This window comes from Nocardia sp. NPDC049220, from assembly GCF_040647855.1.
GTDB lineage: Bacteria > Actinomycetota > Actinomycetes > Mycobacteriales > Mycobacteriaceae > Nocardia.
In genome coordinates, this window is record NZ_JBEZDA010000011.1 from 119,464 (window position 1) to 177,134 (window position 57,671).

A 57,671-nucleotide genomic window follows, 5' to 3' on the forward strand; every position below is an offset into this window, starting at 1 on the left:
CATCGCCCACCCCGCAGTGGCGCGTGCGGCGGTCGTGGTACGCGAGGACCGCCCCGGAGACAAACGGCTGGTCGGCTACATCGTGCCAGCACACGGCGGTGCCGTGACGGCAACCGAGCTTCGTCGGTTTGCCTCATCTCGATTGCCCGAATACCTGGTGCCATCGGCCATCATGGCGCTGACAGCACTGCCGTTGACAGCGAATGGGAAGGTGGATCGCCGGGCACTCCCGGCCCCGGAATACGCCGATGTGGCGTATCGGGCACCGCGCACCGATCAGGAGAAGATGCTGGCGGCATTATTCGGTGAGGTGCTGGGAGTGGAACGAGTCGGGATCGACGACAGTTTCTTCGATCTCGGCGGACATTCGCTCTTGCTCACCCGGCTGGCTATTCGGATCCGGGACGTTCTGGGAGTGAAGTTGACTGTGCGGGCCCTGTTCGACGCACCGCGCATCGCCGAATTAGCGCGGGAGATAGCAGGCGGTGCGGAGACAACTCCGCGCGACGCCACAGGATAAATCGGTCGTCGAGCTTGCGGACGGTCGGCTCGATGCCGGCTCGGGGGTGAGTGGGGTCAGGCACCGAAGACGCGTTCGACGACGGCTTTCGCACGACGGGTGACGCGCATGTAGTGGTCGAGGAACTCGCTGCCGTCGTCGTTGGGCCATCCCGCTACCCGCGCGACGGCGGAAAGCAGTAGGCCCGGGCCGGGTAGCTGGTCGGTGGGCTTACCGCGCACCAGAACCAGGGCGTTGCGCGCGTTGGTCGCGGTGAGCCACGCGGCGCGCAGCAGTGCGACGTCGGCAGCGTCGAGGAGCTCGGTTTCCTCGATCACGTCCAGCGACTGCAATGTGGAGGTGTTGTGCAGACCCAACACGTCATGGGCGTGGCGCAGTTGCAGCAACTGGACCGTCCACTCGATGTCGGCGAGTCCACCACGCCCCAGCTTGGTGTGGGTGGCCGGATCGGCCCCGCGTGGCAGCCGCTCGGCGTCCACCCGCGCCTTGATGCGTCGAATCTCGCGCACGGCCTCGGCCGAGACGCCGCCTTGCGGGTAACGCACCTTGTCGATGATGTGCAGGAACCGTAGACCGAGTTCTTGATCACCCGCGACCTGATGCGCGCGCAGCAGCGCCTGCACCTCCCACGGCTGCGCCCACTGCCCGTAGTACGCGGCGTAGGCGGCCAGAGTGCGCACCAGAGCCCCATTGCGACCCTCCGGCCGCAGCCCGGCGTCGACGTGCAGCGGCGGATCGGTACTCGGCGCCCCCAGCAACTGCTGCACTTTGTCGGCCACCCCGATTGCCCATTTGACTGCTTTGGTCTCGTCCGCACCCGGCTTCGGGTCGCACACGAACAGCACATCCGCGTCGGAGCCGTAACCAAGTTCCATACCGCCGAGCCTGCCCATACCGATCACCGCGAAATCGGCGGGCGCGGGGCAACCCATCTCTGCTTCGCTCGCGCGGATCACCGCGCGCAGCGACGCCTCCAACACCGCGACCCACACCGACGACAGCGCCCGGCACACCTGCGGCACGTCGAGCATGCCGAGCAGGTCGGCCGATGCCACCCGCGCGAGCTCGTGCCTGCGCAGCGAACGTGCCGCGGCCACAGCGCGTTTCGGGTCGTCATACCGGGTGGCGGCGGTCAGGATTCCGCGTGCGACGTCCTCGATCTGCGGACCGAGCAGCAGCGGCCCGCCGGGCCCGTCGGCGTACATCCGGATCGTCTCCGGCGCGTTGATCAGCAGGTCCGGCAGATATCCCGAGGACCCGAGCACGATCATCAGCCGCTGCGCGATCGCCCCCTCGTCGCGTAGCTCGCGCAAAAACCAGATCTGATCGGCGAGCCCCTCCGACACCCGACGGTAGGCCAGCAGGCCGGCATCGGGATTCGGGGTGTTACCGAGCCATTCGAGCAACGTCGGCAGCAACAGGGCTTGGATACGTCCACGACGCGACACCCCGCCGGTCAGCGCTCTCAGGTGTCCGAGCGCGTGGTCCGGACCGGCATAGCCGAGGGCAGCCAGCTGCCGGATCGCAGCCTCCGGGCTCAGCCGAAGCGCGTCGTAGTCCAACCGCGCCACCGATTCCAGCAGCGGGCGGTAGAACAACTTGGCGTGTAATCGCCGCACCCGTACCGCGTTTCGGCGGATCTCGTTGCCGAGGACGCCCAACGCGTCCTGTCTGCCGTCCGGCCGGATATGCGCGGCACGCGCCAGCCAGCGCATACCCTCCTCGTCGTCCGCGGCGGGCAACGTGTGCGTGCGACGCAGCCGTTGCAGTTGCAGCCGGTGTTCGAGCAGACGCAGAAACTCATAGGACGCGGTGAGGTTCGCGGCGTCGTCGCGGCCGACATATCCGCCCGCGGCCAGCGCGGTCAGCGCCTCGACGGTGCCCTGTGCATGCAGGGTGTCGTCCACCCGGCCGTGCACCAATTGCAGCAGCTGCACAGCGAATTCGACATCGCGCAAGCTTCCGTGTCCGAGCTTCAATTCGCGTTCACGCAGATCGGCAGGCACCAGGTCCTCCACCCTGCGACGCATCGCCTGCACCTCGGCGACGAAATCGGGGCGTTCGGACGCCGACCAGACCATCGGCATCAACGCCGCCCGGTACTGCTCGCCGAGCGCGAGATCCCCGGTCATCGGTCTGCTCTTCAGTAGCGCCTGGAACTCCCAGGTACGCGCCCATCGCTTGTAGTAGGCGATGTGCGAATCCAGCGTGCGTACCAGCGCTCCCGCCTTGCCCTCCGGCCGCAGCGCCGCGTCGACCTCGAAGAACGCCTGGCTCGCCACGCTCATCAGCTCGGCGGCCAACCGGGTCGCGGTGGTGTCGGCGGGCTCGGCGACGAACACCACGTCGACATCGCTGACATAATTCAGCTCGCACGCGCCGCTCTTGCCCATGGCGATCACGGCCAGTTGGACCGCGACCGGCTCGTTTTTGCAGACCCGCGCGACCGCCACGGACAAGGCGGCGGTCAGGGCGGCGTCGGCCAACGCGGTGAGATGCCTGCCGACCACCTGGTACGGCAGCACCGGCTCGTTCTCCACGGTGGCCGCCAGGTCCAGGGCGGCGAGCAGCATCAACTGATCGCGATACCGCTTGCGCAGCCACGCCACCACCTCGGGACCGCAACTTCCGGCACGAAACAGCATCGGGCCCGCGTGGGGGCCCTGCTCCGGCACCGCGTCGACCACGTCGAGCAGGTCGGCAATGAGCTCGTCGCGCTCCGGTAGCGCTGTGCGGCGCAAGACCTCCCAGGCCGCCGGGTCCGCCACCAGGTGGTCACCGAACGCGCTGGACGACCCGAGCAGCGCGAACAGCCTCCCACGCAACGACGTGTCCGTGCGTATCGCCGAATCCAGTGCGTCCCAGCCTGTTTCGATACACTCGCGCAGACGCATGAGCGTGCTCAGAGCGAGATCGGCATCCGGTGCGCGCGACAGCGACCACAACACCGGGATACTTTCGACATTGTCCCAGCCCAGTTCGCGCAGCGACGCGGCTGCGGTCGGCTCGAGCAATCCGAGCCGACCGACACCGGGGACAGCGGAGCGGGCAGACGGTGGCCGGACCATAGATCTCAAATTACATGGCGATGTCCACCGGCACGCTGCCGCCGGACATCCCTTGGGTCACAACCCCAGGTACTCCTCGAGTTCGAACGGCGTCACCTGGCTGCGGTAGTCTGCCCACTCCCTGCGCTTGTTACGCAGAAAGAAATCGAACACGTGCTCACCGAGCGTCTCGGCGACCAATTCGGAGCGCTCCATCGCCTTCAACGCCTCGTCCAGCGTGCCGGGCAACTCGCGGAAGCCCATGGCGCGCCGCTCGGCGGTCGTCAGCGACCACACGTCGTCCTCCGCCTCCGGCGGCAGCGTGTACCCCTTCTCGATTCCTCGCAGGCCAGCCGCTAGCAGCACGGCGAAGCTCAGGTAGGGGTTGCAGGCGGAATCGGGGCTGCGGATCTCGACGCGGCGCGAGGACGACTTGTTCGGCGTGTACATCGGCACGCGCACCAGCGCGGAACGGTTGGACCGGCCCCATGAGGCCGCGGTGGGGGCCTCGCCGCCGTGGATGAGGCGCTTGTAGGAGTTCACCCACTGATTGGTGACCGCGCTGATCTCCGGTGCGTGCTCCAGAATGCCCGCGATGAATGCCCGCGCCGTCTCCGACAGGTTGATCGGGTCGTCGGGGTCGGCGAAGGCGTTCGACTCTCCCTCGAACAGGCTCATATGCGTGTGCATCGCCGAACCGGGGTACTTGGCGAACGGCTTGGGCATGAACGTCGCGCGCACGCCCTCGTCGATGGCCACTTCCTTGATCAGATAGCGGAACGTCATCACGTTGTCGGCCATGGACAGGGCGTCGGCATAGCGCAGGTCGATCTCCTGCTGACCCGGCGCGCCCTCGTGGTGGCTGAATTCCACCGAGATGCCCATGGACTCGAGCGCGTCGATCGCATGGCGGCGGAAGTTCGGTGCCGAGTCGTGCACGGCCTGGTCGAAGAAGCCGCCGGAGTCGGCGGGTATCGGCATGCCGTTGTGCGAGCCGTTCTTCAACAGGAAGAACTCGATTTCGGGGTGCACGTAGCAGCTGAAACCGACGTCGCCCGCCTTGTTGAGCTGGCGGCGCAGCACGTGCCGCGGGTCGGCCCAGGACGGCGAACCGTCGGGCATCGTGATATCGCAGAACATGCGCGCGGAGTGCTGATGGCCCTTACTGGTGGACCACGGCAGCACCTGGAAAGTCGACGGATCCGGCCGGGCGACCATGTCGGCTTCCGAGACACGGGCGAAGCCTTCGATGGCCGAGCCGTCGAAGCCGATGCCCTCCTCGAACGCGCCCTCCAGTTCGGCGGGAGCGATCGCGACGGACTTCAGGTAGCCCAAGACGTCGGTGAACCAGAGACGTACGAAGCGGATGTCCCGCTCTTCGAGCGTCCGCAGCACGAATTCCTTCTGGCGATCCATGACCGCGAGCGTAAGCACTTGGCGTTAAATCTGTGTTACATACACGCTCGAGAATTCGGATCAGGTTTCTTCGGAGAAAAATTCACCCCCTGCGGATCATCCGATTTGTGCGATTTGCCGCTGGGGACGCATTGGCGATCACGGATATGTCACCGTTCGGCCAGGTCTCGACCGGTTCAGCAGGTGAGTCCCGCCGCCGGCTCGGTCAGGTCGACCAGATAGGCGATGACGGCGTCGTCCACACAGGGCACGCCACCCGCCAGCGCCACCGTGTGCCGGTTGCCCCGATAGCTGATCAGCGCGGCGCCGAGCTGGTCGGCCAGGTCGACACCGGCCTGGTACGGCGTCGCCGGATCATCGGTCGTGGACACCACCACCGTCTTCGGTAGCCCGTTCACCGAGATCCGGTGCGGTTCACTGGTGTTCGGCACCGGCCAGGCATTGCACAGTTCCAGGGGCGCGGCACCGGTACCGCGGCCGTCATCCAGGAACGGCGCCGCCTTGCGGTACTCGGCATCCTGTCGTCCGGTGACCGCCCGGTCGCTGATGCGGGGGTCGTCCATACAGCGGATGGCGTTGAACGCGTCGGTGGTGTTGCTGTAGGTCCCGTCGTCGCGGCGGCCGTCATACAGGTCGGCCAGCGAGAGCAGGGTGTCGCCGCGGCCGTCACGCAGTTCCGACAAAGCGAGGGTGAGCACCTTCCACAGCTCGTCGGAGTACAGCGCTTGTCGTACGCCGGTGAGCGCGTCGTCGTAGTCGAGCCCGCGCGGGTCGGTGGTCGCGACAGGCTTGTCCCACAACGGGTTCACCAGCGCACGGAACTGCGGCACGGCCTGTGTCGGATCCGTGCCGAGCGGGCAGTCCCGCTGCTGCGCGCAGTCCGCGGCGTAGGCATCGAACACCTTCTGGAAACCCGCCGCCTGCCGCAACGACTCCTGCACCGGGTCCTGCGCGGAATCGATCGCACCGTCGAGCACCAGAGCGCGTACGCGCGTCGGGAATCTCTCCGCGTACGCCGAGCCGATCCTGGTGCCGTAGGAGTAGCCGAGGTAGGTGAGCTGGGCGTCGCCGAGCGCGGCGCGCATGACGTCGAGGTCCTGCACCACCTCCCTGGTGCCGACGTGCGCGAGGAAATCCTTACCGGTCCGCTCGAGGCAGCGGCCGGCGTAGCGACGGTTGTCGGCCTCCGCGTCGGTGATGCCCTCGGGTGAATTGTCCTGCTGCGGCTCGGCGCGCTCGGCATCCTGCTCCTGGGCGGTCTGACAGACGATCGTGGGGGTCGAGGAGCCGATGCCGCGCGGGTCGAAGCCGATCCGGTCGAACCGGTCGGCCAGCGGCGTCTTATTGCCGAGGGACGACAGCGCAAGACCGGACTCCCCCGGCCCACCCGGGTTCACCAGTAGCGAACCGATGCGCCGGCCCGTTGCCTTGATCCGGGACACCGCGATCTGCGCGACCGGCCCGTCCGGGGCCGCGTAGTCCACCGGCACGCTGATCCGCGCGCACTCGGCGTTGGGCGGGAGGCGGTCGTCCGGCGCGCCGAAGCCAGTACAGCCGCCCCACTGCACCGTCTGGCCGTAGAACTTCTCCAGCCCGGTCGGCGGCGCGGGCAGCGCGGTCCCCGACTCGTCTCGGGTGCTGGCGCAGCCCGCCGCGACCAACGCCAGCACCGCCACCACGAGCACACCGCGCCCACTGCGCACCATCGACATGCCCTTGATATTGCCATCGGGAAAACACCGACACCGCCATCGGGAAACCAGTGGCGCTCCGATGGGGCGAACTTGGGCGGCGCTGTGACCAATTGCACCGGTCACAGCCCTTAATCCGCGCTGGTGGCGGGTGGCACACTGGAATTCGTCAGATAAACCCGGGGACCCGGTCGGGCCCCGAGGCGACACAGACGAAAGGGACGATGATGTCCGTATCCGAATCGGAAACCCCTGCCTACGGCGCGGTGCCCGCCGAGCGGCAGAAGACCGTGCGCAAGACCCGGGTGCACCACCTTCAGCAGATGAAGTCCGACGGCGAACGCTGGGCGATGCTGACCGCCTATGACTACTCCTCGGCCCGCTTGTTCGAAGAGGCAGGCATTCCGGTGCTGCTGGTCGGCGACTCCGCGGCCAATGTCGTGTACGGCTACGACACCACTGTGCCGATCACGGTCGACGAACTCGTTCCGCTGGTGCGCGGGGTGGTACGCGGCGCACCGCACGCGCTGGTGGTGGCCGATCTGCCGTTCGGCACCTACGAGTCCTCGCCGCGACAAGCGCTGGCCACCGCGACCCGGTTCATGAAGGAAGGCGGGGCGCACGCGGTGAAGTTGGAGGGCGGCGAACGCGTCGCCGAGCAGATCGCGTCGATCACCTCGGCGGGCATCCCCGTCATGGCGCATATCGGTTTCACCCCGCAGAGCGTGCACACTCTGGGCGGCTTCCGCGTCCAAGGCCGCGGCGACGGCGCCGAGCAATTGATCGCCGACGCCATCGCGGTGCAGGAGGCGGGCGCGTTCTCCGTGGTCATGGAGATGGTGCCCGCGGAGCTGGCCGGGCAGGTCACCCGCAAACTGACGATTCCGACCATCGGTATCGGCGCCGGCGCTGATACCGATGCGCAGGTACTGGTCTGGCAGGACATGGCTGGTTACACCAGCGGCAAGACCGCCAAGTTCGTCAAGCGGTTCGGTCATGTCGGTGACGAATTGCGTTGCGCCGCAGCCGCTTACGCCGACGAGGTGCGCCGGGGCGTCTTCCCCGGGCCGGAGCACAGCTTCTGAAGCACCGCCGGCGCGGACGGTGGCCGGCCGAGCAGCGCACATCCCGGTCGTGCTGTTCGGTCGACCGATGGTGACGTGGCCCGGCAAGGTGCTGCGCACCCACGAGATCGACATCACCCCCGGCGACCAGGAGCAGACCCGTTGCGGCCAGGATGGTCGCCGATCACTTGTATTCGCACCGGCGCGGGGGCCGAAACCCGCCAGGCACGGGCCGGGGCGCGGAAAAAATGGCAGACTCGATGCGGACAAGACCGACACGAGCAGAGGTACCGATGCCGCACAGCCGTTGGATTTCCCGCAGCACACTGCTGATAGCGGGCGTGTTCGCCGCCGCTGCACTCACCGCGTGCGGCAGCGATTCGAGCCCCGCGCCGACCGGAAGCTCGAGTTCGACCACGGCCTCGGCAACCGGGATGCCGGGCACGAGTTCCGCCCGGCCCGCCAATCCGGAAGTCAGCGACGCGTCCGCCACGCAGCTGTGCGACATGCTCCGACCGGAACTGTCGAACTGGCGGATCCAAGGTGGCACGCTGGGCAAGATCGGGCTGAACGCGCTCGTGCACGAGTGGGCGCTGCGCAATGGCGGCATCAACGGCGCGGTACTCGCTGACAAGGCCATGATCGACCGCGCCGCCATCAAGATGTGCCCCGACGTGCGTCAACAGGCCATCGAGGCGCTGGGGATCCCCGATTTGGCCTCCGGCCTGGCGTTCTGATCCAGGCGCACCGAATGCGGACCCTCTATCCCGAGATCGAACCGCACGACTACGGAATGCTCGCGGTCGGCGAAGGCCAGTCGGTGTACTGGGAGGTCAGCGGGAATCCCGAGGGTAAGCCGGTGGTGTTCCTGCACGGTGGTCCCGGTGGCGGCAGCGTGCCATTCCACCGGCGGTTCTTCGATCCGTCGGCGTACCGGATCGTGCTGTTCGACCAGCGTGGGTGCGGCCGTTCCACCCCGCACCTGGCCGACGGCGCGAGCCTCGAGCACAACACCACCGGGCACCTGATCGCCGACATCGAGGCCGTGCGCGAGCATCTCGGCATCGAACGCTGGCAGGTATTCGGCGGTTCCTGGGGGTCGACCCTCGCGCTGGCCTACGCGCAGCGGCATACCGAGCGGGTGACCGAACTGGTGCTGCGTGGCATATTCCTGTTGCGCCGCAAAGAGATCGACTGGTTCTACAACGGCGCCGCAGGCTACGTGTACCCGGACGAGTGGGCGAAATTCCTCGCACCGGTGCCCGAGGCCGAACGCAACCAGGACCTGGTCGAGGCTTACCACCGCCTGCTGCATTCGGCCGACGGGGAGGTCGCGCGCGCGGCCGCCGTCGCGTGGTCCACCTGGGAGAGCGCGACGAGTTCGCTGCTGCCGCGACCGGATCGGATCGCCGAAACGGCCGAACCTCGGTTCGCGCTCGCGTTCGCCAGGATCGAGAACCACTACTTCCGCCACGGCGGGTTTGTCGAGGAAGGCCAGCTGCTGCGCGACATCGGCATCATCGCGCACATCCCCGCCGTGATCGTGCAAGGCCGCCACGACATCGTCTGTCCGGCGGTCAGCGCATGGGAACTGCACCGGGCGTGGCCCGGTTCGGTACTGCACTTCGTCGACGATGCCGGGCACGCGGCGAACGAGCCGGGCATCATCCACCACCTGGTCGAGGCGACCGACCGATTCGCGAGGGCGGCAGTCACCGCGGGGATCGCTCTGGTCGCCGCGCTGCGAGACGACATCGACCGGCTGCTCGCCGCGGAACCCGAGGTTCGTCGCGACGCACCGGATTCCGTACATCAGATGCGGGTCGCCACCCGCAGACTGCGCAGCGTGCTGCGGTCCTATCGCAAACTGTTCGGCAAAGAAACGGTCGCCGCGATGAGCACGGAACTCAAGTGGCTGGCCGGACTACTCGGCGCGGCCCGCGACGCGGAGGTGCGTGCCGACCGGTTCGAGACGCTGCTCGCCGAGCACGCCGGGCAGGCATCGCCCGATGACCTGGAGGCTGTCACCGCCCGTCTGGTGCTGGCCGAACGAGACCGCTACCGCGCGGCACACGAGCAGACCCTGACGGCGTTGGATCAGGAACGCTACCGCGACCTGCGTAGCGAGTTGTCCCGCTGGCGCACCGAACCCCCGTTGCGTCATTCCCGCGCCGCGGTCCCCGCCGCGGACTTCTTCGCGGCGGTGCTGCGGCGCGACCTCGAGCGGCTGCAAGCCCTCGTCCGCGCGGAACCCACGGTGGCGGCCACCGAGCGGGTGGAGCGGCTACACGATATCCGCAAGAGTGCCAAGCGTTTACGGTATTCGTGCGAGGCGGCGGAGCAGACGGTCGGCAGCGACGCCGCCGATCTCGGCAAACGCGCCAAGCACTTGCAAACGATACTCGGCGACCACCGGGACACCGTGGAATCGCACGAGACCATCCTCGCCAGAGCAGCCGAAGCCGCCGCGGTGGGCGAGCGGACCGGGACGTACGAAATACTCGCGACCGCGGAAGACGCCGCAGCCGGCCACGCGCTCCGTCACTATCCGGCCACGGCCGCGGCGGTGTTCGGTCAGCCGGGTTCGAGCTGACCGAAATCCTGTGCGCTACCGCGTATCTGCCCCGGCGAGTAGGCGAACATCACCTTCCGGATCGTCGGGTCGGCCGACGTCAGTGTGACTCGCACCGCTGCCCCCTCCGGCGGTTCGCCTTCGCACGGCGCGAGCACCGGCGGGTCGGCGATGAAGATCTCGGCGGGCCGATTGCCATTGGCCTCACGCACGACTACAGCGTCGAATTCCGCTCCCGTCCGCGGCGCCAGCAATGTCGATTCGGTCAGATCAATGCAGGCGCGCTCCAGTTTGCCCGCGATGCCGTCGCTGCGGCGCATGGTGTCGACAGCGTCTGTCAGTCCGCGCCGCACCCACCGCGGCACCTCGGTTCCGGCGCACCTGGCCAGACAGATCTCGGTCGCGAACCGGTCGGCCAGTCGCCGTAGCGGGGCGGTGACATGGGCGTACGGCGCGCCGATCGCACTGTGTCGCAGCGCCTCCGCCGCGGGCAGTTCCCCAGTTGCGTCATCGGCCACGGTGTAGGACGTGCCGCGCAGCAGGCTTGTCGCCTCGGACATCAGCACCAGCGTCGCGGGGGTGTTCGGGTTCAACCGCGCCAGCATCCGACCGACCGCCTCCTCGGCGGGCCAGGCAACTCCTAGTGCATGCGCGGTGCGCCGCATCGACTCGACAGCCGATTCGGCCGGTGGCGGCATAGTACGCAGCAGTACGATCCGCTGCTCGGTCTGCGTGCCCCCGTCCAGCATGATCCGCGCCGCGCACATACCGGTCAGCAGCGAGACCTGCTCGTTCCAATCGTCGACCGCGGTGCGCGGTTCCACGACCAGCCGCCAGCGACCGTCGGCCGTGTCGTCGCGCACGATGCGCTGCGCGGGGAGTCTCAGCTCGATCGCGCCGCGCGCCAGACCCGCCGCGATACGCCGCGTACCGAATTCCGGCAGGGCCGCGATCGAGGGATGCAGCCGACCGGTGTCGGCGTCGGACTGGACACCGGCATAGTCGAGCCGGGCGCGGGAGCGCACCAGGGCCCGGACCACCGAGAACCGCTGCGGCTCCGCCTGTTCATCGAGTTCGATGGACCACAGCGCCACCGGACGGGTCCGCTCGGGCAGTAGGCTCGCGGACCCTTCCGCCAGCACGTACGGATGCAACGGGACGGTGCCGTCGGGGAGATAGAGAGTCTGCCCCCTGGTTCCGGACTCCTTGGCGAGCGCGCCATCCGGGGCGATCACGGCCCCGACATCAGCGATCGCGTAGTGCACGCGGAAACCGCCTGGGGTCCGTTCGAGATGCAGGGCCTGGTCCAGATCCATGGCCCCGGGCGGGTCGATCGTCACGAACGGGATATCCGTGCGATCGACCCGGTCGCCCGCGAACGCGTCGATCGCGCCGTGGGCCTCCGCGGTGGCCTCGGCGGGGTACGCCGAGGCCAGGCCGAACTCCGCACGGATAGCGCCGAAATCGACCGGCGCCGATACGATCCGCTGGCGGAGTTCCACGCTGGAGTGCCGGTTCTACTGCAACGCCAGCATGGAGCCGTTCAACTGATCGACCGGCCCGTAGACGGTGAAGGTGACCCGGCCCCCGGGAACCGAGGACGACACCTGGGCCGCGGCATCCAGCGCCTGACCGAAGGAGGCGGCGGACGGGTGCGGCAGACCGGCGAGGGTCTGGCCGAAGTGGGTCTGATGCACCCAGACCGTATCGGCAGGGCTGAGGTCCACCTGGACCCCACCCGGCAGCGGGGTCACCGCGACGGCGCCGGCGGAACCGGCGCCGAGCACGGCGAAAACCGAAGCGGCCCCGGCGACCAATGCGCCGGCGACCAATGAGCGAACTACTCGCATATGAGTTGAAACCTGCTTTCCCGCGATCGGAATATGAATGGCCCGCTGCTGCCCGGCAACGGGCCGTGCCAACGGCGACTACTTTATGACGTCGATCACGATGAAGGCCAGTTCCGCACCAATCGGCACGGCGAAAATCTCGCGCGGCGACACATCCGCGCGCGGCTGCTAACGTGGCCCGCGGTGACGGGCGTCGCACTCGCCCGCGCATTCCGAAATGTCCCGTACGTCGACAATTGGGAGCTCACACCGATGTCATCGATTCTGTTCGATTACCTGTTGCCTCTGCTCGGCCCGGAGCAGGCCGCGTACTGGGCGCAGGTCTTCATGATCAACCCGACCTGACCGCACGGCACTTTTTCCGCTACCTGGTCGCCTCCCGTCCACCGGACGGGAGGCGACCTTCGTCCGGGACCGCTAGCATCCCGCTTCGTGAGCAGAACTACCGCCGCGTCAGCGGCCATCGCCAGTCTCTTCGCCCTGCTACTTACCGGTTGTGGGAACGACACGGCAAGCACGACCACCGCTTCGAGTGCCCCCGCGACCACCTCCGCGGCCGCGCAGAGCGCCCCGGTGGTGGACAACGTGAAGTCGGGGGCATTCGTCGTCAGCTTCCGGGGAGCATTCCCGAAGCTCGCCGAAGGCAAGAATGACGCGAAGATCGCGAGCATCCTGTCCGAGTCGTGCACAGACCTCAAAGCGGGCAAGTCCGAAGACGACGTGGTCGAGAGCATCACCGCGCGCGCGGGTGGCAACACCAAGCCCAGCACCGAGGAAGCCCGGGCGATATATCAGATGGCCAAGCTGATGTGCTGAACAGAAACTGCGGTCGGATACGTCAGCATGTCGCCGATCGTGACACACCCGCTGTTTCACCGGCGGCCTTCTCGACGTCGTGAAGCCGCCGGATCATCGGCGCCTATGCGCCTGGCACGTGCGATATCGCACACGGTGGTCACCAGGCCGATGGCCGGTGTACCTCCCCGGGATTCCGTGGCCCGGCAGGGGCGGACGAGTTGGTCTCTAAGCCGGATCCTGTCCCCGGTTCGCACCGGGGGGCGACCATCCATCTGGACACACCGTCGCCGGGTGCCTCGAGCGGTCCACCCGCAGGCTCGGGCGAGCAGCCCTCGAACACCTGCGCAGCCGCACCGCGAGCGATGCGACCTTCGACCTTGCTCCGGGCGGGGTTTACCTAGCCGCCCCGGTCACCCGGGGCGCTGGTGCGCTCTTACCGCACCGTTTCACCCTCACCACACGGCCCCGAAAGGCCATGGGCGGTCTGTTTTCTGTGGCACTGTCCCGCGGGTCACCCCGGGTTGCCGTTAGCAACCGCCCTGCTCTGTGGAGTCCGGACTTTCCTCGGCACCGGGCAGCGGCACAGGTGTGCCCGTTCCCGGCGTCGCGGTCGCCCGACCAACTCGTCCGCTTCGACAGGATACTAGGTACGGTTATCGGCCATGGAACGTGTCGAGGTCGGCTTCCCCTCGGGAAGCGAGCAGTGCGCCGCGTGGCTCTATCATCCGGACGGTGCACCCAAACCCCGCCCGCTCGTGGTGATGGGACACGGCCTGGGGGCCAATCGGGAAATGGGGCTGGACCGCTACGCGCGACGCTTCGTCGCCGCGGGAATCGCGGTCCTGATATTCGACTATCGGCACTTCGGCGCCAGCCAGGGCGCGCCGCGCCAACTGTTGAACATCGCGCGCCAGCGCGCGGACTGGCATGCCGCCATCGCGTTCGCACGTACCGTGCGCGGCATCGACGCGACCCGAATCGCGTTGTGGGGAACCTCTTTCGGTGGCGGGCACGTGCTGTCGGTGGCGCCGGACGACGCCTACATCGCGGCCGTGGTCGCCCAGGCCCCGTTCACCAGCGGCATAGCCTCGGCGCTGGCGAAGGGACCGATCAGCGTGACGAAGGTCGCCGCGATCGCCGCGACCGATCTGCTGCTCGGGACGGTCCGACGCAAGCCCATCGGCATCCGGCTGGCCGGCCGGCGCTGGGCGGCGGCGCTGATGAGCGCGCCGGACGTGCCGGAGGGCTACCGCAGGCTGGTCGAGGAGAGTGCGACCTACGAGCCGAAAGTGGCGGCGCGCGTGGCATTCTCCGCCCTGCTCGACACCCCCGGCCGTCGCGCCAAAGCACTGAAGATGCCGGTGTTGTACGCGCTGTGCGACAACGACTCCGTCGCCCCGGTGAAATCGGCACTGCGGGCCGCCGAACGAACCAAGCATGCGATCGTGAAGCGTTATCCGGCTGGGCATTTCGATATCTACTTCGATGACGTCTTCGAGAAGGCCGTCTACGACCAGACCGAATTCCTCGTGTCGGTGCTACGCCCCTGAGATGCCGCGCAGCGGCCCGGCCGGATGGTCGGGCCGTGCCCGTAAGCGTCGCCACTGGAGCGGTCGAAAGTTGAATCGCCAGGGACACGCCTCGGTCCGGGGCCTGAACGACGGCTGTCGGCAGGTCTGCCGCCGCCCTGTCGGACACTCGGCCGCCCTCACCGTCTGCGGAATGCCCGCCAGACGACGAAGGTGAGGATCGCGGCAGGCACGGTGGCAAGCAGCGGCCGGTTGCGGACCATATCCAGGAGCGTGCGTGCGTGGCGGGTGATGGGTTGGGGAAGTCCGGCGGCGCCGCGCTCGCCCGCGGTGGCGACGTTCGCCTGAGCGAGGTCGGCGCGCTCGGCGGCTCGGCGAATGGACTCGGCGGCCTTGTGCGCAGCCTCCTGGTTCTGCTCCCCTCCTCGTTCGGGGGCCGCGCTCCCCTCGGTCGCCCGACTCGGCGGCGCGACTGAGCGGCGAACGTCGGCGGCCTTGATTTCGGCTGCGTGCCGCACCTGGGCGGCAGCGTCCTCGGCCCGAGGTTCGGTGTCGGGCGCCTCGCCACGCACGGCGTCCGCTATCTGCCGGAATCCGTCGGTTTCCGGATCCGGGGGCTTACGTTCGTTCATCACTGTCTCCTGTCTCGGCGGCGTGCCGGGTGGGTGCCCCCGGACGGGTGAGCAACGCTCGGCGAGCGCGGCATCGACAGACCGAGAGTGCCGGCAGGTACCGCCGCTTGTCGCGCCTGGCGAATACCCGGCGCGGGCACCGGCAAACCGAGCCTCAGAGGCACCTCCGCATCTCGAATTCCGGCCGCGGATCGCCCGATGCCAGCGGTCCGCTGACCCCGATTCGCGCGAAGCCGTCGCGCAGATACAACCGCTCGGCGAACGGGTTCTGCTCGGCGACCTCCAGACGAACCACTCGGTGACCGCCGCCTGCCGCCCAGTCGAGCACCGCGCTGACGAGCGGGTCCGATATCCCGGTCCCCCGCGCCTCCGGCGCCACCCACATCGAAATCGAATGCACACCAACGCGTTCCGTATCGAGCAGGCCCGCCACGGTCAGCTCTTCCGCCGTTGTGCGGCAATTGAGGCGATCAGCCTGCCGACAGCAGGGCGCGCACACTCTCGTCGGCGAGACGTTCGGCCCGCTTGCGCGATACCGCCGGCTCGACGTAGCCGACATTGAAGGACAACTGGTTGTGCGTCGTATTGGCGGTGGCCATGACGAAGCCGCTCACCGACATGCCGGAGACGAACTGGGCTTCTTCCAGCCGCCAGGAACCGAGTTTGTCGGGGAAGGAATAAGCGCCGAGGTAGGTCATGCCGAGATGGCCGGGACCGCGGGTGTCCATGAGTTCGACCGTGGCCGCGCTGGTGGCCACCGACTTCGGCGCGGCCACCTTCAGCAGATTCAGCGCGGAGAGATGATCGCGGCGCTCTGCTCGTGCGCCGTACTCGCGCTCGATCTCGGCGGCGATCTCCCAGAGCGAGGCCCACGGCGCGTACTTCGCCGGGGTGGGGATCATGCCCTGGTAGCTGCCGACCTCGGTGTCGGCCGCGGCCCCGTCGAGGTGGTCACGGAAGTTGACCGAACTGCCGACGGTGTACCAGGTCGCCTTGTCGGTGCCTGCCTCCCTGGCCGCCGCCATCAGCAACGCCGCGGAGAGAGTTGCCTGCAATCCGACGCCGTGGCGCGCACAACCCGCCGTGAGCGCCTCGAGTCGGTCGGCGTCGAGGCTGCGATGGATCACTCGGCTGCGCCGCTGCGCGGGTGGCGCCAGCGCGGTGGGCTCCAGTCTGCGTGGCCTGCGCAATTGCGACTTCTGGTCGCGCAGAAACGAGCCTGCGGTGCGCACGGCGCCGCCGGTTCCGTGGAAACGGGGCGGGAACAGTTCTTCGGGGCCGGGCCGCACCGGGGCAGGCGGGATGTCGCCCGTTTCCCCAGCGGCCGCCTGCAGTACCTGCTTCGCCACGGTCAGCGCGCTCTCGCCGTCGGCGATGGCGTAGTGCAGCGTGATGATCAACTCGTTGGTGCCGTCCGCGTCTTTGATCAGCACAGCCCTGGCCAGCGGCCCGGCCCGCCAGTCGAACGGCACGCGTAGCTCGATGTCGTCGACCTCGGTCAGCCAGGTCGCGCTGTCCTCGGATTCGACCACACGCAGCGGGATGGGCGCCTCGACCGGCACGAAACGCGGGGCGGTGCCGTCGGGTTCGGTGGCCACCGCGACCCGGAGCAACGGATGACACTGCTGGACTTCGTCCAGTCCCGCCCTGATCCGCTCGGCGTCGACGTGCCCGCGGATCCGCACCCGCGACACGATGTGGAGCGGCGCCAGCTGGTCGGCTATCCAATGCCAGCGCTCTACCGGCGACAGCACGCGCGGCAGCCGCGCGGTCGGGCCGCCCAGTGCGGGGAACGACATCGGCTTGGCGAGTTCGCGCAGGAACAATTCGGTGGGCGCGTGCCGCAGGTAGCTGTCGCGCACCCGCACCAGGCGTGGGCTGGTGGTCTGCTCGACCTTGGCGAGCGCGGCGGAGGCGTTGACGAGCATGGCGGTGCGGTCGGCCCGCAGTCGTTCGTAACGACGCAGGCCCACAACGGGATCCAGCGATCTGCGGAGCACGTCGGCAAGCACCACCGCGTCCTCGATGGCGGCGTTGGCTCCCTGGCCGAGGCTGGGCAGCATCGGATGCGCGGCATCGCCGAGCAGGGTCACCCGGCCCCGGCCCCACTGCGTGAGCGGCGGTCGGTCCTGGGCCGGCACCGCCACGATCGCGGACTCCTCAGTCTGTTCGAGGCAGGCACGCACCTCCGGCGCCCAGTGGGCGTACCGGCGCAGCAGTTCTTCCTTGCCGCCTTGCCACGTCGCGGCCCGGCCGGCGGGCAGCGTTCCGGTTCCCCACCAGTACACGCGGCCGTGGCCGATGTCGTGGATACCGAAACGCATCCCGGTTCCCCAGAAGTGGGCCGACAGACCACGTGCGACGATGCGATGCTCGAACGGAATGCAGGCCAGCCAGCATAGGTAGTTGCCCGGCCTCGGCTCGGCGCGGCCGTGCAGCTGGGCGCGTACGGTCGAGTGCAGACCGTCCGCGCCGACGAGCAGGTCGCCCTCGGCGACGCGGCCGTCGGCGAACTCGACACGCACATGGTCGCCGTCATCGACAAACCGGGTAGCCTGCGCGTCAACGAACGTCGGAGTGTCCGCGACCGCGCGCAGAAGTACATCATGCAGATCGGCGCGGTGCAGCGCCACGGCGGGCGCGCCGAGCCGGGCGTCGAGCCGGTGCACGGGAACCACCCGGATCGGGCTGCCGTCCGGGTTGCAGAGGCGAAAGGACCGTACCCGGGCGCCACGTTCGAGCAGTTCCTCCTCGATACCGAGACCGAGCGTGCGCAGAGCGTTGATTCCGTTCGCCTGCACCGAAAGACCGAATCCCGCAGCGCGCAAGTCGGTGCCCGCCTCGTAGAGTTCGACGCCGAAACCCGCGTGCCGCAGCGCGGCCGCGGTGATGAGTCCGCCGATCCCCGCCCCGAGAACGACAACCTTGACCGGACTACTCATCGAACCTGCACTCTCATAAAAATATTCGACGGCATGGGGCGCTTCCCGCCGCAGCGGCGACCTCGAGCGGCGCCGCGCGAACCATCGTCACCTGGACCAGCCCGATCGAGGGCGCAGAGGCAACCCCGACCAGGCATGGCAGACATCTGCGCCTGATTGCCCGGAAGCCTACCGCTGTTCACCGCGCAGGGCAGCGTCGAAGCGGGAATCGCGACCTACCGCAGGTTCCGTCCCAAATATATTGCCGCGTACACCAATTCGCCGTGCGAGAGCGTATTCGCCGGTGGGTCTGCGCGGTAACGACGTCACAGGTAGGACGTGTCGTTGACCAGACGAACCGACGATTCGCCATCTGGATAGAATTCCGCTATCGACAGTGACGCCAGATCCAGATGCAATCGATACAGCATCGACGGGCCGACGCCCAGCGCCAGTTGCAGCATCGTCTTGATCGGGGTCACGTGGCTCACCACCACGACGTTCGCGCCGGGATACAGCCCGACCAGATCGCGCCGGACCGCTTCCACCCGCTCTCGGACCTGGTCGAAACTTTCACCGCCGGGTGCCGAGATCGCGGGATCACCGATCCAGCGGGCATGCAGTTCCGGATCGCGCTGCGCGGCCTCGAGGAAGGTCAGGCCCTCCCAGGCGCCGAAATCGGTCTCGGTCAGGCCGTCGAGCACCTTCACCGGCACGTCCAGCGCGGCGGCCGCGGCGTCGGCGGTCTCCCTGGCACGGCCGAGCGGGGAGCTGACAACAGCGGCGATACCTCCCTTGCCGGCAAGCATTTTCGCGGCGCGAGCAGATTGCGCACGGCCCAGTGGCGTGAGCGGCGGGTTGCCCCGGCCAGAGTAGCGTCGCCGCAGCGACAACTCGGTCTGGCCGTGGCGCAGCAACAACAGACGGGTGGGTCGGCCGGTGGCTCCGGTCCAGCCGGGACCGCTCCGGTCGGCCTTCGCCGTCGCGTCCGCGGTCCTGACCTCGTCGATCCAGCTCGGCAGCGCACGCTCGGCGCCGACGGCGATACCCGGATCGGCGGGCCCCGTCGCGGATGCGCGCTGCTCGCCAGATTCGGCGGCGCGCACCTCCCGCACCACTGCGGCGTCATCCATCGCTTCGTTCGCCAGCCGATCGGCGTGCGCGTTCTGTTCGCGAGGAATCCAGGTGAAACTCACCCCGACAAAACCCGCGACCAGTCTGCGCGCGCGGTCGGCAAGCGGAATCATGGCTGGGTGCTTGACCTTCCACCGCCCGGACATCTGCTCGATGACCAGCTTGGAATCCATTCGCACCGCGACGGATTCGGCGCCGAGTTCCGCGGCCGCCTCCAATCCGGCGATCAAGCCACGGTATTCGGCGACATTATTGGTGGCGACGCCGAGGAACTCGCGGCGTTCAGCCAGCACCGTGGCGTGCTCGGCGTCGTAGACCACCGCGCCGTACCCGGCGGGACCGGGATTGCCGCGCGAACCGCCGTCGGCCTCGACGACGACCGCGGAGGTCACCGCCGCCTCTGTTCGGCGCGCGCGGTAGAACCGGGCACCGGCGAACTCACAGCCCCGATTCCTTGGTCCGGACCAGAATCGCCCCGCACTCCGAGCAGCGCACGACGACCTCGGGCGCGGTCTTGGCGATCCGAGCGATTTCGCCGCGGTCGAGTTCGATGCGGCACGCGCCGCAGCGGCGAGCCTGCAGCAGCGCGGCGCCGACGCCGTGCTGCGCACGCTGACGGTCGTACACCGCGAGCAAATCGGCAGGGAACAGCGCGATCAGGTCCAATCGGTCGACGTCGCAGCGGCCCTGCGCCACAGCCAGATCCGCGAGCGCCTCGTCGCGCTGCCGTTGCGCGTCGGCCAGATCCGCTTCCGTCTTGCTCAGCCTGGCGCCGGCATGCTCATGGTCGGCGACCGAAGCCTCCCTGCGCTCCATCACGTCGAGCAGCTCGTCCTCGAGCACCGAACGGCGACGCTCCAGGCTGCCCAGTTCGTGCTGGATCTCGGTGAGCTGCTTGGCGTTCACCGATCCGGCGGTGAGCATTCCCTTGTCGCGGTCCTCGCGTTTGCGCACCGCCTCGACCTCGCCCTCGAGCTTGCGGATATCGCGATCGAGATCGTCGAGCACGATCTCGACGGCCACCGCGGCATCTTTGTGCGCGTTGCGCTCGGCTTCCAGCCTGTCCACCTCCTGCTGCTCGGGCAGCACGGTGCGACGGTGCGCGATCCGCGTCAGCTCGGCGTCGACGGCGGCGAGCCGCAATAGCTTGGCCTGAATCGGGGGTTCGACATTCAACGCAGACAAACTCCTGGACGCGGTGGACGGTTGGTGCTCAACCGTACCCCGCCGAGCTTGTTGCCCGGCGCTAGCCGCCGACCGTACGGGTTTTGATGGCGTCTCTGGAGACGTAGACATCGTATTCGCCGGGTACCGCGATCACCGCGTTGCCGTAGGCGGAGCGCACGAACGGTTGAGTCCACCAGCGGCCCTCGCGCATGTCGGCGAAGAAGTCCTGGTCGCCGCCGTTGAGAAAGATGTGGTGCTGGGTGGTCGCGACGCCGTCCAGACGCTGGCCGTACAGGCGGCTGATCTGGTAGCCGGAATGGAAGCCGAGGGCGTTCACCCAGGGCTCCAGCTCCACGATGCCCGCTTGCAGCATCCACATGTCGCCCTCGACCCGATAGGTCGCGCGCTGTTCGGCATGACGGTCGTCGCCGTAGAGAATGAGGTCCACGTCGAGCTGGTGCTCCTGCCCGGCGACCTGTTTCGCGACCACGTGCGCCGCCTTGATCTCACCGGTCAACCCGAGATACGTCTGTAGCAGCGTCGCCACCCACAGCAGTACCGCCGCGACCAGCAGCAGAACCAGACCGCTCCCGCCCCGCGCGACCAGCGCCCGCCACCCGGCTCGCCGCGCCATGAGCAGACCGGAGACGATCAGCGCGACACCGACGAGCAACAGCAGGATCAGCCCGATCTGTACGAGCCCGACATCGACCGGGAAGTTCATGCCGTAGTTGTACCCCGCCCGAGCCGCGTCATCCACGCGAATCGTCCGCGGCCTCCCGGTCCCGCGTAGACACGCCCCGACACGCCGAGTCCGATGCCATTCCGACACCGGGACAACGGCATTCGATATCGGCGACGGCGGTCAGCTGGAGGCCCGCACCCTCCACGGGTCCGTGCGCACCGTCGACACTCGGGTTTCCAGGTCGGGCAGCGCGGTCCGAACCACCGACTCCGCCTGTGCGCACCAGGGGAATTCGGTGGCCCAGTGCGCGGCGTCGACGAGCGCGGGTCCGCCCCTGCGCAGGTGTTCGTCGACCGGATGGTGACGCAGATCGGCGGTGACATAGGCGTCCACACCGAGACGTGTCGCTGCGGACAAATAGGAGTCGCCCGCTCCGCCGCAGACCGCGACCGTATAGACCGTACGGGCAGGGTCACCCGCGGCCCGCACGCCCGAGACGGTGGCCGGCAGAGCGGCAGCCACGCGATCGGTGAAGGTGCGCAACGACTCCGGTTCAGGCAGGGTGCCGACCCGGCCGATGCCCAACGACGAAGGCAGCGGTGCGCGTTCGCTGACCTGGTAGGCCGGGTCCTCGTAGGGATGGGCGGCGCGCAGTGCGGCCGCCACCACCGAGCGCGCCGCGGACGGGGCGAGCACCTCGACGCGTTCCTCTTCGACGTGCTCGAGTTCGCCGAGGGCGCCCCGCATCGGATTCGCGGCGGCCATCGGACGGAATTGGCTCGTCGCGGGCATCCGCAGCGCACAGTCGCGATAGTTCCCACTGCCGCCGGCGCCGGCCGCGAACAGCGCGGCCAGTACCGCGTCGGTGTGCGTGCGCGGCACCTGGAACACCCAGTTGTCCACCGCGTGTTCTGGTTTGGCATCCAGTGGCCCGGTGACAGTGAGGCCGATGGCCGCCGCGAGCGCGTCGGAGACGCCTGGATCGGCCGAGTCGGCGTTGGTGTGCGCGGTGAACAGGGCGCAGCCGGCACGGATGAGCCGATGCAGTAGCGCGCCTTTCGGCGTGTTCACCGCTACGGTGTCGACACCGCGCAACAGCAGCGGGTGATGGACCACCAATGCTTGGGCATGCCAGTCGATCGCCTCGTCGACAACCGCGGCGGTGGCATCGACCGCGAACAGAACCCTGGTCAGCTTATCGGCGGGATCACCACAGACCAGGCCGACCGAATCCCAGGACTCGGCCAGCTTCGGCGGGTAAGCCGTATCGAGCGCCGCGGTGAGATCCGCGAGTGTGGTCATCGTCCACCTTCCTTCGCTTCGTTCATGCACTGCCCCTGGGCGTCGTTCGGGGCCGCCCCGGCTGCGGTGACCGGGGAGAAACCGGATCGGCCCGCCGAGGGTCCGCCGCCGCATTCCGGCACATTCGATCGCGCACAGCGCTGCTGCGGCTGCCCGAGTCACCGACCACCCTCGGTCGATGTCGGGCGGTCACCCCGCACCTGCCGACCGGATCGCCGCAACCAGCCGACCGACTTCCGCAGCGCCGCGAACCGCGACCCGCAGATGATCCGGGTCGAGCCCAGGGAACGTGTCGGCGCGGCGGACCGCGATTCCTTGGTCGGCGAGGCGCTTGCGCAACAGTTCGCCGTCCGCGACCCGCAACAGTAGGAACGGGCCCTCGGCCGGGGTATACACCTGCACACCGAGTTCGGTCAGTCGCTCGATCATCGCGACACGTGCCGCGGCAAGTGTCTCTGCGCGCCGTTCGGCCTCGGCGACGGCCGTTCGGTCGGCGGTCGCGGCGATCGCCTCCAATTGCAGGGTGCCCAGCGGCCAATGCGCCCGCCCGCGACCGAGCCGTGCCAAGCACGCGGAGTCGCCGAGGAAATAGCCGCAGCGCAGGCCAGCGAGGGCCCAGGTCTTGGTGAGGCTGCGCAGCACGAGCAGATCGGGTGACCGGTCGGCGGCGAGGGATTCCGGTTCGCCCGCGACCGCGTCGGCGAAGGCCTCGTCCACCACGATGATGCGCCCTGGCCTGCGCAGCGCACGGATCGCGTTGGCCGGGTGCAGCACCGACGTCGGGTTGGTCGGGTTGCCGAGCACGACGAGATCGGCCTCCGCTGGCACCGCGGCGGGGTCGAGCAGGTAAGGCGGTGCCAGCATCACCCTGGTCACCGGGACACCCGCATCGCGCAGTGCGAGCTCGGGCTCGGTGAACGACGGATGCAGCACCGCTGCCAGCCGCGATCCGAGGCGGGGCAACATCGCGAAACCCTCCGCAGCGCCCGCCAGCAGCAGCACCTCGTCGGGAGTGCGGCCGTGGCGGGCCGCCACCGCACGGCATGCCCGGTCGGCGTCCGCGGCACTCGGATAGCGGCCGAGCGCGCCCAGCCGTGCGGCCAAGCGCTGTCGCAGCCACTCCGGCGGCGCCGCGCCTTGGACGTTCACCGCGAAATCGAGCATGCCCGGGTGCGCATCCACGTCGCCGTGGTGGCGCAGTCTCGCGCGATCGACGCTGTCCTCGGGCACGGGATCACACCCTACGTGGCGGTCGGGGCGCCGGACCGGCCAGAATGGCAGTCGTGGGTCAGCTGCACGTGTCGTTCGTCTGTACCGGCAATATCTGCCGTTCCCCGATGGCGGAAAAGATCTTCGCGGCGCATCTGCACCAGGCCGGACTGGCCGACCAGGTGCAGGTGAGCAGCGCGGGCACCGGGGCATGGCATGTCGGCGACGCCGCCGACCCGCGCACCGACGCGACGCTGCGCAAATACGGCTACCCCACCGGACACGTGGCCGCCGTCTTCGGCGCCGCGCACCACGCCGCCGATCTCGTCATCGCGCTCGACAGTTCACACGAGCGGGAGCTGTCCCGGCTGGGCGTGCCACGAGCGCGGTTGCGGCTGCTGCGCACCTTCGACCCGAACGCCGACGGCCGGAACGTGGCCGACCCCTACTATGGCAGCGACGCGGACTTCGACCTCGTGCGCAGCCAGATCGAGGCGGCGATGCCCGCCCTACTCGAGTGGGTACGCGCCGAACTGGCCGCGTTCACCCCACCGCCCGACCTGAGATCTACCGCGGACGGACGAATGTGATGCGCAGACTCACCTTCCTGCTGCGCCCCAGCTGGCTCATCCTGGCGGTGCTGGTCGCCGCGTTCGCCTACCTGTGTTTTACCGTGCTCGCGCCTTGGCAGCTCGGCAAGAACACGGCAACCTCACACCGCAATCAGCTGATCGCCGATTCGGTGCGGGCACATCCGGTGGACGTCGCGACGGTACTCGGCGACACGCCCACCGACTCGCACACGGAGTGGCGCCGGGTCACCGCCGCCGGGAGTTACCTGCCGGAATCGACGGTGCTGGTGCGGCTACGCCATCTCGACGGCGCACCCGGTTACGGGGTGCTCGCGCTGTTCCGGCTGGATGACGGGCGCGTGTTGCTCATCGATCGGGGTCTGGTCGGCGCGGTCGACGGGTCCCGTCCACCACCGATCCCGGCACCGCCCGCCGGGCCACAACGCATCGAAGCGCGCGTCCGGATGTCCGAAGGAGTGACACCCGGCAAAGACCCGAGCGTCCAGGACGGCTACCGGCAGGTGTATTCCATCGACACCGCCCAGGAGTCGACAGTCCTCGGGCAAGCGCTCACCGCCATACCGACCGGTGAACGCGGCGGCTATCTCCAACTGAGCGACAACCAGCCGGGCGCGTTCACGCCGACTCCGCTCCCGCAACTCGACGCAGGCCCGTACCTGTCCTACGGCCTGCAATGGCTGGCCTTCGGCATCATGGCGCCGCTCGGCCTCGGCTATTTCGTGTACGCCGAGATCCGAGAACGGCGGAAGGAGAAAGCCGGAGCCGCACCGACTCCCGCGCAGGCCGCTGCGGCCGCCTCGGCACCGGCGACCGTGCTCGCCGCGCCCACACCCGAAGCGCGGTTGGCCGACCGCTATGGCCGCGGCCGGCACTGAGCGCGCACGACGCGAATCAACGCCTGCCGGCAGCGGCAGCGGCGAGGAGCACAGCGGCGGCCAGCTGCACGGCTTCGGATATCCGGACCGCCCGCCGTAGGTCACCGACCGTAGGAGCCGGCCCGTCACCGAGGACCGGTCGGAGTTCGGTGCCGTGCCGGTACTGGGTGCGCCCGCCGAGCTGGACACCGAGCGCGCCTGCCATCGATGCTTCGACCACCCCGGCATTCGGGCTGGGATGCTCGGCCGCATCACGGAGCCAGACACGCAGTGCCCCGACGGGTCGACCACCGACCAGCGGGGCAAGCAAGACCGTGAGCAGGCCGGTGAGCCGGGCCGGGATCAGATTGGCCAGGTCGTCGGTGCGGGCGGCGGCCCAGCCGAAACGAAGATAACGCTCGTTGCGGTAGCCGATCATGGCGTCGAGGGTGTTGACCGCCCGATATCCGAGCAGACCGGGAATGCCCGCCACCGCGCCCCAGACCAGTGGCGCGACTGTCGCGTCGGAAGTGTTCTCGGCGATGGACTCCACCGCGGCGCGCGCCAAGCCATCGGCGTCGAGTGCCTCGGGGTCACGCCCGCACAGCGAGGGCAGCAGGGCACGGGCACCGTCGAGATCGCCGGATTCCAGCCGATCGGCCAGCGCGTGACCGACCCGCACGAGGCTGCGGCCACCGAGAACGATCCAGGTCACGACCGCGGTGGCGGGCATCCCGCCTCGCCGCGACACCATGCCGAGTCCGACCATCGCGCCCACCGCGACCGCTTCGTGCACGAGCCCCGCGGTGCGCCGGTCGGCATAGGTCACCGACTCGAGCGCGGTCGCCGCCGAGCCGAATCCGGCGACGGGATGCCGACGCCGCGGGTCGCCGAGCACCCGGTCCACGGCGAATCCGAGCAGCAACCCGACTGCGGTGGAGGTCCCCTTCTGCACCCGGCGAGATTATCGGGTGGGTCCGACGACGGGAACGCACGGTTCGGCGGAGGCGCGAACGGCGCAAGCCATGGACCGCGGGCAACTGCCGGAGATAGCGAGAGGACCTCCGCTCGGATACACCCCGCTCCTCGACCCCGCATCGTCGAACTTGGAAGACATTTCTACACTGGAAACAAGGGAGCCGAACGACCGAACGGCGAACAGTAGTGACTTTCGAACAGCCCTCCACCTCGGAGCCCATCGACCAGACCGAGCTGGCCCGTCGGTTCGAGGAACACCGGCCGTACCTGCGCAGGCTGGCCTACAGCACGCTGGGTAGCCTCACCGACGCAGACGACGTGGTGCAGGAGGCGTGGCTGCGGTTGCAGCGCCAGCACGAGGCGGGTGCCGCGAACGAGATCGACAACCTGCGCGCATGGCTGTCCACGGTGACCGGTCGGATCGCGCTCGACCACCTCGGCTCGGCCCGGATGCGCCGAGAACAGTACGTCGGCGAGTGGTTGCCCGAGCCCCAAGTCACCAACTGGGACGATCCGGCCGATCGGATCACCCAGGACGAGCGGGTCACCACCGCACTGCTGGTCGTCCTGGAATCGCTGTCCCCCGCCGAACGCACGGCGTTCGTGCTGCAGGACGTGTTCGGGATGTCCGGCCCCGAGGTCGCCGATGTGGTCGGCCGGACTCCGGCGGCCGTGCGCCAACTCGCCTCCCGAGCCCGCAAGCGCGTCGAGGACGGCACCCCACGCTTCCCCGCCTCACCCGACGAGCAGGAGAAGGTGGTCTCGGCCTTCGCGCTGGCCTGGCGTTCCGGCGATCTGAGCGCCCTGCTCGGTGTGCTCGACGCCGAGGTCAGCCTCACCGCGGACGGCGGCGGCAAGGTGCCCGCGATCCGACAGCCCGCGTACGGTGCCGAACTGGTGGCCAAGCTGCTGATGGGGTGGTTCCACGCTCCGTCCGCGGCGGGCGCCTGGGGCCGCGCGGTGCTGGTCAATGGTCAGCCGGGATTGGTCGTCTTCGACGGAACGCACGTCGGCGTTTTCGCCTTCACTGTCGATGACGGCCGCATTGTCGCGATCGACGTGGTCCGCAACCCGGACAAACTGCACGACCTACCCATCAGCGGTCAGCCCGACTGGTACATGAACGAGGGCAGCGCCGACGACGCGTAGCCGCAGACACCCGGCGCGCCTCCGACCACGGTCGACCGCGCCGCCGCCGATCAGTCCGCGATGCCCACGGCTCGCGGTGGCGGGTACCCGTGCGCGGCGGCCACTTCGACCGACAAGAGCCGCCCGGCGTCCGCAGTGAGTCCGTGGGCCAGGTCGAGGTCGGCAGCGCACCTCGCCTTCCAGCCGACGTCGGCGATCGCGCGGACGTACGGCAGCGTGGCGTTGGTGAGCGCGACCGTTGCGGTGTGCGGGACCGCGCCCGGCATGTTCGCGACACAGTAGAACAGGGAATTCGCCACGCGGAACGTGGGATTCGCGTGCGTCGTCGGGTGCGAGGCGGCGAAGCACCCGCCCTGGTCGATGGAGATGTCGATGAACACCGAGCCCGGGCGCCCGAGCGCGACGAGTTCATCGGAGACCAGTTCCGGCGCACGCGCGCCAGGGACCAGCACCGACCCGATGACCAGGTCGGCCGACAACACCGCGCGCCGGATCTCGACGGCGTTCGACGCGAGAGTGGTCACTCGTCCGTTGAACCGGGCGTCGAGTGCGCGCAGCCGCCGCAGGTCGACATCGAGTACGCGGACGTGAGCGCCCATGCCTACGGCGACCGCGGCCGTGGCGGAGCCCGCGACCCCGCCACCGAGCACGACCACGTCGGCCGGACGCACCCCGGGGACGCCGCCAAGCAGCAGTCCGGCCCCACCGAGCGGTGCCATCAGGTGATACGCGCCGACTTGGGCGCCGAGTTTGCCCGCGACCTCGCTCATTGGCGCGAGCAGCGGTAACCCGCCGTCGGCGGTGCGCACCGTTTCGTAGGCGATGGCCGTGATTCCTGAGCGCAGGACGGCGTCGGTGCAGTCCCGGTCGGCGGCCAGATGCAGGAAGGCGAACAGCACCTGCCCGCGCCGCATGCGTGGGTACTCCGTGGCGACTGGCTCTTTCACCTTCAACACCAGATCGGCTTCCCACACCTGGTCGACGCCCGCGACCAGTCGCGCACCCACCGCGGCATAGGCGTCGTCGCCGAAGCCCGATCCGACGCCTGCGCCGGCCTGCACCACTACCTCGTGTCCGTGCCCGATCAGTTCCCCCGCGCCGGCCGGAGTCAGGGCTACCCGGAACTCTTGCTCTGTGAGTTCCCGGGGCACTCCGATCCTCATACCGCCATCGTGGCCCGACGTCTCGGCCACCGCCAGAACCGACGCGCCGATCGGACACACAGTCCACCCGAAGACGGTCCTTCGCATGACATTCTCGGCATGTTGTCTACCTGGACGAGCATGCGATGTACCGGAGCGCATGATCATTGCCCGAGGCTGGCGTCCTGCCCATAGAAGGGATGGGTAGCTCTATGGATTCGGGGCCCGTATCCACCGAGACCGGGGAGTGCGCATACAGCGCGTCGAACGCCGCGGTGATCGGCCATGTGCGACTCGCCATCGAGCAACATGGATCGGGATGCGGTACGGCGCGCCCATCTGGAGGCAACCGAGGTCGGCGCCCGCCTGATATCCGGGACTTGCTGTGTGCCGCACAGTGACTCGGACTTCTCGCTCACCACCATCGACAGCAGAGTGTCCGCGAGACACACCGCCATTCGGCGCGGGTGCACAACCGGCGACGAAGTGCGGGTCGGCATAGGTGCGGCGGTTTCGGGTGAAGCAGCCGCCGGGGCGCCAGCATGATGCCGGGCGACACGTTGAGCAGCGGGCGGCGTGGGGATTGCCCCCGGCGCACCACCCGCAGGTGTGCCCGATAACGTGCGCCGTGAACCGCGCGCGTCGAAGCAAGATCGCATTCGCCCGAATGCGACTGCCTATTTACACAATTCGACCGATCACCGCACCGAAAATGGGGTGTGATACAAGACACATCGGCCAATTCTTCGACAGGAATCGCTGATAACATTCAGCCCAGCGTGCCCGGTAACCCGGGGGTCTCCTGCCGAGACGCTTGTTGCGGCTTGTAGCGCAGTGGTGAACCCACCGGTTGTGGGCGGGTGGGCATGCAGGCAGGAGGTATCACGATGTCGTACGTGCAGTCGGGTGTGCACCGGTCGAGGGGCCGGCTCAGCGTGGCCGACATCGCGGCCCAACCCGGAGGAGTCGAGGCACTCCAGCGTCGAGTTCATGAATTACGTTCCAGCGGAGTCGATTTCGCCGCAAATGCGATCGAGAAGGAAATGGCCGAGCTGGATCTGCCCCGTCAGTGATGCCGACACCGCGGACGCCATGTCCATGGTGACCATGCCAGGTCCCGCCGTTGCGCGGATCCGAACCTGCTGATGTTCGATGCCCTGCGCCGAGTTCACGATCTCGACCGGAGCCGCACCTCGTCGCGGCGGTTGGCCAGCGCGGTGAATGGACCGGCGACGACCGGCTCGGCGGTGTGGTCGCACGGCGTCCCACTGTCCTAGAAGCACTCGACCAGAGCTGATTTCGGCATCGGCGATATTGTGCGATCCGCGGGTTGGGGCAGATGGTGCGCCTACCGTCGAATCGCAGGTTCGGGCATGCTCGACCGCATCGGTGTATCTCGATGGGATAATGAACGTCCCCGTCCGCACCGTCGCGATGCCACTTCCGCGGGCCACCCCGCCCGGTGTCCGCGCCGTACCCACTGGAGACCCGATGGCCACCGTCCCGCCCATGCTGCAGCGCATCCTGGAGAAACCGGTCACCGACGGGGAGAAACTGCTGGAGAGCGCGCTCTCGGCGTTCCTGGACTTCGGCATCAAGCGGACCAGCATGGGCGAGATCGCCCGCCGCGCAGGCATCAGCCCGGCGACCCTGTACCGACGGTACGAGTCGAAAAACGATCTCGTCGAGGCGGTGAGCGTGCGGGAGGCGCAGCGCTTCGTCGCCGCCATCGACAAGCAGGTACGGACAGTCTCCGACTCCGACGATCAGCTCGTCGAGATCTTCGTCGCCTTCATCAGCGCCATCGCGCGCAATGAACTGCTGCGCAGGTTGCTGCGGACCGAGCCCGACCTGATCCTGCCACGGCTGACGACCGACGCGGGACCGATCCTCGCTGTGGGTCGGGGCTATCTCGCCGAGAAACTGCGCGAGTTACGGGAAACCGGAGGCACGCACGAATTCGACGCCGATCTGGTGGCCGAGATCATGGCCCGGCTCGCGCTCTCGCTCGCCCTCACACCCGACGGCCTCATCCCGGTCAACGACCACGACGCCGCGCGGGAATTCGCCCGCCGCACCCTGCTGCCGATGGTCGGCCTCCGGGTGCGCGCCTAGCCGCACACCGAACGCCGCCGCCACGCGCTCATCCAGCTCGGCCCGGGTCTCGGCGTCGGGCACACGGCCATCCACCAGCTCACCGGCGAGCTCGACGACGCGCGCGGACCGCGCAGCCGAGGGGTCGGGCAGCGGGAGCCGCGACACATACTGGGTGATCCAGCGCCGCCTACCCGAGTACAGGCGATTGCCGCAGACCGCGTCGTAGAACCGCAGCCCGAGCGCTGAATTGGCCACTCCCATCAGCAAATACGCCAACCGCCGCGCCTCAACGGGAGCGCGGGCCAGATCGGGTAGCGAGATCCAATAGCAGTCACCGTTGACCACCGCGCCCGAACAGTCCAGCGCGAACCGGGGCCGATCACTGATGTCCGGAAACACCAGCTTGGGCTCACGCCACAGATGCGGCCGCTGCGGAACCCAGATCTCGAACCATGCCCGCCCGCTCGCGGTCAGATAGCGGCGGGCGGCGAGGGTCTCCTTGTTGGCCTGTAGGTACGCCGCGGCACCCGGGAAGTCGGTGAGATCGATCGCGGCTCGGCGCGGACGCGTGAGGTCGTAGGGGTACAGCACCCGGAGATCGCGGCGCCGGTTGGCCCGCCATGGGTCCAGCTCGTGGTGCGTGATCAGTTCGAGCAGGAGTTCGGGCTCGGGACACGGATCGGCCTCCGCCCAGCGGTCGGAGATGAACACCCGGTCGGCGGTGGTCTTGATGCCGACCCGGATGCGCGCGACCTCCCCGAAACTCCGCCAGGTGGCGGCGTCGACCTGCGCGAGCCAGGCGTCGACCGCGTCGTGCGACATCCGCCACGCGGTGTCGGATTGGGCACCGAGCACCGGGCCAGCCGGCCTCGGCCGCAGCTGTGCCGGGTCGGCCGACGGATCGTTCGTCGCCGGGCACTTCGGCGGGAGACCAGCCGCGAGCCCGACATCCGAGCCCGCAGTGGACACGTCGGCGACGCCAGTCCACCCTGCCACGGACCGCCGACAGGGCGTCGTCGCATCCGGGAGCTGCTGCCCGGTCACCAAACTGCCGACCTCGACGGCGAAGGTGCGCGCGTTGTGCTGGACGAGCGAGCCGCGTTCTTCGATGAGCGCGTCGAAAAGCCGCTTTTCACCGGGGATTTCGTCGGAGTTCACCTCGTAGGCGGAGACGTAGCGACAGGTCTCACGGTGGCTGTCGCGACGCGCGATGGTGATCGCGGGCAACACGGCCGCGGCGAACAACTTCGTGTCGCCCAGGTCGTACAGCTCGACTGGCGCCAGCTCGGTCAGCAAAAGCCGCCGGATATTCGCGCCCGCCCTGGTGGTCAGAAATCTATTGGCACACAGCAGTCCGAGCACGCCCCCGGGCGCAAGCAGCCGGGGCAACGTCGCGACAAACGGGTGCGTCAGATCGATCCGCCCGCGCAATCCGAACTGCTTGCTCAGCAACTGCGCGGTCGATCCGCCCAACTGCTGGGTCCGCACATACGGGGGGTTGGTGATCACCGCGTCGAACGAACCGTCCGCGAGACCCTGCTCGACCGCGAGAAAGTCGGCTGCCTGCCAATCGGCGACAATCCCCGCCGTACCGGCCCGTTCCCGTGCCACAGTGAGCGCGTCGCCATCGAGGTCATAGCCTGTCAGGACCAGGCGGGTGCCGGCACACCGCGCCTCGACCTCGGCGTGCAACGCGAACAGCAGTTCACCCGCACCACACGCCGGATCGAGCACACGCAAGACCCCGGATTCCGACGGCACCGCGTGCCGCAGCAGCCTGCTCGCCAGGAACCGCGCCAGCGCGGGCGGCGTGTAATGCCTACCGTGCCGTTTGCGGTCCCGCGCGGCGGGCCCTTGGGAAGCCATACCCGGGATTCTGCCTTGTCCGGGCTCGCTGATCGCGACGACGCGAATGAACGGTCCGCGACCAGCAGCAGCGTCGCCCCCGATTGGGACGTTCGATACCAGCGCCGGGTATCGACAGCGCACTGGATGACAGCAGCGGAGATTCTCACGATGCCTCGGGGCCAGCGAAGATATCCCGTACTGTCCGACGATGTAGGCATCGCACCGAACGCGGCCAACGGCGCCAACCACATGATCCATCCGATGATCATGAAGAAGATCCGTCCGATGTGGTCGACGGCCGCCAGGACCACTGGCGGTTCATGCTCGCCGAACATAGCGAGAGTCAGCCCGAACAGCACCCCGGAGAACAAGACCTACAACAGCGCGTTCTCCGCGAACGCGGAAATCACCGACGCCGGAACGATGCTCAGCAGAAACTCGACGGTGTGCGGCAACTCCTCGTCACTGGACTTCTGCGCAAGCGTGTCCGCACCGGCGGCCAGGGTCTGCGCATCGCCGTCGAACCCGGCGCCCGGAACCCGGACCCCGCACTATCCGGCGATGCCGCGATGTCGGTGTGAAACGCGGAGTCGGCCCCGGACAGCGTCCGAAGCCGACTGCCACTGCCCTGAGTCAGAGCGGGATGTTCTTGTGGTGGCTCTTGTGCGACGGAGCTGCCGCCAGGGCCGCCGCGAGGATGCTGCGTGTCTTGGCCGGGTCGATGACCTGATCGACGACGCCAATCGCGATCGCGCGCTCGACGCCGCCCGCGATGCGCTCGTGCTCGGCCGTCAGCCGCTCGTGCAGCGCTTCGCGCTCGTCCTCCGGCGCGGCCGCGAGTGCCTTCTTGTGCAGGATGCCGACCGCGGCCTTGGCGCCCATCACAGCCACCTCGGAGCCCGGCCACGCGTAGACCGCGGTAGCGCCCAGCGAGCGGGCATTCATCGCGATGTAGGCGCCACCGTAGATCTTGCGGGTGACCAGGGTGACCCGCGGCACGCGCGCTTCGGCGAACGCATGCAACAGTTTCGCACCGCGGCGCACGACGCCTTCCCACTCCTGACCGACGCCGGGCAGATAGCCCGGCACATCGGTGACGATGATCAGCGGAATTCCGAAGGCGTCGCACAGCCGCACGAAACGCGCTGCCTTCTCGGCGCTTTCGGAGTTCAGGCAACCACCGAGCCGGATCGGGTTGTTCGCGAGCACGCCGACGGTGCGACCGCCGAGCCGGCCGAGACCGGTGACGATGCTGCGCGCGTACAGACCTTGCAGTTCCTCGAACGACGACTCGCCGTCGACGTTGTCGAGCAGTTCGTGGATGATCGGCTTCACATCGTAGGCCCGCTTGGCCGACTCGGGCAGCATCGCCTTCAGGTCGACGTCGCCGTGCTCCGCCGCGACCAGGTCGAATGTGCCCTGCTCGGCGAACATCGACACCAGACGCCTGGCCCGGTGTAGTGCGTCGGCCTCGTCGTCGGCGACGATGTGGGTGACGCCGGACTTCTTGCCATGCGTGTGTGGGCCGCCGAGCGTGACCATATCGACCTGCTCTCCGGTCACGCTGCGAACCACGTCCGGGCCGGTGACGAAAACGCGGCCTTCCGGAGCCATGATCACGATGTCGGTCAGCGCGGGACCGTACGCGGCGCCACCGGCGGCGAAGCCGAGCACCACGGAAATCTGCGGAACGAGGCCGGACGCCCGGACCATGGCCTCGAAGACCAGACCGACCGCGTGCAGAGCCTCGACGCCCTCGGCAAGGCGTGCGCCGCCGGAGTGCCAGAGCCCGACTACCGGGACGCCGGAGTCGATCGCGGTGTCGATGGCGTCGACGATGTGCTGGCAACCCGCTACGCCCATGGCGCCGCCCATGACGGTGGCGTCCGAGCAGTAGGCGACGGTACGGACACCGTCTACCTCACCGATGGCGGCGAGCACACCGGATTTGTCACGCGGGTGTAGCGGAAGAAGGGTGCCGGAATCGAAGAGGCGTTGGAGTCGACCGAGCGGATCTCGCGGGTCGGTCGCCGTTTCCTGTTGCGACGCGGGAGCGATGATCGTCATCGCGGTGTCTCCTGACCTCAATGCATTCCGCCGCTGATGCGGCTGCGTATGGACAACCACGGCGGGGTCGAGCCAGTTCAATGGCCGACCCCGCCGGGAGGTTCGTGCAGTCGATCGCGCGGCTATGCCCGACCGAAGGCGAGCGCGACGTTGTGCCCACCGAATCCGAAGGAGTTGTTGATCGCGAACTCGATCTCCTGGCGCCGGGCCTCACCGTGCACCACATCGAGCTCGATCTCGGGATCCTGGTTTTCCAGGTTCAACGTCGGCGGAACGATGCCGTCTCGGATAGCGAGCACGGTGAGCACGGACTCGAGCGCACCAACGGCGCCGATCGAGTGGCCCAGTGCCGACTTGGGGGCGTAGACCGAGGCGTGATTGCCGACCGCCTTGTTGATCGCGTTCGCCTCGGCGGTGTCACCGATCGGCGTCGCGGTCGCGTGGGCGTTGATGTGGGTGATGTCGTTCTTGGTCAGACCAGCGGTCTGCATCGCCCTGGTCATCGCCCGTGCCGCGCCGTCACCCGTGGGGTCCGGTGCGACCAGGTGGAAGCCGTCGGAGGTGATGCCTGCGCCGAGCAGACGCGCGTGGATCGTGGCGCCACGCGCCTTCGCGTGCTCCTCGGTCTCGATGACCATGAGGGCGCCCGCCTCACCGAAAACGAAGCCGTCGCGATCCTTGTCGAACGGACGCGAGGCGCCCTTCGGATCGTCATTTCGGGTGCTCATGGCGCGCATCATGGTGAATGCCGCGATCGGCACCGCATCGATGAAGCCTTCGACGCCACCGGTGACCACCATGTCGGCGTCACCCATGACGATCATCCGCCACGCATTGGCGATCGCCTCGGAGCCGGACGAGCACGCCGAGACCGGAGTGACCACTCCTGCCCTGGCCTTCAGTTCGAGGCCGACAACGGCCGACGGGCCGTTCGGCATGACCATCTGCACAGCCAACGGGGAAATCTTGCGATAGCCACCGTTCTTCAGCTTGTCCACCGAATCGATGAGGGCGTCGCCGCCCCCCAATCCGGTGCCGATGGCCACACCCAGCCGCTCCGGGTCGACCTCCGGGCTGCCGGCGTTCCGCCACACCTCGCGACCGAGCACGGTCGCGAGCTGCTCGACGTACGCCATGCGCCGGCACTCGACACGAGTCAGCAGGGTATCGGGCCGGACCTTCAGGTGACCGCCGATGCGGACCGGAAGGTCGTATTCCTCGACGAAGGAATCCTCGAGAACGTCGATACCGCTCTCGCCGTTGAGGAGTCCCTTCCACGTCGCATCGACGTCACCCGCGATCGACGTGGTCGCCGCCAGGCTAGTTACGACGACGTTGGGGAAGTTCCCATTCAAGGTGGAAGGAGTGGTCACAGTGTCGGCCCTACTCGGCGTTGTCGAATTTAGCCTTGAGCTCCGCGGCCGCCTCAGCGTTCTCGGCCTCGAGCTTCTGGATGTAGCCGACAGCGTCGCCGACCGTCTTGAGGCTGGCCAGATCCTCGTCGGGGATCTTCACGCCATACTTGTCCTCGGTCTGAACCGCAATCTCGACCATGGACAACGAGTCGATGTCCAGGTCATCGACGAAGGACTTCTCGATCGTCACCTCGGACGGTTCGATACCCGTCACCTCTTCGATGATCTTGCCGAGTTCCTCGACGATTTGTTCCTGGGTCAGAGCGGCCACTTCGTGGCTCCCTTCTTGTTTCTTTGCAGGGCTCTACTGGTTTTTCGGATCGAGTCGGGCAATAGTTACCGCCCGCTCGGTCACGACCTTGCATAGGTGATGCACGGTCGCGGAGGAAAGCTAGCCGGATGTGGTCAGCTCAGCCAACGCGGGGAGGTCTTGCGGGGTCTTCAGAGCAAGCGTCGGCGTACCCTTCATCTCCCTTTTCGCGATGCCGACGAGGGTGCCCGCCGGCGGCAGTTCTGCCACCGCCGATACCCCGGCCTGCCGCGCGGTCTCGGTGCACAGGTCCCATCGGACAGGCCGGGTGACCTGCGCAGCGAGCTTATCTATCGCGTCCCGTCCGGACCCGACCGACTTGCCGTCGAAGTTCGACAACAGAGTCTTGGTCGGCTCGTTCGGCACGATCTTCGTTATGGCATCGGTCACAGCTTCCTGTGCCGGGGCCATGAACGCGGTGTGGAACGCACCCGCGACAGGCAACGCACGAACCCTGGCTTTCTCCGGCGGGTTCGCGGCGAGCTCCGCGAGGGCATCCAGTCGACCGGCGGCCACGATCTGGCCCACCGCATTGCGGTTGGCCGGGACGAGGTCGAGGTCGACAAGCCGTTCGAGCACGGCGGCCTCATCGCCGCCGAGCACCGCGGACATACCGGTCGGCACCAACGCGCACGCCTTGGCCATCTCCGCTCCGCGGATAGCGGCCAACCTGACCGCGTCGTCGGCGGAAATGACGCCGGCGACCGCGGCGGCAGCGAGCTCGCCGACCGAATGTCCGGCGACGATGGTAGCGGCCGGAAGCGAATCCCGCGGAATTTCCGAGAACGCCAGCAGCGCAGCGGCGACCACCAGCGGCTGGGTGACGGCGGTATCGGTGATCTCCTCGGCCGTCGCGGTGGTGCCGAGACGGACCAGGTCCAGGCCGGAAGCCTTGGACCAGAGGTTCAGGCGATCATTCGCGCCGGGAAGGTCGAGCCAGGGCGCGAGCATGCCAGGTGTCTGGGACCCCTGTCCAGGGGCGAACAACGCGATCACGCTTCTAAGAAAACACTGTGAGACGGGCCGCACGAGATGTCGACGCGAATGAAGCTTTGGAACAGCTTTTGTGGGACTCCCACAAAACTCCACGTGGCTTGTCCAGATCGACCCGATCGATGGATGCGTTACAGACTCTCGGAGCCGGGTGCGACTTGCGTGACTTCAGGGGCTGATGTTGACGATTCGTTACGGGTTCGTGTTAAACGACCCACTGTCGCGGCGATCCGGAGCACGTACGCGTCCCGCGGATTCATCGGATCACGCCCGGTGATCTCGGCAATGCGCTTGAGCCGATACCGAACCGTATTTGGATGGACGTACAGCTGACGCGCACACGTCTCGACCGCTCCACCGCAATCCAGATAGGCATCGAGGGTGTCCGCCAGCGACGATCCCGCCGCGGCCAACGGTAGGACAAGATACTCGTTCAACGCGTCGACCGCAGCTCGATCGCCCAGCAGCGCGCGCTCTGGAAGCAATTCCGCGGCGTGCACCGGTCGCGGCGCCCCGCGCCAGCCGACGACGGCCTCCATTCCGGCCAGCGCCTCCACCGCACTGGCATGCGCCGCGCCCAGCGTGCGCGTGGTCGGGCCGATCACCACCGGACCTTCGGAGAACACCTCGCCGAGCAGGTCCGCCAGAAACGGGGAGATATGGGAGGACTCACCGAGATTCCCGGAAACCACCATCACCAGCCTGGTCCCCTGCACCACCGCCAGCGCCGCGCGACCGTGCCGCGCGGCGATGGAGTGCACCGCTCCGACCGAGGACACACCTTGTTCCCCAGGTGGCGTGCCCACCAGCACCGTCGCCGGGGCAGTGGCATCCCAGTTCAGGGTCGCGGCCCGGGACAGCATGTCCGGTCCGCTGTCCCCGCGTACCACGGCGTCGACGACGAGCGCCTCCAACCGGGTGTCCCACGCGCCGCGCGACTCAGCGGCGCTGGCGTACACCGAGGCGGCCGCGAATCCGAGCTCACGCCCGTAACGCAGCACCGCCTCGGTGAGAGCGACCAGCTGCCGGTCGTTGCGGGCCAACGCGGGCAGCCACTGTTCGAAGAACTCCATGGCGACCCGGACCATGTCCACGGTCTGGCGCAGGGTGAGCCGCCGCGCCAGGTCCTGTGGAATGACCTGGAAGGCGTCCAGACTGAACCGGATGTCACTGTCCGGGTCCTGTAGCCATTCCAGGAAGTTCACCACCGCGGTCTGCACCAGCATCTGCACACCGGCCCGCTGGGCGGCATCCAGATCGGTGAAGAACGGCAACCGATCCTGCATCGACCCCACCGCCTCGGTCGAGAGGCGGCCGGAAAACTGCTTTACCCGCTTGAGCAGCGTGTCCGGGAGGGGGTCGCGAGTTTGCCGGTTCGGGGATAGCGCGCCCGTCGGCAGATACACCTCGTGCTGCGAGGAGCCCTCGGAGATCCGACGCGGCCGCGGCGGTTTACGGTCCACCATCCAATATTCCGCTACGCGAGTTCTTCTTCGGCGCTTGCCGCGGGCTTCGGCGCGGCGTCGACATCGTCGATGCGGTACTTCGCCGCCGCCTCGGTGACCTTGGCGGCGTCGATCTTGCCCGTTCTGGCCAGGCCGGCCAGTGCGGCGACCACGATGGACTGCGCGTCGACGTTGAACACCCGCCGCGCGGCCGGGCGGGTGTCGGAGAAGCCGAATCCGTCCGTACCGAGCGTCGTGAAGTCACCGGGTACCCACTTGCGGACCTGGTCGGGCACCGCGCGCATCCAGTCGGTCGCCGCGATGTACGGGCCCTCCACCCGGGAAAGCGCCTCGGTGATATACGGCACACCTGGATCGACGCCCGGATTGCGCAGGGCCGCGATCTCCTTGTCCAGCGCCTCCTTGCGGAGCTCGCCCCACGAGGTCGCCGACCAGACGTCCGCCTGCACGCCCCATTCCTCGGCCAGCAATGCCTGTGCGCGCAGACCGTCGGGCACGGTGACACCGGAGACCAGGATCTGGGCGCGTACCGCACCCTCTCCCCCGGGCTTGTAGAGGTAGATGCCCTTGAGCAGACCCGTGATATCCACGTCGTCCGGCTCGGCTGGCTGCTGGTAAGGCTCGTTGTAGAGGGTGATGTAGTAGAAGACGTCCTCACCGCCGAACTCGCCCGCGCCGTCGTGCGGGTGGGTGCCCGGCAGCGCGACCGCATTCTGCGGGGGTGTTCCGCCGCCGTACATCCGACGCAGGCCGTCACGCACGATGTGCGCGATCTCGAACGCGAACGCCGGGTCGTAGGTCACCACGGCCGGATTGGTCGAGGCGAGCAACAGCGAGTGTCCGTCGTTGTGCTGCAGTCCCTCACCGGTCAGCGTGGTTCGCCCAGCAGTTGCTCCGAGGACGAACCCGCGAGCGAGCTGGTCTGCTGCCGCCCACAGTCCGTCGCCGGTGCGCTGGAAGCCGAACATCGAGTAGAAGATGTACAGCGGGATCATCGGCTCGCCATGGGTGGCGTAGGAAGTGCCGGCCGCAGTGAACGACGCGGTCGATCCGGCCTCGTTGATCCCCTCGTGCAGGATCTGCCCGACCGTGCTCTCTTTGTAGGCAAGCATCAATTCCGCGTCGACAGACGTGTACAACTGCCCGTTGCGGTTGTAGATCTTCAACGAAGGGAACCACGAGTCCATACCGAAGGTCCGGGCTTCGTCGGGGATGATCGGGACGATCCGCTTGCCGATCTCCTTGTCCCGCAGCAGCTCCTTCATCAGCCGCACGAGCGCCATCGTGGTGGCCACGCTCTGCTTGCCCGAACCCTTGCGCACCGAGCGGTAGGCCTCGTCGCCGGGAAGTTGCAGCGGCTTCGCCGCCGTGCGCCGCTCGGGTAGGAAACCGCCCAGCGCCTTGCGCCGGTCGAGCATGTAGCGGATCTCGCGCGACTCCATGCCCGGGTGATAATACGGCGGCAGGTACGGATCCCTTTCCAACTCGGCGTCGGTGATCGGGATCCGCTGCAGGTCACGGAAGTCCTTGAGATCCTGCAGGGTCAACTTCTTCATCTGGTGCGTGGCGTTGCGGCCCTCGAAGTGCTTGCCGAGGGTGTAGCCCTTGATGGTCTTGGCCAGGATCACCGTCGGCTGACCCTTGTGCGCCATCGCGGCCGCGTAGGCGGCGTACACCTTGCGGTAGTCGTGACCACCGCGCTTGAGGTTCCAGATCTCCTGGTCCGACAGGTCCTGCACCAGCGCCTTGGTGCGCGGGTCACGGCCGAAGAAGTGGTCGCGGACATAGGCCCCGTCGTTGGCCTTGTAGGTCTGGTAGTCGCCATCGGGCGTGCTGTTCATGAGGTTCACCAGCGCGCCATCGCGGTCGGCGCCCAGCAGCGCGTCCCACTCACGGCCCCAGATCACCTTGATGACGTTCCAGCCCGCGCCGCGGAAGAACGACTCCAACTCCTGGATGATCTTGCCGTTACCGCGCACCGGGCCATCCAGCCGCTGCAGGTTGCAGTTCACCACGAAGGTGAGGTTGTCCAGGCCCTCCATCGCCGCGACGTGCGCGAGGCCGCGCGACTCCGGTTCGTCCATCTCGCCGTCGCCGAGGAACGCCCACACGTGCTGATCAGAGGTGTCCTTGATGCCGCGGTCGTGCAGGTAGTGGTTGAACCGCGCCTGATAGATGGCGTTCATCGGGCCGAGGCCCATGGACACCGTCGGGAACTCCCAGAAGTCGTTGAGCAGCCGGGGGTGCGGGTAGGACGGCAGCCCGTGGCCCGGGCCACCGTGGCTGTACTCCTGCCGGAACCCGTCGAGCCGATCGGTCGACAGCCTGCCCTCCAGGAACGCGCGCGCGTAGATGCCCGGCGAGGCGTGACCCTGGATGAAGATCGAATCGCCGCCGCCGGAGTGGTCCTTGCCGCGGAAGAAGTGGTTGAAGCCGACCTCGTAGAGCGCCGCCGAGGACGCGTAGGTCGAGATGTGCCCGCCGACGCCGATGCCGGGACGCTGGGCGCGATGCACCATGATCGCGGCGTTCCAGCGGATCCAGGCGCGGAAGCGGCGTTCGACCTCTTCGTCGCCGGGGAACCACGGCTCGTTTTCGGTGGGGATGGTGTTGACGTAGTCGGTGGACGTCAAAGACGGGATGGCGACATTACGTTCACCGGCCCGCTCCAACAGGCGGAGCATGAGGTAACGCGCACGACCGGGACCCTCTCGGTCGAGCATCTCATCGAACGACTCGAGCCATTCGCTGGTTTCCTCCGGGTCGATGTCCGGTAGGTAGGACGCCACCCCTTCGCGGATCACCCGCACCCGTCCACCCGACTGCGGAAGGTGCGATCCATTCGGGTCGCGGCTCGCAGCGGGAGCGGGCGCGGAGTTGGTGCCAGCGGATTTCGCTAGCGCGGAAGAGTGGATCAGGTCGGTCAAATCTGCTCCTCATACAGGGGTGGGCATGCTGATGGCGTCGGTATCCCCGGCCGGTGCGCGTGGTTGGCGGACCGTCCGTTTTGGAAAGTTTCGGGGCGCACCACCCATCCTTGCCGATAGCGCGTCCCAGGTCATCATGTCAGCCGGAAATCCAGTACCGTTCGACAGGCAAGGCGAGTCGAGCCGTGGGAGCTGTGAGGAGCGGGGAGGACGATGAAGCTGCTTGACCCACGTGGGTTCGGGATGATGTGCGCGACCGGGGCGGTCGCCATCGGGTTGACCGTCGCGGGATGTGCGAATCGGGTTGAGGGCGTAGCCAACCCGAACGCGAGCGACTTGGCGGCCTACAAGACCGAGGCCGCGTCCTCGTCCGCCGCCGCGACCTCGTCGCGGCGAGCGGCAGCGCAGAGCAAGGCGATCGCCGACAACTGCGGCCAGTTCCCCACCATCAGCGGGCTCGGCGTTTCCAGGTACAACGAATTCGTCGACGCGCACGATGCGAACGCGCCCGACTACCTCGCCAAGCGCGATCTGGCCGTATCCACCCTCGAGGACGCCGCGAACACGGTGGAGAGCGGCGTACGCACCGCACGGGACGCGCTGCCGCCCGACCTGGCCGCCCAATTCACCGAGTACGTGAGCGCGGCGCGCGCCTTGGCCGGCGAGACGCGGACCATGACCTACACCGCTCCGGTCGGAGCGCTCAACGACGCCAGCAAACGGGTGAACGACGCGCGCAACGTCGTCCGCGACTCCTGCCCGAGACGCTGAAGTAGGTCCTTGACACACCATTGCAACGCGACATTCACCGCCTATTTCTTCGGATCAGCTTGCGCTGGAGCCCATAACCATGTTCGCTTGCAACTACCTACTGTCGGGAGTTGAGGAGGACACCACCGTGGTCGCCGCGGCGGACGCGCAGAACTACGCTCAGAAGCTTGGCATCGCACACGGCTTGGTTGTCCAGGAATTGGGTTGGGACGAAGACGTCGACGACGACCTGAGGGCCGACGTCGAGGAGTCGATCGGCGGCGAACTCGTCGACGAGGATTCCGATGAAGTCGTCGACGTTGTGCTGCTGTGGTGGCGCGACGGGGACGGTGATCTGGTGGACGCGTTGGTGGACGCGATCGGCCCGCTCGCCGACGACGGTTTCGTCTGGGTGCTCACCCCCAAAACTGGACATCCGGGCCATGTCGACCCGAGCGAAATCGCAGAATCCGCACCTACCGCCGGTCTGACCCAGACCTCGGCGATCAGCCTCGGCACCTGGGCAGGTAGTCGTCTGGTGCAGCCCAAGGCACCCTCGAAGCAGCGCTGACCCACTTCGCTATGGTTTTCACCGGGCGGTGTCGTCGGATGGCCGCCCGGTGGAGACCCGACACGATGGAGGACTTGCGATGCCACTCGAGGTAGGCACTGTCGCGCCGGATTTCACGCTGAAGGACCAGAACAACCAGGACGTGACCTTGTCGGATTTCCGCGGGAGGAAGAACGTCCTCATCGTGTTCTACCCGCTCGCGTTCACCGGAATCTGCCAGGGCGAGTTGTGCAAGGTGCGTGACGAACTGCCGAAGTTCCAAAACGACGACGCCGAGATCGTCGCGATCTCGGTCGGCCCACCGCCCACGCACAAGATCTGGGCCGCCGAACAGGGCTACACCTTCCCGTTGTTGTCGGACTTCTGGCCGCACGGCGCGGTCGCCCACGCCTACGGCGTCTTCAACGAGAAATCCGGCTATCCCAACCGCGGCACGTTCGTCGTCGACCGCGAGGGCCGCATCCGTTTCGCCGAGATGAACGGTCCCGGCGAGCCCCGTGACCAGGCGGCTTGGGAGAAAGCGCTCGCCGCGCTAGATTCATAAGCCGTCGGTAACGATTGGGGCGTATAGCTCAGCGGTAGAGCACTGGTTTTACACACCAGCGGTCGGGGGTTCGATCCCCTCTGCGCCCACCCAAGAAGTACCACCTGGACAAGGGCCGCTACGCCCGACCTTCTGCTCCTGCGCATTACGTGGAGCATGTGGCCCCTCCAGCCGAGCTGCCTGTGGCCACGGGGGGCCGCGTCGCCCGCTGCCACCCCAGAGTCCGAACACGCACACATCCGCGCGAACGCACATGGAAGCGATGTGTCATGCACCACTCCAGGTTCAGGACGTTGCGACGACCACTGAGAACCCCAGCGCGCGAAACGAGGGTTCAGCCGACCGCGAGTTTCACCACCGGATCGGGGCCGAGATCGGTGACGTACACGTTGCCCACCGAGTCGACCGCCAAGCCTTGGGGATTCTTCAGGCCGGTGAACGGCAACGGAGTCGGCGTCGATGCGCCCGCCGCCAACTTCACCACCCATTTGTTACCCCAGTCGACGATGTAGACGTCTCCTGCCGTGCCAGCCGACACACCCTGGGGATCTTTGAGCCCGGTGGACGGCAAGGTGGTCGACGCCGACGCACCCGCCGCCAACCTCACGACCCGCTCGGTACCCAATTCGGTGACGTACACGTTGCCCACTGCATCGACCGCCAGACCCTGCGGATCTTGGAGCCCCGGGAATGGCAGTACCGTCGGCGCCGACGCACCCGCCGCCAACCTCACGACCCGATCATTACCCCAGTCGGCGACGTACACATCTCCCGCCCCGTCGACCGCCACACCGTGGGGATTCTTCAGGCCGGTGAACGGCAACGGAGTCGGCACGGACGCACCCGCCGCCAACTTCATCACCCGATCGTTACTCGTATCGCTGACGTAGACGTTGCCCGCAGTGTCGACCGCCACACCCTGGGGGTTCTTCAGGCCGGTGAACGGCAGCGAAGTCGGCGCCGACGCACCCGCCGCCAACCTCACCACCCGATCGTTACCCATGTCGGTGACGTAGACATTGCCCGCCGGGTCGACCGCCACATCGGTGGGCAGGCTGACGCCGGTGAACGGCAGCGGAGTCTGTGACGAGTAGCCCGAGGCGTCAGGTATGGGCGAGTCGCCACCGCCTGCTGATTCCCGTTGGACACCGAGGACAACAGCTACGGCGGCCACCACCGCGACCGCGAGCGCGGCGGCGAGCAGACCGACGGTCTTGGGCGACAATCTGATTCGCCGCCCACGGCGCGCAGCCACGCCCACGGGTGTGCTGACCACGGAATCGTCCACCGCGGCGCCGGCCGCCGCGGCCAGTTCGCGCACGGTCTGGTAACGATCGTCGGGGTTTTTGGCCATGCCCTTCGCGATGACCGCATCGAACGCAGTCGGTACCTCGGGTGTAGTGGTGCTGGGACGCGGCGGCGGGGTGTGCAGGTGATGGGCGATCACTCCCTGAATCCCCAATTCGCTCGCAAACGGTGGCCGGCCGGTCAGGCACTCATACAGCACGCACGTCAGTGCGTACACATCCACTCGAGCATCGGCCTTGACCTCCGTGCTGATCTCCTCCGGCGCCATGTAGGCGATGGTGCCGATGGTCTCGCCGATCGTGGTCAGCGTACGGTCGTCGGCGGCGTGGGCGATCCCGAAGTCGATCAGGGAGGCGAACTCATCGGCCCCTAGCAAGATGTTGGTGGGTTTGACATCGCGGTGGACCAACCCGGCGTCGTGGGCCGCCTGCAGCGCGCCGGCCACCTGTGCGATGATCGCCACCGCCCGGCGCGGCGACAAGGTCCCTTCTTGCTTGATCACCTTGCGCAGGTCGGTGCCCTCGATCAAGCGCATATTCAGATAGAGCCGACCGTCGATGTCGCCGAAGTCGTGGATGGGGATCACATGCGGCTCGGTCAACTGCGCCACCGCTCGGCACTCCCGACGGAACCGCTCGCGCAACTGCTCGTCATCGGCGAAGCGCTCGGGCAACACCTTGAGCGCCACTACCCGGTTGGTCAGCGAATCCCGCGCCCGCCACACCTGGCCCATGCCGCCCTGACCCAGCAGCGACAGAAGCTGATAGCGTCCGAACGCCTCCGCTGGACACGTAGCGTCCCCGCCACGCACTGACATGTCATCCATTGTGCCGTCCCGTGACCACTCGACTGGCAAACCGGTGTACTTGCTAGCTTTCCAATCCCGCCCGACCGGGTAGCCCACACCAGTTGCTATAGCCAGGCCGAACAGTTGAGAGTCGCCGCTATCGTCGGTGGGCAAATTTCCCAGCCATGTCATTCCCGGCAAGTACGGGGCCAGGCACCGCCTCGCCACCAGTGTGAGTGCGCGGATCGTGCCCAGAAATCCGCCAACAAACCTGTCGCAACTTCAGCGTACCTCTGAGCCCTACGCACCCTGATGGGAGTTGCCGGGTTGGTCCGCAGCGGCCCGCCGTCGCGCGTTCCACCTGGAGGTGTGCGCGCAATGCCACACAACAGTGCGACCGCAGGTCAATAACCTGCGGTCGCACTGCGAAGTGGGCGCAGAGGGGAACCCCTTGTGGCGCTTCAATCATCGACGAGCGCCGTTTGTGTCCGACCGATCCTGGGCCTCGAGGCACAATCCACTCCTGGGGGCCGCCAACGGTACTGGCATGGGACCCGCTGTGTCTGGAGCCGAGTGCTGCACGGCCACCTCCGAGCCGTGTCAGGCCGAATACAGCGAGCTGGGCCCCACTCACCCGCTACCGCGAGACTCCCCGGACCGTGCCCGACTCGTCAGGGCCGCGTTAGGCCACTCGCGCAGGGGCGGCGTTTCGCGGCGGTTGATGTGCGCTACGTCTCAGCCGCGAGTTGTTACGCCGGACGGTCAGCTGGTGTCTCCATGTCGAGTCCACAACACGAGGAGACACGATGAACGGGAACATGATGAACGGGAACGTCGAGGTGGTCGTCGTCGGCGGAGGGTACGGGGGCGTGACGGCGGCCAACCGCCTGGCTCGGCGCGATGGCGTGTCGGTGACCCTGGTCAATCCGCGTCGCGAGTTCGTCTCGCGGATCCGCCTGCATCAGCTCGTGACCGGCTCCGACGACGCGGTCGAGGGCTTCGGTGAGGTTCTGGGCGGGAACGTCCGGCTGGTGGTCGACACCGCGACCCGGCTCGACGCTGCCGAGCGCCGGGTGTCGCTGGCGGGCGGTGGCACGCTCTCCTACGACTACCTCGTCTACGCGGTGGGCAGCGGCGCCGCTGATCCTGGCGTGCCCGGAGCGGCGGAGTTCGCTCATTGGGTGTCGGACCTGGAGGGGGCGCAACGACTGCGGTCAGCACTGGATGCGACGCCCGCGTCGGCTTCGGTGACCGTGGTCGGGGCCGGCCCGACGGGCCTGGAGACCGCCGCGGAACTGGCGGAAGCGGGCCGCAAGGTCACCCTGATCTGCGGCGACGTGCTCGGCCCCTCCTTGCACGCCCGGGTCCGCCGCCCGGTCGCCCGCCGGCTGGCCAAGCTGGGTGTGACCGTCCTCGAAGGCCACGGTGCGCGGGTGACGGCAGTGACACAGGACGCAGTACGGCTCGATGACGGCCGCTCGCTGCCCAGCGCGGTGACCATCTGGACCGCGGGATTCTGTGTCCCGGACCTGGCCGCCCGCAGCGGGTTGCGCACCGACACCGACGGTCGCCTGCTCACCGACGCGACGCTGACCAGTGTGGACGACGTGCGCATCGTCGCAGCCGGGGACGCGGCGGTCATGGCGGACCAGCAGTTCCGGATGAGCTGCCAGGCCGCCGTGCAGCTGGGACCGGCAGCCGCCGACACGATCCTGCGCCGGATCGCGGGGAAGACACCTACTCGCGTGCGGATGTTCTTCGCCGGGCAGTGCCTCAGCCTCGGCCGAAACGAAGGCGTCACCCAGTTCTCCTACCCGAACGACAAGGTGAACGCGCTCAGCATCAGCGGGCGGTCCGGTGCCGGCGTCAAGGAGATCGCCTGCCGGTTCACCCTCAACAAGCTGGTGTCCGGAGCGCGCAAGGCCAGTTCCCGCGCATCCCACGGCGACAGCACCGACCGCCTGGCAGCGCCTCAGCCGGAACAGACGCCCTCCCGCACCTGACGGCTTAGGGCTTGTCCGGCCGATCATGCCGCAGACTGGGGGTGTGGCACGCACTCCCCCCGAGGAGTATCCCCGGCGGGGGTACCCCCAGTGGCGTTGTGGCCGGACGGACCGTTCCGGCCCAGGAAGGACCGAGCTTGATCAGTGGCAAGGCTGCTGCCGACAACCCCGTCGACGGACCGGGAACATAAGGCACGGCCTGCTACCGGCCCACCGGGCCGACCGTGAGAGAGCGAAACATACGACATGAGCGACCACGTCACCGACCCCGCGACCGAGGCTTTCGTCGCCCACCGCAACCTGCTGTTCACCGTCGCCTACGAAATGCTCGGATCCGTGGCGGACGCCGAGGACGTCCTTCAGGAGACCTGGCTGCGATGGGTCGAAGTCGACCTGTCGCAAGTGCGGGACCAGCGCGCCTACCTGGTACGGAGCACGACCCGGCAAGCGCTCAACCGACTGCGCACCCTGCAACGGCGCAAGGTTGCCTACGTCGGCTCCTGGCTGCCCGAGCCCCTGCTCACCGCGCCGGACGTGGCCGACGACGTCGAACTGTCCGAGAACCTGTCACTGGCACTCCTGCTCATCCTCGAAACCCTTTCACCGACCGAACGCGCCGTCTTCGTACTGCACGAGGTCTTCGACTTCGGCTACGACGACATCGCGGCCACCATCGACAAGACCCCCTCCGCCGCACGCCAGATCGCCTACCGCGCCCGCCGGCACGTCGACGCCCGCCGACCGCGAACACCGGTTTCCCCCGAAGAGACCCGGGCAGCGCTCAATTCGTTCCAGTCCGCCCTCGCGACCGGAAACCTGCAGGGGCTGCTCGAGGTACTCGCCCCGGACGTCGTTTTCGTCAGCGACGGCGGTGGCCTCAAGCTGGCAGCCCTGCGGCCCGTCGTCGGCGCAGACAAGGTGCTCCACTACATGGCCGGCAGTGTCGCCAAGGCCGGCGGCGCTTTCACCAGTGAGCCCACGGCTATCAACGGCAACCCCGGACTCATCCTGCGCGTAGACGGCGTGATCGACGGCGTACTGGCCCTCCGCGTGGACAACGCCCGCGTCACCGGCCTCTACTACGTCCGCAACCCCGAAAAACTCACCCACGTCGAGTCCGAGACGGCCCTCGCCTCCCGCTGACCGCCCAGGTCTCTCCTTCGCGGTCCTGCGAGAGGGTTGGGACCACAGCATGCGGGCGGCGATCCGCACCGGCGGCTCACCGAGATTCACGACCACCTCCTGGGAGGCGTACCTCCATGCTGCGTGACGCTAACGTGGAGCAGGTCGAACGACGGTTATGCGGAACTCGTTCGCGGCGTTGGCGATCGGGTCGGCGCCTGGCATTTCATCAACGGCTTTGCGGTGTACTGGAGTTCACCTTTGATCAGTGCGGACGGCTGGAGCGAAGACGAGCACAAAGGTGTCTGAGATATCCTCAGTGCCGGACTGCGGCCGGACCACGCCTACCCCACGTCGCGTCGCAGCCAAGTGACCTCGGCACCGGATTCCGTTCCGTAACGATAGATTTCGAGATCCTCGTCCCATGCGGTGCCCAGCGCCCGCTCTATTTCAGCGGCCAGGTCGTAGGCGGAGTGCCTGCCGAGTTCGCGGGCGGCCTGCAGCATCGCGCGCAAGCGCATCTCGCCCATCGTGACGTCGCCGTTGGCGCCGGTGGAGCCGTGCCAGAGGCCCAGGCCGGGGACGAAACTGTAGCGTTCGCCGTCGACGCCGTCGCTGGGGTCTTCGGTCACTTCGAAACGCAGTACCGGCCATGAGCGCAATGATTGGGCGATTCGGGAGGCGGTGCCGACGGGACCGATCCAGTCACTGGTTGCGCGGAGTTGACCATCGGCTGGTTGCGCCGTCCAACGCAGCTTCGCCGGGGAACCGAGGGCCGAGGTCAGCGCCCACTCGACATGCGGGCACAGCGCGGCAGGCGATGAGTGGATATAGACCACACCCGCCGTCGCGTCCGCGAACTGACTCGATGCTCGCACCACCAATACCTCCAGCTTCGACGAGGAACGTCTTCCCCAACGACTCGTCGAACTGGCGTTGCCCGAGTGTACTGGAGTGCCCGAAGTTACACGTGTTACTTCGCAACCGTGTTTCGAGCAGATGCGGCCTCCGCGAGGACGGCATCACTCAGTGGCGGCCAGGCCGCGCGCGCCCAGTCGCCGAAATTCTCGTCGGTCAGGGCCAGACACGCCAGCCCGGCGGCAGGGTCGACCCACAGAAATGTCCCGGATTGGCCGAAATGGCCATAGCTGCGTGGTGAGTTCGTGGCACCGGTCCAATGCGGCGTCTTGCCATCGCGGATCTCGACGCCCAGCCCCCAGTCGTTGGGCCGTTGCGAACCGTAACCGGGCAGCACGCCGTTCAGGCCGGGGAACTGCACCGAGGTGGCCTCGGCGTGCGACTCGGCGGAGATCAATCGCGGTGTCAGCAATTCGGCGGCGAAACGGGTCAGATCGGCGGCGCTGGACCGTCCCGCATGCCCGGCTGGACCGGCCAGCACCGAGGCGCCCATGCCCAACGGCCGGAACACCGCGTCGCGCAGATATTCGTCGAACGCGATCCCGGTCTGCTCGGTGACGAACTCGGCGAGCACCTCGAAACCCGCGCTCGAGTAGATCCGACGAGTTCCGGGGGCGGCCTGAATGTCGGTGGTGTCGAACGCGAAACCCGAGGTGTGCGCCAACAGGTGACGCACCGTGGCGCCCGGCGGTCCGGCGGGCTGGTCCAGTTCGACCGCGCCTTCCTCCACCGCTACCAGCACGGCGTACGCCACCAGCGGCTTGGTGACCGATGCGAGGGGGAACACCCGGTCGACATCGCCCTCGCTCGCGATAGCACCGTCGGCGCCGACCACCGCTGCCGCCGCGTGCCGAACCGGCCATTCCCGAATCTGTTCGAGTGAACGCACCCTGTGAGCCTACGAGAACCGGATGGACACCCTCGACTCGCCATCGGCGATGGCGAGTCGCGTCGGATCCCGATCGTCGCCGACGCTTTCCGCGGCGATTTCGCGCCGCGGCACCGCGCGATCGACCCTGCCGTCGCGGTCTATCCGGGCGAGCGCCGGATGTCCGCGGGCTTCCGCGATCGACACCACACTCCCCGCCATCCGGGCAAGACAGTATCGTCCCGGTGTTCATCGTCCCGGGTGTTCTCCTCGATCGAGCGAAGGACCGCGTTCGCCCTCACCTCGGAGGTCACCAAAAGTCTGCTCGACTACTCGAGCCGGTGCCGAAGTGCTGGACCGAACTCGCCGCGCACGGCAGGGCACGCCGCCGACGCGTCATACCCTGCTGCGCCGACTCGAGCCCGCGACGATACGGGAGGCGCGCCGAACCGTCAGCGATGGAGCCGGGCCCGACGTCGATTGCTTACACTCGGGATGCGTCAACCCTCCGAGCGACCCACCCATTGCTGACGGATCGTGGAATCGAGAGACCGCATGGCCGAACAGCCGAGCACCGTCGACGCGTACCTCGCCGCACTACCTGAGGACGTACGAAGCGTTCTCGACGAGATCCGCCGTACCATTCAGGCAGCGCTACCGGAGGCGACCGAGGCGATCAGCTATGGCATTCCCACCTTCCGGCTGCACGGTCACAGCATTGTCCACTTCGCCGGCTGGAAGCAGCACGTCAGCCTGTACCCGATCCCGGAAGGCGACGCGGCGTTGACGCGCGCTGTCGAGCCGTATCGGGCGGGCAAGGGGACGCTGAAATTCCCGCTGCGCACACCGGTTCCGTACGACCTGATCGCGCGGATCGCCACCGAACTCGCCACGCGGCGTTGACACCGACTTCTCGCCATAACGGCGAAGCCTGCATATCGCCGACCGCCGTGATCTCGCACGGATTCGACCGCAGACGACACTCGATGACGGCTACCAGTCCGCGTCGGTGTACTTGATGATGCCGCGAATATTCTTGCCGTCCAGCATGTCCTGGTAGCCCTGATTGATCTCTTCCAGCGAATAGCTGCGGGTCACCATGTCGTCCAGGTTGAGTTGCCCGGACTTGTACAGCGCGAGCATCCGCGGCGCGTCCTGACGAGCGTTGCCGCCGCCGAAGATACAACCCTTCACCGTCTTCTGCAGCATGGACAGCAGGAAGCTGTTCAACTTGACGTCGCTCTCGTCCATCCGGCCCATCGCGGTGACGACGAGGGTGCCCGCCTTGGCGGTGAGAATCAGGCCCTCCTCGATGTACTCGCCGTGCATCTCCCCCATGGTGAGGATGACCTTCTCGGCCATCCTTCCTTCGGTGGCCTCCATCAGCGGCATGATCGCCGCCGCCATGCTCTCGTAGGTGTGCGTGGCGCCGAACTTCTGTGCCTGCTCGCGCTTCCACGGATTCGGGTCGACGGCGACGACCTTCGAGGCACCGGACAGCACGGCACCCTGGAGAGCGCTTATGCCGACCCCGCCGATCCCCGCGATCACCACGGTCTCGCCCGGGGACACCTGGGCGACTGTGGTGGCCGACCCGAAGCCGGTCGGGACACCACAGCCAACCAGGCACGCCACCTCGAATGGAATGCTGGGGTCGATCTTCACCACGGACGTATGGTGCACCGTCATGTACGGCGCGAAGGTACCCAGCAGGCACATCGGAATGACATTCTCACCACGTGCCTGGATCCGATAGGTGCCGTCGCTGATCGCTTGCCCCATCAGCAGGCCGGCGCCGAGGTCGCACAATGCCATGTGCCCGGCGACACAGGCCGGACAGCGACCGCAGGCGGGGATGAACGAAAGGATCACATGATCGCCGACCTGAAGGTCGGCGGGACAGTTCGGCCCGAGTTCGGTGATCACGCCGGCACCCTCGTGCCCGCCCATCACCGGGAAGCCGGGCATCGGGGTCGCACCGGTCACGATGTGATGGTCCGAATGACACATACCGGCGGTCTCCAGCCGGATCTGCACCTCGCCTGCGACCGGGTCGCCAACCTCGATCTCCTCGACCGACCACGGCTGGTCGGTGCCCCACAGGATCGCGCCCTTCGTCTTCATTCCTGTCGACCCTCTCGCATGCACGTGCTTATATGTGACTGCACCCACAGTACGAGAAACATGTAACGCGTTCTAGTGTCAGGCGGAAAATTCAGCGATACGGCTGATCCGACACCATGAACGCGTTCTAGTACGAGCTGCGCCTACCACTGGAGAAGCCCCGCGCGCTCAGCCGCGCACGTCGTGCAGGTGATGCACCAGGTCGTGCACGAAGTATTTGGCGAACGACTCCACCGTGAAGACCGCGCCATCGTCGCGTTCGCCGCGCAATGCCCGTCGCGCGGCGGGCACCGACTCGAACGAGCGCGCGACCCGGCCGGCAGCCTCGGCCAATTCCGCGGCGACGCGTGGCGGGTCCTGCTCGCCGTAGCGGTCGGCCACCGCGGTCGCGTCTTGGTCCCAGTTCGGGAAGCGCGGGATCGCGCCATCCCGCCTACCCGCGAGCATCAGGTCGAGCCGAGTGTCGAAGAGGCGGCACACGTCGCGCACATGGGCCCCGTATTCCAGCGGAGACCAGGTCGAGCTGTCCGGTCGCGTCCGGACATCGACCCGGTCGAGCACCACCGCGAAACGTACCGCTACCTGCCGCGTCAACGCGGGAACCGCCTCGTAGTCGGTCGAGGTGGTGACGAAACCGCATTCAGGGCAGGCGCGTTCGAGCACCCAGGTCCAGTTCTTCACATCGGGAACGATCGACATGCACTCCAGCCTTGCGTGACTGAATGTCAACGGCCATATATATCAAGTCAAACATCGGCAACATCCCGACATTCACATCAGGCGTTGCGCCCGGTCGAACAACTCCAGCGTGATCGCGTGCAGGAAGTCACCGACCGGCTTGGGCGCCTTGCCCGCGAACGCACGGGCGTGCGTGCCCTCCAGGACGATTCCCAGCTTGAAGCAGGCCAGCACCGTGTACCACGGCACGGCATCGAGGTCGCGATCGGAGAAACGGCCATAGTGCGCGACCATCTCCTCGGGAGTCGGCAAACCGCCGACTGCGCCGAGCTTGCCGACGAGCGCCGCGCCGGTGCTGCCCGGCTCCGGACGGGTGGCGATCTGCCAGCCGAGGTCGAGCAGTGGGTCGCCGATGGTGGACATCTCCCAGTCGACCATCGCCGCCACCTGCGGACCGTCGAAGGAGAACATCATGTTCGCCAGATGGCAGTCGCCGTGCAGGATGCCAGGAGACCACTGCGCGGGGCGGTTGCGATCCAGCCACTCCCCGACCCGCTCCACACCGGGGATCTCGGGTCCCGGATAGCCCGCATTCGCCGAATAGGACTCGAGCTCGCCGAGCCAGCGTGGCACCTGCCGTTCGAGGAAGCCCTCCGGCTTGCCGTAGTCGGCCAGACCCAGCGCTCGATAATCCACGGCACCGAGCCGCGCGATCGCCTCGACCGCGGACAGGCCCATTTGCCTGCGGATCTCCGGATCACCGGCGTGCAGCGCGGGTAACTCGTTCTGCGGGTTGAACCCGTGGATCGGTTCCATCAGATAGAAGACCGCGCCGAGCACCGATTCGTCAGGGCACGCCGCGATCACCCGAGGCGCGCGCACTTCGGCACCGTTGAGCGCGCCGAGTAAGCGGGCCTCCCGCCGAATCACATCATTACTTCTGGCGCGCAGGTGTTCCGGCCCGCGACGCAGCACGTACACGCGACCACCGCGGGTGAAGCGGAGCATGATGTTCTGCGTTCCGCCGCCCAGCGTGGTCACGTCCTCGAATTCGCCGGTGGGGAACTTCTGCTCGTCCATCCACGCTCCGACGACAGCGAAGTCCACGACCGCGGGATCCACATCGACCGGTTGTGCAACAGCCATGCCCCACATTGTGCACCACCCGACTCCACAAACTGACGGCACACGACTACAGTTAGCGCCGACCGGCGCGGCGTAGGGTTTCGGGAACCATGCACACGCTGTTGATCGACAATTACGACTCCTTCACCTACAACCTGTATCAGCTGATCAGTGAGGTGAACGGGGTCGAACCGACAGTCGTGCGCAACGATGAGGCACAGACGGTCGCCGAGTTGGAACTCGGGCGCTTCGACAATGTTGTCATTTCGCCGGGGCCGGGGCGGCCGGATGTCCCGCGCGACGTGGGGATCTCCGTGGCGGTGATCCACGAAACCGAACTGCCGCTGCTGGGCGTGTGCCTCGGACATCAGGGCATCGTGGTCGCGGCAGGCGGCATCGTCGACGCGGCACCCGCTGCCAGACACGGGTTCCTCGACCGCGTCGAGCACGACGGCCGGGATCTGTTCGCCGGAATCCCGCAGGGTTTCACCGCCGTGCGGTATCACTCACTGTGCGCGCAGCGACCATTGCCGGAGGATCTGGAGATCACCGCGGTGGCCCCGGATGGCGTCGTCATGGGCGTGCGGCACCGCGGCAGACCACAGTGGGGCGTGCAGTTCCATCCGGAATCGATTGCCGGCGAGTTCGGCGCGGCACTGGTGCGTAATTTCGCGAATCTCACAGCGGCGCGCGGAGTTCGGCCGAATTCCTGGCGCGGTACAGTCCCGCGACCGTCGGTGGCGGTGGCGATCGAATTCCCGCCGGCGGCGGTCGCCCGCACACCATCCACCCGGGTGGCCGCCGACGCGGACGCGACGCTCGCGCCCGAGCAATTCCCCACTGCCGCCGTCCGATTCGAGCGCTCGGCCGCGAGCGAGTCGCCCGTCGCGCGGACGGATTCGACTCGCGCCGCCCCTCCGGTACCGCCCACACGAACCTTGCGACTCCAGCAAGACGTGATCGAGCGCGCGATCGATACCGAGAGTGCGTTCGTACGGCTCTACGGCAACTCCCCCACGGCATTCTGGCTGGACAGCGAACATGTGGAACCCGGGCTGGACCGGTTCTCGTTCCTGGGCGACGCGAGCGGACCACTGGCCGAGGTGCTGCGTTATCGGGTAGGCGACGGCGAGGTGACGGTGGAGTCCTCCGACGGTCATCGACGCACCGTCACCGGCGGCATCCTGGACTGCCTCGCCGCCGAACTTCGGGCGCGACAACTCGACCTTCCCGAGCTGCCGTTCGATTTCGTGGGCGGATACGTCGGCTATCTCGGCTACGAGGTCAAAGCGGACTGCGGTGGGAACAGAGCCCATCGCGCACCGACACCGGACGCACAGTGGATCTTCGCCGACCGGATGGTCGTGGTCGACCACGTCGGCGGACGGACGTATCTGCTTTCGCTCACCGACGCGACGCCCGACACGGCCCGGGCGGGCGCCGACTGGCTGCGCGACACCCGCGAGACGCTCGACACCCTTCCGACGTGGACGAATCCGCCGACGCTCGAGGTGGTCTCGGACGGCGAATCCGTCGCGCCGCTGTTGACCCGTAGCCAGGACCGCTACCTCGCCGACATCGCGGTCTGTCAGGAACGCCTGCACGCGGGCGAGTCCTACGAGATCTGTTTGACCGACAGCGTGACGATTCCCGCCGCCGAAGCCGATGGACTCGACTTCTACCGCATCCTGCGGCGCTGCAACCCCGCACCGTATGCCGCATACTTGCGCTTCGACGATCTCGACATCGCCTGTTCTTCGCCGGAGCGTTTCCTCAAGATCGACCGGCACCGCATCGTGGAGAGCAAGCCGATCAAAGGCACCGCGCCGCGTGGCGCCACCCCCGCCGAAGACGAGCGCCTGCGCCGCGAGCTGGCCGAGAGCCCGAAGACCAGGGCGGAGAACCTGATGATCGTCGATCTGCTCCGCAACGACCTCGGCCGAGTCTGCGAGATCGGCAGCGTGCACGTGCCGAAATTGATGGCCACCGAGCAGTACACGACCATGCACCAATTGGTGTCCACCGTGCGCGGCAGGCTGCGGCCCGATGCCGACGTGATCGACTGTCTCCGTGCGTGTTTCCCCGGCGGATCGATGACCGGCGCGCCGAAGCTGCGCACCCTGGAGATCATCGACGAACTGGAAACCGAAGCACGCGGGGTTTATTCGGGCACCATCGGCTTCGTCGGGCTCGGCGGCACCGCAGACCTGAACATCGTGATCCGCACCGCCGTACGCTACGACGGCCGCTGGCGGATCGGCGCGGGCGGCGCCATAGTGCTCGATTCCGACGCCGCGGACGAGTACCACGAAGTGTTGCTCAAGGCAGCCGCCACCTTACGTGCGGCTACCGCACGCGCCACCCACTGAGACCGAGCCGCGAAGGGCGCCGACACCACACCGGGCACGCCGCCTCTGGAGCCCGCGCAGGACTATTTGCGTCGCCGGCGCGGCTTGGCAGGCGGTTGGTCCGCGGGTGGCTCGGTGCCGGTGATACCGGTCAACCTGCCGAGCAGCGCGACGCCGGGCAGCCTGGCCAGCCGGCCGAGTACCTCCTCGCCGAGCGAAATCATCGCCTCCAGTCTGGGCAGCAACCGGTCGTAGGCCGCGAAAGCCGGATCCGCCAGCGCCAGCGTGCGATCGAGCCGATCGATCGTCGAGTTCAGCCGGTCGATCGCGATCGACAAACTTTCGACCAGGTCCGGCAGCTGCGCGACCAGCTGCGCCGATGCTGGGGGCAACCGCACTGCCGCGTCGAACGCCGAACTCGCGGTCAGCTGGGCAGCCTCCAACGCCTGACTCGCCGCCGACTGCGCCGCGTCGACCGCGCCCTGCGCTGCGGCAAGAACATCGGCGGGACCGGGCACGCCGGGCAGTTTCGGGGTCGGCGGCCTACGACCCGGGCGTTTCGGGTTCGTCATGGGAACACTGTGCCGTATCGAACCGCCCGAGCACGGTATTGCCCCGACCCGCGCGTTGTCCGCGCCCCGCCGAGCGCCAGCACCTCGCTTGCTCGGCGTGTCGGAGGGTCGTGGCATAGTTCGAACACGATGAAACTGAGCAAGGGCGCGAACGCGCCGGTACCGACATCCCTTCTAGCCGTGGTTGTTTCATGGCGTTCGGAGCACTCGGTGGACGCGCACGCACTGCTCCTGGACGGGTCGGGCACGGTGCGTTCGGACCGGGACCTGGTGTTCTACAACGCGCCGCGACATGTCTCCCAGGCGGTGACGCTCGACCAAGAGCCCGCGCCGCGGACCGCGCGGCTGAGTGTGTCGCTGCCACGCACCGAGGCGGACGTCGACCGGATCGTCATCGCCGGATCGATCGACGGCGGAACCTTCCGGGACGTCACCGGTTTGACCGTCATGGTGGATGCTGTCGACGGCGCCGTCGCGACCTTCGAGGTCAGAGACGCGGACGCGGTTCCCGCACTGATGTTCGGTGAGTTCTACCGCAGGGATGGACGGTGGCGGTTCCGCGCCGTCGGTCAGGGCT

The 57,671-nt window shown here is 67.7% G+C and carries 50 protein-coding genes, 1 tRNA gene, 1 other RNA gene and 3 pseudogenes (1 of these 55 running past the window's edge); 22 read left to right on the forward strand and 33 right to left on the reverse strand.

Features of this window, described 5'->3' with window-relative positions:
• Positions 1-520, forward strand: a 520-nt coding sequence (locus AB0C34_RS22510) for a phosphopantetheine-binding protein (protein ID WP_357076208.1), incomplete at its 5' end; no start/stop codon positions are given.
• Positions 521-576: 56 nt separating this feature from the next.
• Here the strand turns inward: AB0C34_RS22510 and AB0C34_RS22515 are convergent.
• From AB0C34_RS22515 to AB0C34_RS22525, 3 genes are all read right to left on the reverse strand, one after another.
• Positions 577-3,588: a bifunctional [glutamine synthetase] adenylyltransferase/[glutamine synthetase]-adenylyl-L-tyrosine phosphorylase gene (locus AB0C34_RS22515; RefSeq protein WP_357076211.1), complete on the reverse strand. Its 3,012-nt coding sequence runs from the start codon at positions 3,586-3,588 to the stop codon at positions 577-579.
• Between the two features lie 57 nt (positions 3,589-3,645).
• Entirely contained in the window at positions 3,646-4,983 is a 1,338-nt protein-coding gene (locus AB0C34_RS22520; RefSeq protein ID WP_357076214.1) for a glutamine synthetase family protein, read from the reverse strand.
• Positions 4,984-5,159: 176 nt separating this feature from the next.
• Positions 5,160-6,689, reverse strand: a complete 1,530-nt coding sequence (locus AB0C34_RS22525; RefSeq protein ID WP_357076382.1) for an alpha/beta hydrolase — start codon at positions 6,687-6,689, stop codon at positions 5,160-5,162.
• Positions 6,690-6,901: 212 nt separating this feature from the next.
• On the opposite strand from AB0C34_RS22525, the gene panB reads away from it, so the two are divergent.
• Positions 6,902-7,759: a 3-methyl-2-oxobutanoate hydroxymethyltransferase gene (gene panB, locus AB0C34_RS22530; protein ID WP_357076385.1), complete on the forward strand. Its 858-nt coding sequence runs from the start codon at positions 6,902-6,904 to the stop codon at positions 7,757-7,759.
• 163 nt (positions 7,760-7,922) lie between these two features.
• Here panB and AB0C34_RS22535 read toward each other — a convergent pair whose 3' ends face one another.
• Positions 7,923-8,246, reverse strand: coding sequence for a hypothetical protein (locus AB0C34_RS22535; protein WP_357076217.1), 324 nt, complete (start codon positions 8,244-8,246; stop codon positions 7,923-7,925).
• Between AB0C34_RS22535 and AB0C34_RS22540 the strand changes: the two genes are divergently transcribed.
• The 3 genes and pseudogenes from AB0C34_RS22540 (at position 8,245) to AB0C34_RS22550 (ending at position 10,331) form a co-directional block, all read left to right on the forward strand.
• Entirely contained in the window at positions 8,245-8,475 is a 231-nt protein-coding gene (locus tag AB0C34_RS22540; RefSeq protein WP_357076220.1) for a hypothetical protein, read from the forward strand. The two genes, AB0C34_RS22535 and AB0C34_RS22540, sit on opposite strands and share 2 nt — an antisense overlap.
• A gap of 14 nt (positions 8,476-8,489) precedes the next feature.
• Positions 8,490-9,443 (forward strand): annotated as a pseudogene (gene pip / locus AB0C34_RS22545) (prolyl aminopeptidase); the annotation flags it as partial.
• 48 nt (positions 9,444-9,491) lie between these two features.
• Entirely contained in the window at positions 9,492-10,331 is an 840-nt protein-coding gene (locus AB0C34_RS22550) for a CHAD domain-containing protein (RefSeq protein ID WP_357076388.1), read from the forward strand.
• On the opposite strand, the gene AB0C34_RS22555 is transcribed toward AB0C34_RS22550, so the two are convergent.
• Positions 10,313-11,812 (reverse strand): RNB domain-containing ribonuclease, encoded by a 1,500-nt coding sequence (locus AB0C34_RS22555; RefSeq protein ID WP_357076224.1) that lies wholly within the window; start codon positions 11,810-11,812, stop codon positions 10,313-10,315. The two genes, AB0C34_RS22550 and AB0C34_RS22555, sit on opposite strands and share 19 nt — an antisense overlap.
• A 15-nt stretch (positions 11,813-11,827) precedes the next feature.
• The gene (locus AB0C34_RS22560; protein WP_357076227.1) at positions 11,828-12,160 is read right to left on the reverse strand and encodes a hypothetical protein; all 333 of its coding nucleotides are present in this window, start codon (positions 12,158-12,160) and stop codon (positions 11,828-11,830) included.
• A gap of 33 nt (positions 12,161-12,193) precedes the next feature.
• Between AB0C34_RS22560 and AB0C34_RS22565 the strand changes: the two genes are divergently transcribed.
• Together AB0C34_RS22565 and AB0C34_RS22570 are read left to right on the forward strand one after the other, a co-directional pair.
• A complete protein-coding gene (locus AB0C34_RS22565; protein ID WP_357076230.1) occupies positions 12,194-12,505 on the forward strand; it encodes a hypothetical protein in 312 nt (103 codons plus the stop codon).
• Between the two features lie 87 nt (positions 12,506-12,592).
• Entirely contained in the window at positions 12,593-12,976 is a 384-nt protein-coding gene (locus AB0C34_RS22570; protein WP_357076232.1) for a hypothetical protein, read from the forward strand.
• Positions 12,977-13,168: 192 nt separating this feature from the next.
• Here AB0C34_RS22570 and rnpB read toward each other — a convergent pair.
• Positions 13,169-13,584, reverse strand: an RNA gene (gene rnpB / locus AB0C34_RS22575) — RNase P RNA component class A.
• 36 nt (positions 13,585-13,620) lie between these two features.
• Here rnpB and AB0C34_RS22580 point away from each other — a divergent pair.
• Positions 13,621-14,508 carry an alpha/beta fold hydrolase gene (locus AB0C34_RS22580; protein WP_357076235.1) on the forward strand — a complete coding sequence of 296 codons (888 nt, stop codon included), beginning with the start codon at positions 13,621-13,623 and terminating at the stop codon, positions 14,506-14,508.
• A gap of 158 nt (positions 14,509-14,666) precedes the next feature.
• Here the strand turns inward: AB0C34_RS22580 and AB0C34_RS22585 are convergent, their stop codons facing one another.
• The 8 genes from AB0C34_RS22585 to cobC form a co-directional block, all read right to left on the reverse strand.
• Entirely contained in the window at positions 14,667-15,119 is a 453-nt protein-coding gene (locus tag AB0C34_RS22585; protein WP_357076238.1) for a hypothetical protein, read from the reverse strand.
• Between the two features lie 154 nt (positions 15,120-15,273).
• Positions 15,274-15,552 carry a GNAT family N-acetyltransferase gene (locus AB0C34_RS22590; RefSeq protein WP_357076241.1) on the reverse strand — a complete coding sequence of 93 codons (279 nt, stop codon included), beginning with the start codon at positions 15,550-15,552 and terminating at the stop codon, positions 15,274-15,276.
• A gap of 37 nt (positions 15,553-15,589) precedes the next feature.
• The gene (locus tag AB0C34_RS22595; protein ID WP_357076244.1) at positions 15,590-18,061 is read right to left on the reverse strand and encodes an FAD-dependent monooxygenase; all 2,472 of its coding nucleotides are present in this window, start codon (positions 18,059-18,061) and stop codon (positions 15,590-15,592) included.
• Positions 18,062-18,366: 305 nt separating this feature from the next.
• Complete coding sequence (locus AB0C34_RS22600) at positions 18,367-19,566, reverse strand: bifunctional RNase H/acid phosphatase (protein WP_357076247.1); 1,200 nt, start codon at positions 19,564-19,566, stop codon at positions 18,367-18,369.
• 46 nt (positions 19,567-19,612) lie between these two features.
• Entirely contained in the window at positions 19,613-20,350 is a 738-nt protein-coding gene (locus AB0C34_RS22605) for a C4-type zinc ribbon domain-containing protein (RefSeq protein WP_357076250.1), read from the reverse strand.
• A 70-nt stretch (positions 20,351-20,420) separates the two neighbouring features.
• Positions 20,421-21,065, reverse strand: a complete 645-nt coding sequence (locus AB0C34_RS22610) for a hypothetical protein (protein ID WP_357076392.1) — start codon at positions 21,063-21,065, stop codon at positions 20,421-20,423.
• A 141-nt stretch (positions 21,066-21,206) separates the two neighbouring features.
• Positions 21,207-22,328, reverse strand: coding sequence for a Nif3-like dinuclear metal center hexameric protein (locus AB0C34_RS22615; RefSeq protein WP_357076253.1), 1,122 nt, complete (start codon positions 22,326-22,328; stop codon positions 21,207-21,209).
• Between the two features lie 189 nt (positions 22,329-22,517).
• Positions 22,518-23,558, reverse strand: coding sequence for an Rv2231c family pyridoxal phosphate-dependent protein CobC (gene cobC, locus AB0C34_RS22620; RefSeq protein ID WP_357076256.1), 1,041 nt, complete (start codon positions 23,556-23,558; stop codon positions 22,518-22,520).
• 44 nt (positions 23,559-23,602) lie between these two features.
• Here cobC and AB0C34_RS22625 point away from each other — a divergent pair, with 44 nt between their 5' ends.
• Together AB0C34_RS22625 and AB0C34_RS22630 are read left to right on the forward strand one after the other, a co-directional pair.
• Positions 23,603-24,127: a low molecular weight protein-tyrosine-phosphatase gene (locus tag AB0C34_RS22625; protein WP_357076259.1), complete on the forward strand. Its 525-nt coding sequence runs from the start codon at positions 23,603-23,605 to the stop codon at positions 24,125-24,127.
• Complete coding sequence (locus tag AB0C34_RS22630) at positions 24,127-25,005, forward strand: SURF1 family cytochrome oxidase biogenesis protein (protein WP_357076262.1); 879 nt, start codon at positions 24,127-24,129, stop codon at positions 25,003-25,005. The genes AB0C34_RS22625 and AB0C34_RS22630 overlap by 1 nt, the downstream gene beginning before the upstream one ends.
• A gap of 16 nt (positions 25,006-25,021) precedes the next feature.
• Here the strand turns inward: AB0C34_RS22630 and AB0C34_RS22635 are convergent, their stop codons facing one another.
• Complete coding sequence (locus AB0C34_RS22635) at positions 25,022-25,939, reverse strand: cobalamin biosynthesis protein (protein WP_357076265.1); 918 nt, start codon at positions 25,937-25,939, stop codon at positions 25,022-25,024.
• Positions 25,940-26,148: 209 nt separating this feature from the next.
• Between AB0C34_RS22635 and sigJ the strand changes: the two genes are divergently transcribed.
• The gene (gene sigJ, locus AB0C34_RS22640; protein WP_357076268.1) at positions 26,149-27,111 is read left to right on the forward strand and encodes an RNA polymerase sigma factor SigJ; all 963 of its coding nucleotides are present in this window, start codon (positions 26,149-26,151) and stop codon (positions 27,109-27,111) included.
• Positions 27,112-27,161: 50 nt separating this feature from the next.
• Here sigJ and ald read toward each other — a convergent pair whose 3' ends face one another.
• Positions 27,162-28,274 carry an alanine dehydrogenase gene (ald, locus tag AB0C34_RS22645; protein ID WP_357076271.1) on the reverse strand — a complete coding sequence of 371 codons (1,113 nt, stop codon included), beginning with the start codon at positions 28,272-28,274 and terminating at the stop codon, positions 27,162-27,164.
• 866 nt (positions 28,275-29,140) lie between these two features.
• Between ald and AB0C34_RS22650 the strand changes: the two genes are divergently transcribed.
• Together AB0C34_RS22650 and AB0C34_RS22655 are read left to right on the forward strand one after the other, a co-directional pair.
• The gene (locus AB0C34_RS22650) at positions 29,141-29,326 is read left to right on the forward strand and encodes a hypothetical protein (protein ID WP_357076274.1); all 186 of its coding nucleotides are present in this window, start codon (positions 29,141-29,143) and stop codon (positions 29,324-29,326) included.
• Between the two features lie 334 nt (positions 29,327-29,660).
• Complete coding sequence (locus AB0C34_RS22655; protein ID WP_357076277.1) at positions 29,661-30,368, forward strand: TetR/AcrR family transcriptional regulator; 708 nt, start codon at positions 29,661-29,663, stop codon at positions 30,366-30,368.
• Positions 30,369-31,640: 1,272 nt separating this feature from the next.
• Here the strand turns inward: AB0C34_RS22655 and AB0C34_RS22660 are convergent.
• The 8 genes and pseudogenes from AB0C34_RS22660 to aceE form a co-directional block, all read right to left on the reverse strand.
• Positions 31,641-32,216 (reverse strand): annotated as a pseudogene (locus AB0C34_RS22660) (N-6 DNA methylase); the annotation flags it as partial.
• Between the two features lie 159 nt (positions 32,217-32,375).
• A pseudogene (locus tag AB0C34_RS22665) lies at positions 32,376-32,734 on the reverse strand (cation:dicarboxylase symporter family transporter); the annotation flags it as partial.
• A gap of 97 nt (positions 32,735-32,831) precedes the next feature.
• On the reverse strand, positions 32,832-34,265 hold the full coding sequence (locus AB0C34_RS22670) for a carboxyl transferase domain-containing protein (RefSeq protein WP_357076280.1): 1,434 nt from the start codon (positions 34,263-34,265) through the stop codon (positions 32,832-32,834).
• 122 nt (positions 34,266-34,387) lie between these two features.
• Positions 34,388-35,638, reverse strand: a complete 1,251-nt coding sequence (locus AB0C34_RS22675) for a KasA/KasB family beta-ketoacyl-ACP synthase (protein WP_357076283.1) — start codon at positions 35,636-35,638, stop codon at positions 34,388-34,390.
• Positions 35,639-35,648: 10 nt separating this feature from the next.
• Positions 35,649-35,951 (reverse strand): meromycolate extension acyl carrier protein AcpM, encoded by a 303-nt coding sequence (gene acpM, locus AB0C34_RS22680; protein ID WP_067470056.1) that lies wholly within the window; start codon positions 35,949-35,951, stop codon positions 35,649-35,651.
• 120 nt (positions 35,952-36,071) lie between these two features.
• On the reverse strand, positions 36,072-36,986 hold the full coding sequence (locus AB0C34_RS22685; RefSeq protein WP_357076287.1) for an ACP S-malonyltransferase: 915 nt from the start codon (positions 36,984-36,986) through the stop codon (positions 36,072-36,074).
• A gap of 128 nt (positions 36,987-37,114) precedes the next feature.
• Positions 37,115-38,449, reverse strand: a complete 1,335-nt coding sequence (locus tag AB0C34_RS22690; RefSeq protein ID WP_357076290.1) for a helix-turn-helix domain-containing protein — start codon at positions 38,447-38,449, stop codon at positions 37,115-37,117.
• Between the two features lie 11 nt (positions 38,450-38,460).
• A complete protein-coding gene (aceE, locus tag AB0C34_RS22695) occupies positions 38,461-41,376 on the reverse strand; it encodes a pyruvate dehydrogenase (acetyl-transferring), homodimeric type (RefSeq protein ID WP_357076293.1) in 2,916 nt (971 codons plus the stop codon).
• Between the two features lie 213 nt (positions 41,377-41,589).
• On the opposite strand from aceE, the gene AB0C34_RS22700 reads away from it, so the two are divergent.
• From AB0C34_RS22700 to AB0C34_RS22715, 4 genes are all read left to right on the forward strand, one after another.
• Positions 41,590-42,147, forward strand: coding sequence for a hypothetical protein (locus AB0C34_RS22700; RefSeq protein ID WP_357076296.1), 558 nt, complete (start codon positions 41,590-41,592; stop codon positions 42,145-42,147).
• 127 nt (positions 42,148-42,274) lie between these two features.
• Entirely contained in the window at positions 42,275-42,697 is a 423-nt protein-coding gene (locus AB0C34_RS22705) for a DUF3052 domain-containing protein (RefSeq protein WP_357076395.1), read from the forward strand.
• A 79-nt stretch (positions 42,698-42,776) separates the two neighbouring features.
• Positions 42,777-43,241, forward strand: coding sequence for a peroxiredoxin (locus AB0C34_RS22710; protein WP_357076299.1), 465 nt, complete (start codon positions 42,777-42,779; stop codon positions 43,239-43,241).
• Between the two features lie 17 nt (positions 43,242-43,258).
• Positions 43,259-43,330: transfer RNA gene (locus AB0C34_RS22715), tRNA-Val, on the forward strand.
• Between the two features lie 245 nt (positions 43,331-43,575).
• Here the strand turns inward: AB0C34_RS22715 and AB0C34_RS22720 are convergent.
• Entirely contained in the window at positions 43,576-45,375 is a 1,800-nt protein-coding gene (locus tag AB0C34_RS22720; protein WP_357076301.1) for a serine/threonine-protein kinase PknD, read from the reverse strand.
• Between the two features lie 767 nt (positions 45,376-46,142).
• Here AB0C34_RS22720 and AB0C34_RS22725 point away from each other — a divergent pair.
• Both AB0C34_RS22725 and AB0C34_RS22730 read left to right on the forward strand, forming a co-directional pair.
• Positions 46,143-47,339, forward strand: a complete 1,197-nt coding sequence (locus tag AB0C34_RS22725; protein ID WP_357076303.1) for an FAD-dependent oxidoreductase — start codon at positions 46,143-46,145, stop codon at positions 47,337-47,339.
• Positions 47,340-47,585: 246 nt separating this feature from the next.
• Positions 47,586-48,482, forward strand: coding sequence for an RNA polymerase sigma-70 factor (locus AB0C34_RS22730; protein WP_357076306.1), 897 nt, complete (start codon positions 47,586-47,588; stop codon positions 48,480-48,482).
• Between the two features lie 323 nt (positions 48,483-48,805).
• On the opposite strand, the gene AB0C34_RS22735 is transcribed toward AB0C34_RS22730, so the two are convergent.
• From AB0C34_RS22735 to AB0C34_RS22745, 3 genes are all read right to left on the reverse strand, one after another.
• The gene (locus tag AB0C34_RS22735) at positions 48,806-49,339 is read right to left on the reverse strand and encodes a DUF3145 domain-containing protein (protein WP_357076309.1); all 534 of its coding nucleotides are present in this window, start codon (positions 49,337-49,339) and stop codon (positions 48,806-48,808) included.
• Positions 49,340-49,434: 95 nt separating this feature from the next.
• Entirely contained in the window at positions 49,435-50,268 is an 834-nt protein-coding gene (locus tag AB0C34_RS22740; RefSeq protein ID WP_357076312.1) for a serine hydrolase domain-containing protein, read from the reverse strand.
• Positions 50,269-50,277: 9 nt separating this feature from the next.
• The gene (locus AB0C34_RS22745; protein ID WP_357076315.1) at positions 50,278-50,469 is read right to left on the reverse strand and encodes a hypothetical protein; all 192 of its coding nucleotides are present in this window, start codon (positions 50,467-50,469) and stop codon (positions 50,278-50,280) included.
• 333 nt (positions 50,470-50,802) lie between these two features.
• Between AB0C34_RS22745 and AB0C34_RS22750 the strand changes: the two genes are divergently transcribed.
• Entirely contained in the window at positions 50,803-51,150 is a 348-nt protein-coding gene (locus AB0C34_RS22750; RefSeq protein WP_357076318.1) for a DUF1801 domain-containing protein, read from the forward strand.
• A 90-nt stretch (positions 51,151-51,240) separates the two neighbouring features.
• Here the strand turns inward: AB0C34_RS22750 and AB0C34_RS22755 are convergent, their stop codons facing one another.
• The 3 genes from AB0C34_RS22755 to AB0C34_RS22765 form a co-directional block, all read right to left on the reverse strand.
• Entirely contained in the window at positions 51,241-52,371 is a 1,131-nt protein-coding gene (locus tag AB0C34_RS22755) for an NDMA-dependent alcohol dehydrogenase (protein ID WP_357076321.1), read from the reverse strand.
• Positions 52,372-52,539: 168 nt separating this feature from the next.
• On the reverse strand, positions 52,540-53,070 hold the full coding sequence (locus tag AB0C34_RS22760) for a DinB family protein (protein ID WP_357076324.1): 531 nt from the start codon (positions 53,068-53,070) through the stop codon (positions 52,540-52,542).
• Positions 53,071-53,142: 72 nt separating this feature from the next.
• Positions 53,143-54,204, reverse strand: coding sequence for a phosphotransferase family protein (locus tag AB0C34_RS22765; RefSeq protein ID WP_357076327.1), 1,062 nt, complete (start codon positions 54,202-54,204; stop codon positions 53,143-53,145).
• A gap of 80 nt (positions 54,205-54,284) precedes the next feature.
• On the opposite strand from AB0C34_RS22765, the gene pabB reads away from it, so the two are divergent.
• Complete coding sequence (gene pabB, locus AB0C34_RS22770; RefSeq protein WP_357076330.1) at positions 54,285-56,543, forward strand: aminodeoxychorismate synthase component I; 2,259 nt, start codon at positions 54,285-54,287, stop codon at positions 56,541-56,543.
• Positions 56,544-56,605: 62 nt separating this feature from the next.
• Here pabB and AB0C34_RS22775 read toward each other — a convergent pair whose 3' ends face one another.
• Entirely contained in the window at positions 56,606-57,094 is a 489-nt protein-coding gene (locus AB0C34_RS22775; RefSeq protein WP_357076333.1) for a hypothetical protein, read from the reverse strand.
• A 129-nt stretch (positions 57,095-57,223) separates the two neighbouring features.
• Between AB0C34_RS22775 and AB0C34_RS22780 the strand changes: the two genes are divergently transcribed.
• Positions 57,224-57,671, forward strand: the start of a protein-coding gene (locus AB0C34_RS22780; RefSeq protein ID WP_357076336.1) for a TerD family protein. The gene runs 1,589 nt beyond the window's last position; 448 of the gene's 2,037 nt are visible here — the first part of the coding sequence; its start codon is at positions 57,224-57,226; its stop codon lies off the right edge, out of view.

Excerpts from the sequence above, each read along its gene's own strand:
- AB0C34_RS22650 (WP_357076274.1), top strand. The coding sequence starts at position 29,141 with ATGTCGTACGTGCAGTCGGGTGTGCACCGGTCGAGGGGCCGGCTCAGC.
- AB0C34_RS22690 (WP_357076290.1), bottom strand. The coding sequence starts at position 38,449 with ATGGTGGACCGTAAACCGCCGCGGCCGCGTCGGATCTCCGAGGGCTCC.
- AB0C34_RS22755 (WP_357076321.1), bottom strand. The coding sequence starts at position 52,371 with ATGAAGACGAAGGGCGCGATCCTGTGGGGCACCGACCAGCCGTGGTCG.
- AB0C34_RS22560 (WP_357076227.1), bottom strand. The coding sequence starts at position 12,160 with ATGCGAGTAGTTCGCTCATTGGTCGCCGGCGCATTGGTCGCCGGGGCC.
- AB0C34_RS22520 (WP_357076214.1), bottom strand. The coding sequence starts at position 4,983 with ATGGATCGCCAGAAGGAATTCGTGCTGCGGACGCTCGAAGAGCGGGAC.
- AB0C34_RS22775 (WP_357076333.1), bottom strand. The coding sequence starts at position 57,094 with ATGACGAACCCGAAACGCCCGGGTCGTAGGCCGCCGACCCCGAAACTG.
- AB0C34_RS22615 (WP_357076253.1), bottom strand. The coding sequence starts at position 22,328 with ATGACCACACTCGCGGATCTCACCGCGGCGCTCGATACGGCTTACCCG.
- AB0C34_RS22765 (WP_357076327.1), bottom strand. The coding sequence starts at position 54,204 with ATGTGGGGCATGGCTGTTGCACAACCGGTCGATGTGGATCCCGCGGTC.
- AB0C34_RS22720 (WP_357076301.1), bottom strand. The coding sequence starts at position 45,375 with ATGGATGACATGTCAGTGCGTGGCGGGGACGCTACGTGTCCAGCGGAG.
- AB0C34_RS22585 (WP_357076238.1), bottom strand. The coding sequence starts at position 15,119 with ATGAACGAACGTAAGCCCCCGGATCCGGAAACCGACGGATTCCGGCAG.
- pabB (WP_357076330.1), top strand. The coding sequence starts at position 54,285 with ATGCACACGCTGTTGATCGACAATTACGACTCCTTCACCTACAACCTG.
- AB0C34_RS22760 (WP_357076324.1), bottom strand. The coding sequence starts at position 53,070 with ATGTCGATCGTTCCCGATGTGAAGAACTGGACCTGGGTGCTCGAACGC.
- AB0C34_RS22750 (WP_357076318.1), top strand. The coding sequence starts at position 50,803 with ATGGCCGAACAGCCGAGCACCGTCGACGCGTACCTCGCCGCACTACCT.
- AB0C34_RS22630 (WP_357076262.1), top strand. The coding sequence starts at position 24,127 with ATGCGCAGACTCACCTTCCTGCTGCGCCCCAGCTGGCTCATCCTGGCG.
- AB0C34_RS22625 (WP_357076259.1), top strand. The coding sequence starts at position 23,603 with ATGGCAGTCGTGGGTCAGCTGCACGTGTCGTTCGTCTGTACCGGCAAT.
- AB0C34_RS22730 (WP_357076306.1), top strand. The coding sequence starts at position 47,586 with ATGAGCGACCACGTCACCGACCCCGCGACCGAGGCTTTCGTCGCCCAC.
- AB0C34_RS22710 (WP_357076299.1), top strand. The coding sequence starts at position 42,777 with ATGCCACTCGAGGTAGGCACTGTCGCGCCGGATTTCACGCTGAAGGAC.
- AB0C34_RS22745 (WP_357076315.1), bottom strand. The coding sequence starts at position 50,469 with ATGGCGGGGAGTGTGGTGTCGATCGCGGAAGCCCGCGGACATCCGGCG.
- AB0C34_RS22540 (WP_357076220.1), top strand. The coding sequence starts at position 8,245 with ATGCTCCGACCGGAACTGTCGAACTGGCGGATCCAAGGTGGCACGCTG.
- AB0C34_RS22670 (WP_357076280.1), bottom strand. The coding sequence starts at position 34,265 with ATGACGATCATCGCTCCCGCGTCGCAACAGGAAACGGCGACCGACCCG.
- AB0C34_RS22725 (WP_357076303.1), top strand. The coding sequence starts at position 46,143 with ATGAACGGGAACATGATGAACGGGAACGTCGAGGTGGTCGTCGTCGGC.
- AB0C34_RS22655 (WP_357076277.1), top strand. The coding sequence starts at position 29,661 with ATGAACGTCCCCGTCCGCACCGTCGCGATGCCACTTCCGCGGGCCACC.
- panB (WP_357076385.1), top strand. The coding sequence starts at position 6,902 with ATGTCCGTATCCGAATCGGAAACCCCTGCCTACGGCGCGGTGCCCGCC.
- AB0C34_RS22525 (WP_357076382.1), bottom strand. The coding sequence starts at position 6,689 with ATGGTGCGCAGTGGGCGCGGTGTGCTCGTGGTGGCGGTGCTGGCGTTG.
- AB0C34_RS22610 (WP_357076392.1), bottom strand. The coding sequence starts at position 21,065 with ATGAACTTCCCGGTCGATGTCGGGCTCGTACAGATCGGGCTGATCCTG.
- ald (WP_357076271.1), bottom strand. The coding sequence starts at position 28,274 with ATGAGGATCGGAGTGCCCCGGGAACTCACAGAGCAAGAGTTCCGGGTA.
- AB0C34_RS22565 (WP_357076230.1), top strand. The coding sequence starts at position 12,194 with ATGAATGGCCCGCTGCTGCCCGGCAACGGGCCGTGCCAACGGCGACTA.
- AB0C34_RS22595 (WP_357076244.1), bottom strand. The coding sequence starts at position 18,061 with ATGAGTAGTCCGGTCAAGGTTGTCGTTCTCGGGGCGGGGATCGGCGGA.
- AB0C34_RS22535 (WP_357076217.1), bottom strand. The coding sequence starts at position 8,246 with ATGTCGCACAGCTGCGTGGCGGACGCGTCGCTGACTTCCGGATTGGCG.
- AB0C34_RS22700 (WP_357076296.1), top strand. The coding sequence starts at position 41,590 with ATGAAGCTGCTTGACCCACGTGGGTTCGGGATGATGTGCGCGACCGGG.
- AB0C34_RS22580 (WP_357076235.1), top strand. The coding sequence starts at position 13,621 with ATGGAACGTGTCGAGGTCGGCTTCCCCTCGGGAAGCGAGCAGTGCGCC.
- AB0C34_RS22515 (WP_357076211.1), bottom strand. The coding sequence starts at position 3,588 with ATGGTCCGGCCACCGTCTGCCCGCTCCGCTGTCCCCGGTGTCGGTCGG.